This window comes from Actinoplanes nipponensis, assembly GCF_016862275.1.
Taxonomy (GTDB): domain Bacteria; phylum Actinomycetota; class Actinomycetes; order Mycobacteriales; family Micromonosporaceae; genus Actinoplanes; species Actinoplanes nipponensis.
In genome coordinates this window covers 111,101-168,387 of sequence record NZ_BOMQ01000065.1, presented here as the reverse complement: position 1 = coordinate 168,387, position 57,287 = coordinate 111,101, and the positions used below count along the sequence as shown (strand labels likewise).

Annotated in this window: 51 protein-coding genes (2 of these 51 running past the window's edge); 40 read left to right on the top strand and 11 right to left on the bottom strand. The window is 73.9% G+C overall.

What is annotated here, in order from left to right; genetic code table 11:
• The 6 genes from mca to purE form a co-directional block, all read left to right on the top strand.
• Window positions 1-846, top strand: the 3' portion of a protein-coding gene (gene mca, locus Ani05nite_RS28865; RefSeq protein WP_203773520.1) for a mycothiol conjugate amidase Mca. The gene continues 36 nt to the left of window position 1, outside the view; only the last 846 of its 882 coding nucleotides appear in the window; the start codon falls outside the window, past its left edge; it ends in the stop codon at window positions 844-846.
• Between the two features lie 17 nt (window positions 847-863).
• On the top strand, window positions 864-1,220 hold the full coding sequence (locus Ani05nite_RS28860) for a hypothetical protein (RefSeq protein ID WP_203773518.1): 357 nt from the start codon (window positions 864-866) through the stop codon (window positions 1,218-1,220).
• 259 nt (window positions 1,221-1,479) lie between these two features.
• Complete coding sequence (locus Ani05nite_RS28855; RefSeq protein WP_203773516.1) at window positions 1,480-4,032, top strand: putative bifunctional diguanylate cyclase/phosphodiesterase; 2,553 nt, start codon at window positions 1,480-1,482, stop codon at window positions 4,030-4,032.
• 35 nt (window positions 4,033-4,067) lie between these two features.
• Complete coding sequence (locus tag Ani05nite_RS28850; RefSeq protein ID WP_203773514.1) at window positions 4,068-6,056, top strand: thioredoxin domain-containing protein; 1,989 nt, start codon at window positions 4,068-4,070, stop codon at window positions 6,054-6,056.
• 73 nt (window positions 6,057-6,129) lie between these two features.
• Window positions 6,130-7,308, top strand: a complete 1,179-nt coding sequence (locus Ani05nite_RS28845; protein WP_203773512.1) for a 5-(carboxyamino)imidazole ribonucleotide synthase — start codon at window positions 6,130-6,132, stop codon at window positions 7,306-7,308.
• The gene (purE, locus tag Ani05nite_RS28840) at window positions 7,305-7,802 is read left to right on the top strand and encodes a 5-(carboxyamino)imidazole ribonucleotide mutase (RefSeq protein WP_203773510.1); all 498 of its coding nucleotides are present in this window, start codon (window positions 7,305-7,307) and stop codon (window positions 7,800-7,802) included. The genes Ani05nite_RS28845 and purE overlap by 4 nt, the downstream gene beginning before the upstream one ends.
• A 9-nt stretch (window positions 7,803-7,811) precedes the next feature.
• Here purE and Ani05nite_RS28835 read toward each other — a convergent pair whose 3' ends face one another.
• Window positions 7,812-12,887, bottom strand: coding sequence for an SCO7613 C-terminal domain-containing membrane protein (locus tag Ani05nite_RS28835; RefSeq protein WP_203773508.1), 5,076 nt, complete (start codon window positions 12,885-12,887; stop codon window positions 7,812-7,814).
• Between the two features lie 126 nt (window positions 12,888-13,013).
• Window positions 13,014-14,453: a UDP-glucose dehydrogenase family protein gene (locus tag Ani05nite_RS28830; RefSeq protein ID WP_203773507.1), complete on the bottom strand. Its 1,440-nt coding sequence runs from the start codon at window positions 14,451-14,453 to the stop codon at window positions 13,014-13,016.
• Between the two features lie 172 nt (window positions 14,454-14,625).
• On the opposite strand from Ani05nite_RS28830, the gene Ani05nite_RS28825 reads away from it, so the two are divergent.
• The gene (locus tag Ani05nite_RS28825) at window positions 14,626-15,780 is read left to right on the top strand and encodes an acyl-CoA dehydrogenase family protein (protein ID WP_203773505.1); all 1,155 of its coding nucleotides are present in this window, start codon (window positions 14,626-14,628) and stop codon (window positions 15,778-15,780) included.
• Between the two features lie 78 nt (window positions 15,781-15,858).
• On the opposite strand, the gene Ani05nite_RS28820 is transcribed toward Ani05nite_RS28825, so the two are convergent.
• The gene (locus tag Ani05nite_RS28820) at window positions 15,859-17,322 is read right to left on the bottom strand and encodes a prolipoprotein diacylglyceryl transferase (protein ID WP_203773504.1); all 1,464 of its coding nucleotides are present in this window, start codon (window positions 17,320-17,322) and stop codon (window positions 15,859-15,861) included.
• A gap of 50 nt (window positions 17,323-17,372) precedes the next feature.
• Between Ani05nite_RS28820 and Ani05nite_RS28815 the strand changes: the two genes are divergently transcribed.
• Together Ani05nite_RS28815 and Ani05nite_RS28810 are read left to right on the top strand one after the other, a co-directional pair.
• Window positions 17,373-17,888 (top strand): acyl-CoA thioesterase, encoded by a 516-nt coding sequence (locus Ani05nite_RS28815; RefSeq protein ID WP_203773502.1) that lies wholly within the window; start codon window positions 17,373-17,375, stop codon window positions 17,886-17,888.
• 16 nt (window positions 17,889-17,904) lie between these two features.
• Window positions 17,905-19,848, top strand: a complete 1,944-nt coding sequence (locus tag Ani05nite_RS28810) for an acetoacetate--CoA ligase (RefSeq protein WP_203773501.1) — start codon at window positions 17,905-17,907, stop codon at window positions 19,846-19,848.
• Here Ani05nite_RS28810 and Ani05nite_RS28805 read toward each other — a convergent pair.
• Window positions 19,819-20,547: a TIGR03089 family protein gene (locus tag Ani05nite_RS28805; protein WP_203773499.1), complete on the bottom strand. Its 729-nt coding sequence runs from the start codon at window positions 20,545-20,547 to the stop codon at window positions 19,819-19,821. The genes Ani05nite_RS28810 and Ani05nite_RS28805 overlap by 30 nt on opposite strands.
• Before the next feature lie 172 nt (window positions 20,548-20,719).
• On the opposite strand from Ani05nite_RS28805, the gene Ani05nite_RS28800 reads away from it, so the two are divergent.
• Both Ani05nite_RS28800 and Ani05nite_RS28795 read left to right on the top strand, forming a co-directional pair.
• Window positions 20,720-21,865, top strand: a complete 1,146-nt coding sequence (locus Ani05nite_RS28800; protein ID WP_203773497.1) for a glycosyltransferase family 4 protein — start codon at window positions 20,720-20,722, stop codon at window positions 21,863-21,865.
• Window positions 21,866-21,910: 45 nt separating this feature from the next.
• Window positions 21,911-23,026, top strand: a complete 1,116-nt coding sequence (locus Ani05nite_RS28795) for a mannose-1-phosphate guanylyltransferase (RefSeq protein WP_203773495.1) — start codon at window positions 21,911-21,913, stop codon at window positions 23,024-23,026.
• Here the strand turns inward: Ani05nite_RS28795 and Ani05nite_RS28790 are convergent.
• The 3 genes from Ani05nite_RS28790 to cofD are packed head-to-tail and all read right to left on the bottom strand — an operon-like array spanning window position 23,017 to window position 25,600.
• Window positions 23,017-23,607 (bottom strand): NUDIX hydrolase, encoded by a 591-nt coding sequence (locus Ani05nite_RS28790; RefSeq protein ID WP_377883047.1) that lies wholly within the window; start codon window positions 23,605-23,607, stop codon window positions 23,017-23,019. The genes Ani05nite_RS28795 and Ani05nite_RS28790 overlap by 10 nt on opposite strands.
• The gene (locus tag Ani05nite_RS41450) at window positions 23,604-24,644 is read right to left on the bottom strand and encodes a coenzyme F420-0:L-glutamate ligase (protein WP_239130719.1); all 1,041 of its coding nucleotides are present in this window, start codon (window positions 24,642-24,644) and stop codon (window positions 23,604-23,606) included. Before Ani05nite_RS41450 ends, Ani05nite_RS28790 begins: the two co-directional genes overlap by 4 nt.
• Window positions 24,644-25,600, bottom strand: coding sequence for a 2-phospho-L-lactate transferase (gene cofD, locus Ani05nite_RS41445; RefSeq protein ID WP_239130718.1), 957 nt, complete (start codon window positions 25,598-25,600; stop codon window positions 24,644-24,646). The genes Ani05nite_RS41450 and cofD overlap by 1 nt, the downstream gene beginning before the upstream one ends.
• Before the next feature lie 115 nt (window positions 25,601-25,715).
• Between cofD and Ani05nite_RS28780 the strand changes: the two genes are divergently transcribed.
• From Ani05nite_RS28780 to Ani05nite_RS28765, 4 genes are all read left to right on the top strand, one after another.
• Window positions 25,716-26,732, top strand: coding sequence for a hypothetical protein (locus Ani05nite_RS28780; protein ID WP_203773493.1), 1,017 nt, complete (start codon window positions 25,716-25,718; stop codon window positions 26,730-26,732).
• 60 nt (window positions 26,733-26,792) lie between these two features.
• A complete protein-coding gene (locus Ani05nite_RS28775; RefSeq protein ID WP_203773491.1) occupies window positions 26,793-27,290 on the top strand; it encodes a hypothetical protein in 498 nt (165 codons plus the stop codon).
• A 158-nt stretch (window positions 27,291-27,448) separates the two neighbouring features.
• Window positions 27,449-29,962 (top strand): bifunctional FO biosynthesis protein CofGH, encoded by a 2,514-nt coding sequence (locus tag Ani05nite_RS28770; RefSeq protein ID WP_203773489.1) that lies wholly within the window; start codon window positions 27,449-27,451, stop codon window positions 29,960-29,962.
• 313 nt (window positions 29,963-30,275) lie between these two features.
• Window positions 30,276-30,533 carry a WhiB family transcriptional regulator gene (locus Ani05nite_RS28765; protein ID WP_015619224.1) on the top strand — a complete coding sequence of 86 codons (258 nt, stop codon included), beginning with the start codon at window positions 30,276-30,278 and terminating at the stop codon, window positions 30,531-30,533.
• Between the two features lie 35 nt (window positions 30,534-30,568).
• Here Ani05nite_RS28765 and Ani05nite_RS28760 read toward each other — a convergent pair whose 3' ends face one another.
• On the bottom strand, window positions 30,569-31,054 hold the full coding sequence (locus Ani05nite_RS28760; protein WP_377883043.1) for a metallopeptidase family protein: 486 nt from the start codon (window positions 31,052-31,054) through the stop codon (window positions 30,569-30,571).
• Window positions 31,055-31,252: 198 nt separating this feature from the next.
• Here Ani05nite_RS28760 and Ani05nite_RS28755 point away from each other — a divergent pair, with 198 nt between their 5' ends.
• Window positions 31,253-31,618, top strand: a complete 366-nt coding sequence (locus Ani05nite_RS28755; RefSeq protein WP_023358955.1) for a DUF3499 domain-containing protein — start codon at window positions 31,253-31,255, stop codon at window positions 31,616-31,618.
• Here Ani05nite_RS28755 and Ani05nite_RS28750 read toward each other — a convergent pair.
• On the bottom strand, window positions 31,599-32,498 hold the full coding sequence (locus Ani05nite_RS28750; RefSeq protein WP_203773487.1) for a polysaccharide deacetylase family protein: 900 nt from the start codon (window positions 32,496-32,498) through the stop codon (window positions 31,599-31,601). The genes Ani05nite_RS28755 and Ani05nite_RS28750 overlap by 20 nt on opposite strands.
• A gap of 181 nt (window positions 32,499-32,679) precedes the next feature.
• Window positions 32,680-33,231, bottom strand: coding sequence for a DUF3455 domain-containing protein (locus Ani05nite_RS28745; RefSeq protein WP_203773486.1), 552 nt, complete (start codon window positions 33,229-33,231; stop codon window positions 32,680-32,682).
• 112 nt (window positions 33,232-33,343) lie between these two features.
• Between Ani05nite_RS28745 and Ani05nite_RS28740 the strand changes: the two genes are divergently transcribed.
• A complete protein-coding gene (locus Ani05nite_RS28740; protein ID WP_203773485.1) occupies window positions 33,344-33,496 on the top strand; it encodes a hypothetical protein in 153 nt (50 codons plus the stop codon).
• Here the strand turns inward: Ani05nite_RS28740 and Ani05nite_RS28735 are convergent.
• Window positions 33,493-34,929: an aldehyde dehydrogenase family protein gene (locus Ani05nite_RS28735; protein ID WP_203773483.1), complete on the bottom strand. Its 1,437-nt coding sequence runs from the start codon at window positions 34,927-34,929 to the stop codon at window positions 33,493-33,495. The two genes, Ani05nite_RS28740 and Ani05nite_RS28735, sit on opposite strands and share 4 nt — an antisense overlap.
• 57 nt (window positions 34,930-34,986) lie before the next feature.
• Between Ani05nite_RS28735 and Ani05nite_RS28730 the strand changes: the two genes are divergently transcribed.
• From Ani05nite_RS28730 to Ani05nite_RS28620, 23 genes are all read left to right on the top strand, one after another.
• Window positions 34,987-36,138: an SUKH-3 domain-containing protein gene (locus Ani05nite_RS28730; RefSeq protein ID WP_203773481.1), complete on the top strand. Its 1,152-nt coding sequence runs from the start codon at window positions 34,987-34,989 to the stop codon at window positions 36,136-36,138.
• Window positions 36,139-36,210: 72 nt separating this feature from the next.
• Window positions 36,211-37,494, top strand: coding sequence for a GAF domain-containing protein (locus tag Ani05nite_RS28725; RefSeq protein ID WP_203773479.1), 1,284 nt, complete (start codon window positions 36,211-36,213; stop codon window positions 37,492-37,494).
• A 39-nt stretch (window positions 37,495-37,533) separates the two neighbouring features.
• Window positions 37,534-39,057: an aldehyde dehydrogenase gene (gene adh / locus Ani05nite_RS28720; RefSeq protein WP_203773477.1), complete on the top strand. Its 1,524-nt coding sequence runs from the start codon at window positions 37,534-37,536 to the stop codon at window positions 39,055-39,057.
• Between the two features lie 3 nt (window positions 39,058-39,060).
• Window positions 39,061-39,435 (top strand): DUF779 domain-containing protein, encoded by a 375-nt coding sequence (locus Ani05nite_RS28715; RefSeq protein ID WP_203773475.1) that lies wholly within the window; start codon window positions 39,061-39,063, stop codon window positions 39,433-39,435.
• A gap of 32 nt (window positions 39,436-39,467) precedes the next feature.
• Window positions 39,468-39,662 (top strand): hypothetical protein, encoded by a 195-nt coding sequence (locus Ani05nite_RS28710; RefSeq protein ID WP_203773474.1) that lies wholly within the window; start codon window positions 39,468-39,470, stop codon window positions 39,660-39,662.
• Window positions 39,659-39,985 (top strand): hypothetical protein, encoded by a 327-nt coding sequence (locus tag Ani05nite_RS28705; RefSeq protein ID WP_203773472.1) that lies wholly within the window; start codon window positions 39,659-39,661, stop codon window positions 39,983-39,985. Before Ani05nite_RS28710 ends, Ani05nite_RS28705 begins: the two co-directional genes overlap by 4 nt.
• A 31-nt stretch (window positions 39,986-40,016) precedes the next feature.
• Window positions 40,017-40,694, top strand: coding sequence for an endonuclease V (locus Ani05nite_RS28700; RefSeq protein WP_203773471.1), 678 nt, complete (start codon window positions 40,017-40,019; stop codon window positions 40,692-40,694).
• 95 nt (window positions 40,695-40,789) lie between these two features.
• Window positions 40,790-42,169 carry a phosphomannomutase/phosphoglucomutase gene (locus tag Ani05nite_RS28695; protein WP_203773469.1) on the top strand — a complete coding sequence of 460 codons (1,380 nt, stop codon included), beginning with the start codon at window positions 40,790-40,792 and terminating at the stop codon, window positions 42,167-42,169.
• 46 nt (window positions 42,170-42,215) lie between these two features.
• Complete coding sequence (locus Ani05nite_RS28690) at window positions 42,216-42,398, top strand: Trm112 family protein (RefSeq protein ID WP_203773467.1); 183 nt, start codon at window positions 42,216-42,218, stop codon at window positions 42,396-42,398.
• Window positions 42,398-43,621, top strand: a complete 1,224-nt coding sequence (locus Ani05nite_RS28685; RefSeq protein WP_203773465.1) for an SIS domain-containing protein — start codon at window positions 42,398-42,400, stop codon at window positions 43,619-43,621. The genes Ani05nite_RS28690 and Ani05nite_RS28685 overlap by 1 nt, the downstream gene beginning before the upstream one ends.
• Window positions 43,618-44,583, top strand: coding sequence for a cation diffusion facilitator family transporter (locus Ani05nite_RS28680; RefSeq protein ID WP_203773463.1), 966 nt, complete (start codon window positions 43,618-43,620; stop codon window positions 44,581-44,583). The genes Ani05nite_RS28685 and Ani05nite_RS28680 overlap by 4 nt, the downstream gene beginning before the upstream one ends.
• 21 nt (window positions 44,584-44,604) lie before the next feature.
• A complete protein-coding gene (gene manA, locus Ani05nite_RS28675) occupies window positions 44,605-45,792 on the top strand; it encodes a mannose-6-phosphate isomerase, class I (RefSeq protein ID WP_203773461.1) in 1,188 nt (395 codons plus the stop codon).
• A 37-nt stretch (window positions 45,793-45,829) separates the two neighbouring features.
• Window positions 45,830-46,402 carry a GNAT family N-acetyltransferase gene (locus Ani05nite_RS28670; protein ID WP_203773459.1) on the top strand — a complete coding sequence of 191 codons (573 nt, stop codon included), beginning with the start codon at window positions 45,830-45,832 and terminating at the stop codon, window positions 46,400-46,402.
• A gap of 209 nt (window positions 46,403-46,611) precedes the next feature.
• On the top strand, window positions 46,612-48,063 hold the full coding sequence (gene ahcY, locus Ani05nite_RS28665) for an adenosylhomocysteinase (RefSeq protein WP_203773457.1): 1,452 nt from the start codon (window positions 46,612-46,614) through the stop codon (window positions 48,061-48,063).
• A 244-nt stretch (window positions 48,064-48,307) separates the two neighbouring features.
• Entirely contained in the window at window positions 48,308-49,153 is an 846-nt protein-coding gene (locus tag Ani05nite_RS28660) for a helix-turn-helix domain-containing protein (protein WP_239130717.1), read from the top strand.
• Window positions 49,154-49,196: 43 nt separating this feature from the next.
• Complete coding sequence (locus tag Ani05nite_RS28655; RefSeq protein ID WP_203773455.1) at window positions 49,197-49,397, top strand: DUF397 domain-containing protein; 201 nt, start codon at window positions 49,197-49,199, stop codon at window positions 49,395-49,397.
• A 154-nt stretch (window positions 49,398-49,551) separates the two neighbouring features.
• The gene (gene efeU / locus Ani05nite_RS28650) at window positions 49,552-50,409 is read left to right on the top strand and encodes an iron uptake transporter permease EfeU (RefSeq protein WP_203773453.1); all 858 of its coding nucleotides are present in this window, start codon (window positions 49,552-49,554) and stop codon (window positions 50,407-50,409) included.
• A 14-nt stretch (window positions 50,410-50,423) separates the two neighbouring features.
• Window positions 50,424-51,566 carry an iron uptake system protein EfeO gene (gene efeO / locus Ani05nite_RS28645; protein ID WP_203773451.1) on the top strand — a complete coding sequence of 381 codons (1,143 nt, stop codon included), beginning with the start codon at window positions 50,424-50,426 and terminating at the stop codon, window positions 51,564-51,566.
• Window positions 51,567-51,576: 10 nt separating this feature from the next.
• Window positions 51,577-52,848, top strand: a complete 1,272-nt coding sequence (efeB, locus tag Ani05nite_RS28640) for an iron uptake transporter deferrochelatase/peroxidase subunit (protein ID WP_203773449.1) — start codon at window positions 51,577-51,579, stop codon at window positions 52,846-52,848.
• Window positions 52,849-52,950: 102 nt separating this feature from the next.
• Window positions 52,951-53,640, top strand: coding sequence for an MtrAB system response regulator MtrA (gene mtrA / locus Ani05nite_RS28635; protein WP_203773447.1), 690 nt, complete (start codon window positions 52,951-52,953; stop codon window positions 53,638-53,640).
• A gap of 54 nt (window positions 53,641-53,694) precedes the next feature.
• The gene (gene mtrB, locus Ani05nite_RS28630) at window positions 53,695-55,383 is read left to right on the top strand and encodes an MtrAB system histidine kinase MtrB (protein WP_203773445.1); all 1,689 of its coding nucleotides are present in this window, start codon (window positions 53,695-53,697) and stop codon (window positions 55,381-55,383) included.
• Window positions 55,380-57,191 (top strand): LpqB family beta-propeller domain-containing protein, encoded by a 1,812-nt coding sequence (locus tag Ani05nite_RS28625; RefSeq protein WP_203773443.1) that lies wholly within the window; start codon window positions 55,380-55,382, stop codon window positions 57,189-57,191. The genes mtrB and Ani05nite_RS28625 overlap by 4 nt, the downstream gene beginning before the upstream one ends.
• A gap of 8 nt (window positions 57,192-57,199) precedes the next feature.
• Window positions 57,200-57,287, top strand: the 5' portion of a protein-coding gene (locus tag Ani05nite_RS28620) for a ComF family protein (RefSeq protein ID WP_203773441.1). 731 nt of this gene lie beyond the right edge of the window; only the first 88 of its 819 coding nucleotides appear in the window; the start codon lies at window positions 57,200-57,202; the stop codon falls past the right edge of the window.

Below are 57,287 nucleotides of genomic sequence, written 5' to 3'. Positions count from 1 at the left end.
CACCCCGACGACGAGTCCAGCAAGGGCGCGGCCACGATGGCGCGCTATGTCGCCGAGGGCGTGCACGTGCTGGTCGCGACGTGCACGGGCGGCGAGCGCGGCAGCGTGCTCAACCCGAAGATGGACCGCCCGGAGGTGCTCGCCGACATCTCCAACATCCGCCGCGCCGAGATGGACAAGGCGCGGGCCATCCTCGGCGTCGACCAGGCCTGGCTGGGCTTCGTCGACTCCGGGCTGCCCGAGGGCGACCCGCTGCCGCCGCTGCCCGAGGGCTGTTTCGGCCTGGTCGACCCGGCCGCGGGCGCGATCCCGCTGATCAAGCTGATCCGCGAGTTCAAGCCGCACGTCATCACCACCTATGACGAGAACGGCGGCTACCCGCACCCCGACCACATCATGTGCCACAAGATCTCCGTGGTCGCCTTCGACGCGGCCGGCGACCCGGAGCAGCACCCCGAGCTGGGGGAGCCGTGGCAGCCGCTGAAGCTCTACTACAACTCCGGCTGGACCCGGGCGCGGATGCTGGCCCTGCACGAGGGCATGCTGGCCGCCGGCCTGAAGTCGCCGTACGAGGAGTGGCTGCAGCGCAGCGAGGACCGGCCGGACCGGGGCGACAAGATCACCACCCGGATCGAGTGCGGCGAGTACTTCGAGGTGCGCGACGACGCGCTGCGGGCGCACGCCACCCAGGTCGACCCGGACGGCTTCTGGTTCCACGTGCCGATGGAGCTGCAGCAGAAGGTGTGGCCGACGGAGGACTTCGAGCTGGCCCGCTCGCTGGTCGACAGCCCGCTGCCCGAGTCCGACCTGTTCGCGGGCATCCGCGAGACCGTCGAGGTCCGCTGAGGCGTACCGTGAGTGACATGGACTTCGTGGTAGCGGTCAACAACTTCGGTGACACCCGTTCGGGTGGCCTGGCCGGCCCGATGGGCCTGTTCATCATCGTGCTGATGGCCATAAGCACAGTCCTGCTGATCCGCAACATGAACAAGCGTTTGCGTCGGCTTCCCGACAGTTTCCCGGACCCCGCTGCTACCGAGCGCGCTGCCGAGATCGCCCGCCTCGACGCCGACCTGCAGCGCTCCGGTGCCACCCCGCGCACCGGCGGCGCCGCGGCCGGCGGTTCCGAAGTGGCCGGCTCGACGATGGACGCCGAGGTCAAGAGCGTGGAGCCGGGCCCCGCGGGGCCCGCCGGCGAACGCCCCGACGACAAGGCCTGAGCCCGAACGGCGAGATTCCACTTTGTCAAGTCCTCGCGGCCGGGTCGCCCTGCGTGTTGGTGCTGACGGAACATCGACACCGCTGATCCGTCAACCCCTGTTGCGTTCTGCCGGATTGATTTAGCCTTCCGCCGGGGGGCTTTGACGTCCCTCCACCCTGTGCGGAAAGGGGGCTGACGATGACCATCTTCCAGCCCCCGCTTCCGCCGCTGCAGATGCACGTGCATCCGCCTGTGCCGCTGGTCAGCCGGGGGTTGGCATGACGTCTCAGCCCACCTCCGCAGCCCCGGCCGGCCCCGCGCGACCCCCGGGCCAGGCCGGCCCGGCGTCTCGACCGGAAGCCGGTCGGGTCCTTACCGGGCTCGTCGTCGGCGCCGCCCTGATCGTCGCCGTGCTCGGCGTCCTGATGCCGCTGCACGGTCCCGCGATCATGGCGCTCTCCCCGCCGGCCGCGGCCGGCGTCGCCGTACTGCTCGTCGCCTTCGCCCAACTGGCCCGGCTGCGCTTCCGCGTCGGACGCGGCACGGTCAGCGTCTCCTGGGGCGAGACGGCCTTCATCCTCGGCTTCGCCCTCGCTCCGCCGGGCTGGCTGCCCGCCGCCACGCTGCTGGGCGCCGTCGGCGCGTGGGCGCTCATCACCTGGCTCAACGATCAGCGCATCATCGCCGACCTGGTGCACCTGGCCGCCTCGCTGAGCCTCGGCACGGCGACCGCGACCGCGGTCACCTACGCCATCGCCGGGCCGGCCGCGCCGCTCGACAGCACCCGCACGCAGGTCGGGCTCATCGCCGGCGCGCTCGCCTACCTGACCGTCACGCTCGGGCTCGCCGTGCTGACCCTCGCGCTGCACCGGGACGCCCCGCCGGCGCAGATCGCCGTCCGCGCCCTGCACGCCAAGCTGCCCATGTTCGTCGGCAACGTGCTGGTCGGGCTGCTGTCCCTCTTCGCCCTGGCCAACGGTCCGATCTGGCTGCTCGCCCTGCCGCCGGCGCTGTGGTTGCTGCAGCGCACCTACCGCTACCACCTGCGCGCCGAGGAGGAACGCCGGGTCTGGGAGGCGTTCGCCCGCGCCACCCGCACCCTGGGCGGCTCCTCCGAGCTCACCGTCGCGGCGGCCGGCCTGCGCGGCGCGCTGGACGTGTTCGGCGCGCGCCGGGTCGAGATCGAGGTTCTCCAGCGCGGCGGCAGCCCGCGCCGGTACGCGGCCGACGGCGCCTCGAACGACCCCACCCCGGGGGCCGCGCCCGGACCCGTGATCACCCGCGCCATGACCGTCGGCGGCACCGCGGTCGGCGAGCTGACCGTCTGGCTGGCCGAGCCGACCCTGCCCGCCGCCCGCGACGAACTCGCCGTCTCGGCGTACGGGGACGCCCTCGCCGGTGCGCTGCACGACGCGGCGGCGCACGAGAGGCTGGCCCAGCTGGAGGAGAAAGTCGCCCACGACGCCGTGCACGACCCGCTGACCGGGCTGGCCACCAGGTCGGCGCTGCTGGCCGACGGCGACGCCCTGCTGCACTCCCTCGACCGGGACCGGCAGGTGGCCCTGCTGCTGCTCGACCTCAACGACTTCCGCGAGGTCAACGGCACCCTCGGGCACCGCGCGGGCGACGCCATGCTGCGGACGGTGGCCGAGCGCCTGACCGACCTGGCCCGCGAGCACGACCTGGTCGCCCGCCTCGGCGACGACGAGTTCGCGGTGCTGCTGCCCGCCGTCGCCACCCTCAGCGACTCCGCCACGCCGCTGCACGAGACCCCGAACCCGCTGCCCCGGGCCGTGCGGCGCGCCCGCGAGCTGGTCGACCGGCTCGGCCAGCCGATGGAGATCGGCGGCGTACGGCTGGTCACCGAGATCGCCGTGGGCGTGGCCGTCTCCAGCGCCGGCACCACCGACCTGGCCGAGCTGATCCGGCGCGCCGGCATCGCCCTCGACCAGGCCAAGGAGCTGCACGTCGGCGTCGCCGCGTACGACAGCGCCCAGGACGCCAGCAGCACCGACCACCTGGCCCTGCCGGCCGAGCTGTACGACGCGCTCACCGCGCGGGACCAGCTCGTGCTGGCCCTGCAGCCCGAGGTCGACCTGCAGACCGGCGCCCCGACCGGCGTCGAGGCGCTGATCCGCTGGAAGCACCCCCGGCGCGGGATGCTCAACCCGAACGACTTCATCGACACCATCGAGCACGGCGAGCTGCTCGCCCCGTTCACCCGCTACGTGCTCGACCACGCGCTGGCCGCGGCGGCCGACTGGGCCGGCCAGGGCCTCGACCTGCCCGTCTCGGTCAACGTGTCGGCGCGCAGCCTGCTCGACGCCACCCTGCCCGCCCAGGTCGCCGACGCGCTGCGCCGGCACCGGCTGAGCGCCGGCCGGCTGGTGCTGGAGATCACCGAGTCGGTGGCGGTCAGCGACCAGGAGGTCGTGGACGAGGTCATCGCGGCGCTGCGGGACATGGGTGTGCAGATCTCGGTCGACGACTTCGGCACCGGCTTCTCGTCGCTGTCGTTCGTCACCCGGGTCACGGTGGACGAGCTGAAGGTCGACCGGTCGTTCGTCACCGACATGACCGACTCCGCGGCCGCCGCGGCGGTCGTGCGCGGCGCGGTGGAGCTGGGCGCCCGCCTCGGCGCTCGGGTGGTCGCCGAGGGCGTCGAGACCGCCGACCAGCGCGCCGCGCTGCTGGCGCTGGGCTGCACCTCGGCGCAGGGCTACCACTTCAGCCGCCCGCTGCCCGCCGACAAGATCGTCGCGGCGCTGCACCAGCTGGCCGAGGCGGCGCCGCCGAAGGTGATCCCGCTGCGCGCGGACGGCGCCTCCTGAGGTTTACGGCGGCCCGGCCGGGCTAGTTTGGCTGCATGGCCAACCGTCTCGCCGGCGCGACCTCGCCGTACCTGCTCCAGCACCAGGACAACCCCGTGGACTGGTGGCCCTGGTCCGACGAGGCGTTCGCCGAGGCCCGCCGGCGCGACGTGCCGGTGCTGATCTCGGTCGGGTACGCCGCCTGCCACTGGTGTCACGTGATGGCCCACGAGTCGTTCGAGGACGCCGGCGTCGCCCGGCTGGTCAACGACGGCTTCGTGGCGATCAAGGTGGACCGCGAGGAGCGGCCCGACGTCGACGCCGTCTACATGACCGCCACCCAGGCGATGACCGGGCAGGGCGGCTGGCCCATGACCGTCTTCGCCACCCCGGCCGGCGAGCCGTTCTTCTGCGGCACCTACTTCCCGAAGGGCAACTTCGTCCGCCTGCTCGAATCCGTCACGACCGCCTGGCGCGACCAGCGCGACGCGGTCGTCACCCAGGGCTCGGCCGTGGTCCAGGCCATCGGCGGGGCCCAGCTGGTCGGCGGCCCGACCGCGCCGATCTCGGCCGAGCTGCTGGACACCGCGGCGGACCTGCTGGCCAAGGAGCACGACCGGGGGTACGGCGGTTTCGGCGGCGCCCCGAAGTTCCCGCCGCACATGAACCTGCTGTTCCTGCTCCGCCACCACCAGCGCACCGGCTCGGCGGGCGACCTGGAGATCGTCCGGCACACCGCGGAGCAGATGGCCCGGGGCGGCATCTACGACCAGCTCGCCGGCGGCTTCGCCCGGTACGCGGTGGACAACACCTGGACCGTGCCGCACTTCGAGAAGATGTTGTACGACAACGCCCTGCTGCTGCGCGTCTACACGCACCTGTGGCGGCTCACCGGCGACCCGTTCGCGCGGCGCATCGCCGACGAGACGGCCGCGTTCCTGCTCCGCGACCTGGCCACCCCGGCCGGCGGGCTGGCCTCCGCCCTGGACGCGGACACCGACGGCACCGAGGGCCTGACCTACGCCTGGACGCCGGCGCAGCTCGACGAGGCGCTGGGGCGCGAGGACGGCGCGTGGGCGGCGGACCTGTTCCGGGTGACCACGAAGGGCACGTTCGAGCACGGCAGCAGCGTGCTGGTGCTGGCCCGCGACATCGACGCCGCCGCCCCCGAGCTGGTGGCCCGCTGGCAGGACGTCCGCGCCCGCCTGCTGCGGGCCCGCGCGCAGCGCCCCCAGCCGGCCCGCGACGACAAGGTGGTGGCCTCCTGGAACGGCCTGGCGGTCACCGCCCTGGCCGAGTACGCCCAGCTCACCGGCGCGGACGGGACACCCGTGGTCGAGCTGGCGACGGTGCTGGCGGAGCGGCACATCGTGGCCGGCCGGCTGCGCCGCGTCTCCCGCGACGGCGTGGTGGGCGCCCCGGCCGGGGTGCTGGAGGACTACGGCTGCGTCGCCGAGGCGTTCTGCGCGGTCCACCAGCTCACCGGCGACGGGCGGTGGCTGACCCGGGCCGGCGAGCTGCTGGACGTGGCGCTCGAGCACTTCCCGGCGGGCGAGGGCGGCTACTACGACACCGCCGACGACGCGGAGCGGCTGGTCACCCGGCCCGCCGACCCGACCGACAACGCGACCCCGTCCGGGCTGGCGGCGCTGTGTGCCGGGCTGGTGGCGTACGCGGCGCTCAGCGGCGAGACCCGGTACCGCGAGGCGGCGGACGCGGCGCTGGCCACGGCCGGCCCGCTGATCAGCGGGCACCCGCGCTTCGCCGGCTACTCCGCGACGGTGGCGGAGGCGGTGCTCTCCGGGCCGTACGAGATCGCGATCGTGACCGCCGACCCGGCGGGTGATCCGCTGGTCGTGGCCGCCCACCGGCACGCCCCGCCGGGCACGGTGGTGGTGGCCGGCGAGCCGGACCAGCCGGGGGCGCCGCTGCTGGCCGACCGGCCGCTGATCGACGGCGGATCGGCGGCCTACGTGTGCCGGGGCTTCGTCTGCGACCGCCCGGTGACGACGGTGGAAGACCTGGTGGCGCGGCTGGCCGCCTGACGTCGCGGCCCGGCGGGCCGGTGTTCGGGGCGCTTGGCGCGGACGGTCCGGGGCTCGTTAGGCTGGCGGCGCCATGGATATTCGAACCGGTCTGCCGGTAGTCGGCATGGTGGGCGGGGGCCAGCTGGCCCGGATGACCCACCAGGCCGCGATCGCCCTCGGTCAGTCTCTGCGCGTGCTCGCCGAGTCGCCCGACGACGGCGCGGCGCTCGTCGTCGCCGACGTGCGGATCGGCACGCACACCGACCTGGCCGCGCTGCGGGAGTTCGCCAAGGGGTGCGACGCGGTCACCTTCGACCACGAGCACGTGCCCAACGCGCACATCGCCGCGCTCGCGGCCGAGGGCGTGAAGATCTACCCCGGCGCCGACGCGATCCTGTACGCGCAGGACAAGCAGCGGATGCGCGAACGGCTCTCCGCGCTGGGCGCCCCCGTGCCGCGCTGGCGCCCGGTCGCCTCGGCCGAGGACATCACCGCCTTCGCCGCCGAGCTCGCGGCGGCGGACCCGAACGCGGCGGCCGGCGGCTGGCCCGTGGTGGCCAAGGCCGTGCGCGGCGGCTACGACGGCCGGGGCGTCTGGATGCTGGACGGTCCCGAGGCGGCGGCCGAGCTGGCCGCCACCGGCACCGCCCTGATCGTCGAGGAGCGGGTGCCGCTGCGCCGCGAGCTGGCCGCGCTGGTCGCCCGGTCGCCGTTCGGGCAGGTCGCGGCGTATCCCGTCGTCGAGACCGTGCAGCGCGACGGCATCTGCGTCCAGGTGCTCGCCCCCGCGCCGGAGCTGTCCGAGGCGCGGGCCGTCGAGGCCCAGCAGCTGGCCATCGACCTGGCCAACGCGCTGGGCGTGGTCGGCCTGCTGGCCGTCGAGCTCTTCGAGACCGAGGCCGGCATCGTCGTCAACGAGCTCGCCATGCGCCCGCACAATTCGGGCCACTGGACCATCGAGGGCGCGCGGACGTCGCAGTTCGAGCAGCACCTGCGGGCCGTGCTGGACTACCCGATGGGCGAGACCGCGCTGGCCGCCCCGGCCGTCGTGATGGCCAACGTGCTCGGCGGCGAGCCGGGCGGGATGTCGATCGACGAACGCCTGCACCACCTGTTCGCCGCCGACCCGGGTGCCCGCGTGCACCTCTACGGCAAGCAGGTCCGGCCCGGCCGCAAGATCGGGCACGTCACGGTGCTCGGCGACGACATGACCACGGTCCGCGCCCGGGCGGCGCGCGCCGCCCGCTGGCTCCAGGAGGGCACGGAATGACCCCCACCGTCGGCGTGATCATGGGCAGCGACTCGGACTGGTCGACGATGGAGGCGGCGGCGCTGGCCCTGGCCGAGTTCGAGGTGCCGTTCGAGGTCGGCGTCGTCTCGGCGCACCGCACCGTCCGGAAGATGGTCGACTACGCGACCTCGGCCGCGGACCGCGGCCTCAAGGTCATCATCACCGGGGCGGGCGGGGCCGCCCACCTGCCGGGCATGGTGGCGTCGATGACCCCGCTGCCGGTCATCGGCGTACCGGTGCCGTTGAAGTATCTGGACGGCATGGACTCGCTGCTGTCGATCGTGCAGATGCCGGCGGGCGTGCCGGTGGCGACGGTCTCGATCGGCGGGGCCCGCAACGCGGGGCTGCTGGCCGTGCGCATCCTGGCGGCCTCGGACCCGGTGCTGCTCAAGCGGATGCAGAGCTTCCAGGCCAACCTGGAGCAGGTGGTGGCGGAGAAGGACGAGGCGCTGCGCGCCCGGCTGCTGGGCTGACCGCCCCGGTCAGCGCATGCGGACCAGGGCGCCGCGCACCCGCTCCTGCGTCCGCCGCCGGTTCTCGTTCGTCGCGCCGAGGAAGAGCAGCACCACCCCCACCGGCACCAGCACCAGCCACGGCCCGACCAGCGTCGTCGCGAAGTGGATCGCCGCGATCGCCGTCGCCGCCGCGCCGATCACCACCGGCGCCTGCTGCTGCATGCGGGAACCCACGATCAGGGTGGCCACCGCGCCCAGCAACAGCAGCAGCTCGCGCAGGTCGCCCGAGTCCGTCGCGATCACGATGCCGATCGTCGGCACGAACGCGGCCAGCAGCGCCGGCCCGTACGCCGCCCAGCTGCTCAGGTCGGGGCGCTGGCGGGCCTCGAGGACGCCCACCAGCAGGGCCAGCGCGGCGAACGGCAGCGTGTACGCCTCGGGCAGCGCCACGTCGGCGATCGCGATGAACAGCCAGATGCCGACGATCTCGAAGCCGACCGCCAGCCAGAACAGGTTGCGGCGCTGGTTCGGCGTACGGCCCGGCCGGGTCGCCGTCAGGCCCAGCACCGCGCCCCACGCGGCCAGCAGGGCCGCCAGGTGCGCCGGCGAGTCGAAGGCCAGCGCGCCGGCCAACAGGGCCGACGCGTAGCCGCTCCACTCCACCGTGGTCGCCTCCTGGCGGTACTCCGGCAGGCCGAGCCGGGGCAGCAGGGCCTCCAGCACCAGCAGCACTGCGCCCACCGCCAGCACGCCGAACGCCGCCCAGGGCGGGGTCAGCCCGGCCACCAGCGCGACGGTGAGCACGAACATCTGGCCCATCACGGCGGCGAACAGCCAGCCCAGGATGCGCGCGTGCCGGCTGCGCCCGCCGATCGCGGCGACCAGGCCGACCAGGATCGCCATGCCGAGGGTGAACAGCGTCAGCTGCCGCTGCGCGAGGCTGCCGGCCAGGCCGGCGCCGCCCGCCAGCAGGCCGATCACGAAGACGATGGTGCGGGTCGTGCGGAGCAGGGTGGCGCGGGTGGCCACCGGCGGCGGGGTGAGGGCCAGCCCCAGCATGGCGATCGTGAAGACGATAAGAGCGGCCGTCGTGGCCGCTGGCCACCGGACGTGCAGCGCGATGGGCGCGATCAGCAGGGTGACGGCCAGGCCCGGCAGGATCACCGGTACGGCCTCGGCCGGCTTGCCGCCGAAGCCCAGGGCGGCCAGGGCGGCGGCGATGGTCAGCAGCACGGCGGCGAGCACGCTGGTGCCGTCGACGTTGCCGGACGCGGGCTGGGCGAGCGCCGCCACGGGCCCGTCCCAGATGGCGCCGAGCTGCTGCAGCGGGTCGATCAGCGCCGCCCGCAGGGCCGGGGCGATGGAGACCAGCGCCAGCACCGTCGGCAGGGCCGCGACGATGACCGCGCCGGTCGCCGGGTCGACCAGCCAGCGTCCCTTGAGCCCGCTGGGCCGGATCTCGGTCCACCGCGGGCGCACGTAGCCGCCCTCGGCCCAGTGGCGGTTCGGGGCCACGGTGAGGCCGGGCGCCGGGATGGCCCCGCGCAGCAGCTCCGCGACGACGCCGAGCAGGGCGGCGGCGGCCGCGTACAGGGCGGTGGGGTAGTCGCTGGGGACCGAGGCGAGCGCGGTGATCGTGGCCCCGCCGACCAGCCCGACCGTGGCCCAGGGCAGATACTGCGGTATCCAGCGGCCGGCCAGGGCCAGGGCGGCCAGCGCGAGGCTGGACCCGGCCAGCGCGGCGGTCAGCACGACCTGGGCGGTGTTGCCCTGCTCCGCCGCGACGGCCGCGAGCACGCCGGGGGCGGTCAGCAGGGCGGCGGCGGTGGCCGCGCCGCCGATCTGGGCGCGGTGCCGGGGCATGCCGGTGTCGTCGAGCGCGAGGTTGATCACCTCGGCCCCGTCGGCCGGGCCGTCCCGCTCGCCGGTGATCGGTGGCAGGCCGGCGCGGGCCATCCAGGCGACCAGGACGCCGGTCAGCATGATCAGGCCCAGGGCGATCGCGGTGGACCAGGGCCGGACCAGGCCCGCGCCGGCCGCGTGCAGGGCGACGACCGCGGCGACGCCGGCCCGGTCGATCGCGGCGCGCGGGTCCGTCGCGGCGACGGCGGCGATGCCGAACGCGAGCGTGACGGCCCCGCCGATCAGCAGCGGGGACCACCAGGGCAGGCCGAACGCGGCCGGGGCGCCGATCGTGGCCAGCGCGACGCAGACCGAGCTGACGTCGTACCGGGCCGGGCGCGGCAGCGCGGCGGCCGCGGCGACCGCGGCGACCAGCAGCGCGACCGGGGCCTGCCAGGCGCCCGGCGGCGGGGTCGTGGAGTAGGCGGTGATGTCGGAGGCCCAGAGCGGACCCGGCGCCGCGATGATCCGCAGGCCGCTGGCCAGCGCCTGCCAGCCCGCGATGGCCACCACGGCGAGGCCGGCCGCGCCCAGCCCGCGCACCGGGCCGCGCCGCCAGTCCTCGGGCAGCGCCCGGACGCCGACCGCCACGATGAGGACCACGACGGCGGCGACGGCCAGCGGGGCCTCCGGGAACGCGAGCGCGGCCACCCGGGCCAGCGCGCCGCAGATGGCTACGGTGGCCGCGGCGGCGGCGATGTCCGGCCCGTCGACCATCCGGTCGGCGCGGCGGCCCTTGTCGAGCGACTTGGCGAAGAACAGCAGGCTCGCCGCGGCCAGCAGCAGCGCGCCGACCCAGATGTCGGGGGCGGTGGCCCCGGGGGAGAGCAGCGCGGCGAGCGCCATCGCGACCGCGCCCGCCCCGGCGCCGGCCGTCAGCGGCAGGCTGATCTCGCGGCGGGCGACCTGGAAGACGGCGGCGTACGACAGAGTCCCGGCCACGGCGAGGAAACCCAGCGCCAGGGCGGGCACGGTGACGTCCTCGGTGGGCGGCGGGCCGCCGCCGGGGTCCCGGGTGGCCAGCACGGCCGTCACCACGGCGCCCGGGATGGCCAGGGCGGCCGCGCCGGAGGCCCAGTCGCCGACCAGCCACGCGTACAGGCGTACCGGGATCTGCCGGGCCGCGACCGCGACCATCACGCCCGCGCCGGCCAGCGCGGTCAGCACCGCGGCGGTGAGCCACGACGCGCTGAGCGCGGCGGCCGCGCCGAACAGGCCGACCAGGCCGGCCGCCGCGATGTGCGCGATGGCGATCCGGCGGGTCGGCGCGAGCAGCCCGGCCCCGCCGAGCCCGATGGCCGCCAGCACCAGCGGCCAGGGCGCCTCCGACCAGGGCAGGCCGAGCGAGGCGGGCACCGCGAGCGCGGTCAGCGCGACCCCGGCCACCGCGCCCTCGTGCCGGTATTCGGTGGGCAGCGCCACGGCGGCCGCGACGGTCAGCAGCAGGGCGCTCAGGGCGAGCAGCCAGCCGGACTGGCCCGCGGCCTCGGCCAGCCGGCCGGCGTAGGCGGCGGTGTCCGCGTTCCAGACCGGGCGGGCGGCCTGCACGGGCGCGATCGCCGCGCGCAGCGCGTCCACGGCCACGAACAGGCCGATCAGCGTGAGGGCGCCCGCCGAGGCGTACTGCGGGCCGCGCCGGACCTCGTCGGGCACCAGCCGCACGACCGCGCCGGTGATCGCGACGGCGGCCGCCGCGACGGCCAGCGTCCAGGCGGGCGAGGCCACGGCGGCGATGCGGGCGCACGCCGCGATCACGGCGAGGGCGAGCACGCCGCCGGCGATGTTGCGGGCCAGCAGCTTGCCGACCATCCGGGCGGCGGCCGACACGGTCACGGCGGCCAGGACGAGGATCAGCCCGGAGCGCACCGCGTCGGGCACCGCGTCCGCGCCCAGCAACGCCGCGCCGGCATACAGCACGGCGCCCGCGGCGGCCAGGCAGAGCAGCCCGAACGTCAGGCCGCGCAGCCAGCCCGCCGAGGGTGGGCTGGCCGGCGGGGCCAGCGGGACGGAGCCGGCGGGCGGCGCGCCGGCCGGGCGCGGGCCGGGGAAGATCCGCGTCGGCATCCACTTCCAGCGGCGCCGGCCGGTCAGCCCGTCGATGATCAGGTCGGGTTCCTCGGGCAGCGACTCCGGCCGGGCCGGGGCGTCCGCCTCGTAGGCGGCCGGATCGGCCGGGTCGACGTCGCGCGCGGCGAAGTCCGCCGCGCCGATCTGCCGGGCGTCGGCCTCGGCCAGGCTCTCCCGGTCGGCCGCCACCGGCCGGCCGATCGGCCAGCGCGGCAGCAGCCGGCCCTCGCGGATGACGGTGGTGAGCAGCAGCAGGTCGATCAGCGCGACGGCGCTCAGCGCCAGCGCCCAGCCGGCCGGGCTCTCCACCACCGGGTACGCCAGCAGCGGCGGCACCGGCTGCACGGCCACCACGGTCGCGTACCGCGGCGCGGCGAGCCGGGTCAGGCCGGCGTACAGGAAGGAGCCGACGGCGGTGATCAGCAGCGTCACCCCGAGGAAGACCGGGGCCGGCACCGAGTCGCCGCCGAGCGCCGGGTTGCCGTGCAGGGCGAACAGCGTCATCGGCAGCAGCACCAGGCCGACGGCGGCCAGGGTCTCGGCGGTGGAGGTGAGGCCCCGCCGCGAGACCGCCGGCGCGACGCCCAGCGCGATGGCCGTGAAGATGGCCAGGATGACGGCGCGGCCCACCGCGTTGGTGGCCGCACCGGCGAAGACGATGGCGGCGATGCCCAGCACCAGGGCGCTCAGCGCCAGCAGGATGTTCTGCACCGACTGCGAGGACGTCTCGGGCGGGTGGCCGTGCGGCGGCTCCGGCTCGGGCGGCGGCGGCGCGACCCGCGGGCGGCGCGGCGGGGGCGCCGGCTGCTCGGTCGGCGGCGGGTCGTCGACCAGCGTGGTGACGCCGTCGGTGGCCACCCCGGGCGGACCCGTGTACGGGGTGCCCGGCTCGGCCCAGGACGGCGGCCCCTCGGGCGTGCGGCGCCGCACCTTGCGGACCGGCCTGGCGGCGCGCTTCTTCTGCTGGTTGGCGTGCGCCAGGATGTCCCGCTGGAACTGCGCCGCCTGGATCTTGCTGGCGATCTGGGTGCGTTCCTTGGCGGCCGCCATGTCCCGAATCTTGAGATCCGCGATCGACGCGTCGATGCGGGCGAGCTCCTCGTCGTAGCCGTCCGGCTCCTGCGCCTGCGCCACGGCACCTCCTCGACCCGTTCAACGAAGCAACCGACACCTCATTAGAACAGTCTCAGGCAGGTCGAGATCAATGGAAACGGCCGCGAACCCGGCAGGTTCGCGGCCGTTACCGCAATTCGGGTGGCATCAGACCGCCGGCGCGGGCCGTCCCATGCCCCGGTACTCCCAGCCGGCCCGGGCCCAGAGCAGCGCGTCCAGGCAGTTCCGGCCGTCGATGACGCGCTTGGCGGCGACGAGCTCGCCGAGCGCCTGCGGGTCGGCGTTGCGGAAGTCGGCCCATTCGGTGAGAACGCACACCAGCTCCGCGCCGGTGACCGCCTCGGCCATCGAGCTCTCGTAGTGCAGGGCCGGCTGGGCGACGCGGGCGTTCTCCATGCCCTGCGGGTCGTAGACGTGCACGTCGGCGCCGGCCTTGGCGAGCGCGGCGGCGACGGCCAGCGACGGCGCGTCCCGGACGTCGTCGGAGTTGGGCTTGAACGCGGCGCCGAGCACGGCGATCCGGGTGCCGGACAGGTCCGGGCCGGCCGGCCCGGAACGGCGGTCGAGCAGCTCGGCGGCCAGCTGGAGCACCTTGCTGCGGCGGCGCTGGTTGATCAGGTCGACCTCGTGCAGGAAGCGCAGGGCCTCGCCGGCCCCGAGTTCCTGGGCGCGGGCCTGGAAGGCGCGGATGTCCTTGGGCAGGCAGCCGCCGCCGAAGCCGACGCCGGCCTGCAGGAAGCGGTTGCCGATCCGGGGGTCGTAGCCGATGGCCCGGGCGAGCTGGGTGACGTCGCCGCCGGCGACCTCGCAGACCTCGGCCATCGCGTTGATGAAGCTGATCTTGGTGGCCAGGAACGCGTTCGCGGCCACCTTGACCAGCTCGGCGGTGGCGAAGTCGGTGACCACCAGGGGCACCTCGCGGTCCTCGGTGGCGGCCAGGTCGAAGACGCCCTTGTGCGCGGCGTACAGCATGCCGTTGGCCCACTCGGACTTCACCCCGACCACGATGCGGTTGGGCCGCAGCACGTCCTCGACGGCGAAGCCCTCCTGCAGGAACTCGGGCGACCAGGCCACCTCGATGCCCAGCTCCGGGTCGGTGTGCTTGGCGACGAGCTGCTCGATCCACTCGGCGGTGCCGACCGGGACGGTGGACTTGCCGACGATCAGCACCCGGCGGGTCAGGTGCCGGGCGAGATTGGTCACCGAGGTCTCGACGTACGACAGGTCGGCGCCCATGCCGTCGCCGCGCTGCGGGGTGCCGACGCAGATGAAGTGCACGTCGGCGAAGTCGGCGACCTCGGTGTACGACGTCGTGAAGCGCAGCCGGCCGGCGGCCAGGTTGGTGCGCAGCAGCTCGTCGAGCCCGGCCTCGTGGAACGGCACCTGCCCCGCCGCCAGCTTGGCTATCTTTGCCTCGTCGACGTCGAAGCCGAGGACCTCGTAGCCGAGCTCGGCGAAGCAGATCGCGTACGTCGCACCGAGGTAGCCCGTGCCGAGGAAGGCCAGCCGGGGGCGGGCTGCGCCGGACGACGGCTCCACCTCGGCGAAAGCGGGCACGGCGGGGTGGTTCGGGTACGGGATGGTCACGGGGAGAGACTCCACTCACCTGGGGGCAGGGCGGGGGACCTGCGCCGAAACGTGGCATTCACCTTCTCATGACGGCGCCACCAAGGTCCGCGCGCCGTCGCGGCGAAGGATAGTGCGCGTACCCTACGCGTCGGTAACATTGGCGGGAGCCGCAGAGGAGAGGGCCACAACCATGCCTGATTTCGACGTGTACCAGCTGCCGGAGGACCACGAGACCATCCGTGCAGCCGTCCGTGAGGTGTGTGACGCCCGGGTGGCGCCCCACGCGGCCGAGGCCGACGAGAGCGCCGAGTTCCCGAAGGCCTCCTACGACGCCCTGCGGTCCTCGGACTTCCACGCCCCGCACATCCCGGTCGAGTACGGCGGCGCCGGCGCGGACGCGCTGGCCACCGCGATCGTGATCGAGGAGGTGGCCCGCGCCTGCGCCAGCTCGTCGCTGATCCCGGCGGTGAACAAGCTGGGCACGATGCCGCTGATCCTGGCCGGGTCCGAGGAGCTGAAGCAGAAGTACCTGACCCCGGTCGCGGCGGGCGAGGCGATGTTCTCGTACTGCCTGTCGGAGCCGGAGGCGGGCAGCGACGCCGCGTCGATGTCGACCAGGGCGGTCCGCGACGGCGACTACTGGGTGCTCAACGGCGTGAAGCGCTGGATCACCAACGCCGGCGTGTCGGAGTACTACACCGTCTTCGCGGTCACCGACCCGGCCGCCCGGTCGCGCGGCATCTCCGCGTTCGTGGTCGAGAAGACCGACGAGGGCGTCAGCTTCGGCGCGCCGGAGAAGAAGCTCGGCATCAAGGGCAGCCCGACCCGCGAGGTCTACTTCGACAACGTGCGCATCCCGCTGGACCGGATGATCGGCGCCGAGGGCACCGGCTTCGCGACGGCGATGCTGACCCTGGACCACACCCGGGTGACCATCGCGGCGCAGGCGGTGGGCATCGCCCAGGGGGCGCTGGACTTCGCCAAGGGGTACGTCAAGGAGCGCAAGCAGTTCGGCAAGGCGGTCGCCGACTTCCAGGGCATCCAGTTCATGCTGGCCGACATGGGCATGAAGCTGGAGGCGGCGCGCCAGCTGACGTACGTGGCGGCGGGCAAGAGCGAGCGCGGCGACGCCGACCTGACGTACTTCGGGGCGGCGGCCAAGTGCTTCGCCTCGGACGCGGCGATGGAGATCACCACGGACGCGGTGCAGCTGCTCGGCGGGTACGGCTACACCCGCGACTACCCGGTCGAGCGGATGATGCGCGACGCCAAGATCACCCAGATCTACGAGGGCACGAACCAGGTGCAGCGGATCGTCATGGCGCGCCAGCTGCTCAAGGACTGACCGCCGTCCGTCAGGCCGCACCGCGCCCGAGTGGCTCGGGGCGCGGTGCGGGTGACGGGGCGCTGGGCCGCTGTCGGGCTACCGGTGGGTCGCGTCGTCCTGGGCCGGTGGGCGCGGGGCGGGCAGCGTCAGCGGCCGGGTGTCGTCCGCCGCCTCGTCGGCCGGGCGTTCCAGGCTGCTCACCGTCGTGACGGAGCGGTCCGGGTTCGCCCGGGTGGTCGCCCCGGCGGGCGGCGGAGCCGGCGGCGTCAGCAGCGTCGTCGGGTCATCGCCCGGATCGGGACGCTCGGCCGCCACGATCGACGTCTGCTCGCCGGGATCGGTCACCGGCGTCGCGACCGTGACGGCCTCGGCCGGTGCCGGGAAGCTCAACAGCTGGGTGCGGTCGCCGGGCGGCTCGACCGTGCCGGCCCGGATCACCTGGGTCTGCTCACCCCGGTCGGCGGCCGCCGCGGACCGGCCGTCGGCTCGGGGCAGCGCGAGGAGCTGAGTCCGCTCGTCGCCGTCGTCGGGGAAGGCCGCGGTCACGTCGGACCCGGTCACGTCCTGCGTCGTCTCTTCCCCGGGCGTGGACCCGGGCCGACCCGGCCTGATCGCGCCCGGCTCGACCACGTCGCGGGTGGTCTCGTCCGCGGCCACGTCGCGGGTGGTCTCGTCCGCGGCCATGTCGCGGGTCGGGTCGTCGAGGCCCGAGAGCGTCGCGGTGGCGTCCTCGCTCGCCGCCACGTCCTCGGTCGCTTCCTCGGCGGCGGCCGGCACGACCTCGGTGGGTTCCTCCGCGCCCGGCTGCCGCCCGAGCCGCATGACGGTCGTCTTCTCGTCGTCGTCCTCGGTCGCTGCCATCGGCCGCCCCGGCCCGACGACCTGCGTAGCCTCCTCCGCCGACCCTGCCGACCCTGCCGACCCTGCCGGCCCCGCCGGGCGGCCCAGGCCGACGACCTGCGTCGCGTCCCCGGCCGGCCCCATCGGCCGGCCCGGCCCGACGACCTGCGTCGCCTCCGCCGCCGACCCGCCGAAGCCCGGGCCGGACCCGGGCCGCTGCTGCGGGATGACCGCCGTTCGTTCCGAGGCCATCGGCGTGCCGGCCACCGCCGCCGCCCCGCGCGCCCGCCCGATCGTGCCCACGAACAGGATCTCCGGCGGCTCGAAGCCCCGCCAGCGCCGCGCGCTCAGCGCCGTCGCCACCAGCGGCACCGCCAGCAACACCGCCAGCCCGTAGCCGGGAGTGCTCAGGTCGAACCCGTCCGAGGCCACGTTCCCGGGCCAGACTCCGGCGTAGGACGACGGCGCGAGCCGGGCCCAGGCGCCGACGCCGAGGAAGGCCAGACCGGCCAGCAGCGGGCCCAGCGGGGAGATCGGGGAGAACAGCAGGATCGCGTACGCCGCCCCGGCCAGCACCAGCAACAGGACGCCGGACAGCGACTCGATGCCGCCGTTGTCGCGGGCCCGCCCGGTCAGGTCCTGGTCGAAGCCGACACCGCAGAGGATCCAGACCGCCGGGGCCAGGACGAGGGCATACAGGATGGATCTCAGATGGCGCACGTGCGGACCGTACCCGGCTGCGGCAACGGCGCGGAAGTAACGTGTCGGACATGAGTGACCAACCCGTGGGACGAACGACCTCGCACTCGCGGGTCACCCTCAGCCGGATCATGAACGCGACCGACGTCAACCTGTACGGCACGGTGCACGGGGGCGTGCTGATGAAGTTCGTCGACGACGTCGCCGGCGCGGCCGCGGCCCGGCACAGCGGCGGTACGGCCGTCACCGCCGCCATCGACGAGATCATCTTCGTGGAGCCGGTGCGGGTCGGTGACCTCGTGCACGCGTACGCGCAGGTGAACTGGACCGGCAGCACCTCGATGGAGGTGGGCGTGAAGCTGACCGGCGAGCGCTGGGACACCGCCGGCGGGGAGCCGCTCACCGTGGCCACCGCGTACCTGGTCTTCGTCGCCGTCGACGTCTCCGGTCATCCCCGGGCCGTGCCCCCGGTGCTGCCCGAGTCGCCGGAGGACGAGCGCCGCTTCCGGGAGGCGATCATCCGCCGCGAGCACCGCCTGGCCCGCCGCAAGGCGATCCAGGACGCCCGCTCCGCTCCGGCTGAGTGATGATTAAGGTGGGCGCATGACGACGGGCACAGTGCTGTGGACCCCGCCGGCGGACGTCCTCGAGACGTCCCGGATGGGTCGGTTCCTGACCTGGCTGCGCGCCGAGCGCGGCGTGGACGCGGCCGACTACGCCGAGCTGTGGCAGTGGTCGGTCACCGACCTCGCCGGCTTCTGGCGGGCGGTCTGGGACTACTTCGACGTCATCGCGCACACCGAGCCGACCGCGACGCTGCCCGACGCGACCATGCCGGGCGCGCGCTGGTTCCCCGGCGCCACGCTGAACTACGCCGAGCACGTGCTGCGGATGCCCGGGCTGGCCGACGACGATCCGGTCGTCCTCGCGTACTCCCAGACCCGGGAGCCGGTGACGCTCACCGCCCGGCAGCTGCGCGACCAGGTCCGGCGGGCCGCCGCCGGGCTGCGCCGGCTGGGCGTCGGCCCGGGCGACCGGGTTGCGGCCTACGCGCCGAACATCCCGGAGACGTACGTCCTCATGCTCGCGACCGCCAGTCTGGGCGCGGTCTTCTCCTCCTGCGCGCCCGAGTTCGGCTCGCGCAGCGTCATCGACCGGTGGACCCAGATCGAGCCCAAGGTGCTGGTCGCGGTCGACGGCTACCGCTACGGCGACAAGGCGGTGGACCGCCGCGCCGAGGTCGCCGAGATCCGCGCCGCGCTGCCCAGCGTCGAGCACGTCATCACGATCGGGTACCTGCACGGCGGCGGAGACTGGGCCGAGCTGGACGGCGACGACCCGCTGAGCTTCGCCGCGGTCCCGTTCGACCACCCGCTCTACGTTCTCTACTCCTCCGGCACCACCGGCCTGCCCAAGCCGATCGTGCACGGCCACGGCGGCATCCTGCTCGAGCACCTCAAGATGCTCGCGCTGCACCACGACCTGGGCCCGGGCGACCGGTTCTTCTGGTTCACCACCACCGGCTGGATGATGTGGAACTTCCTGGTCTCCGGCCCGGCGGTGGGCGCGGCGATCGTGCTGTTCGACGGCAACCCCGGCCATCCCGACCTGGGCGCGCTGTGGCGGCTCGCCGCCGAGCAGGGCATCACCTACTTCGGCACGTCCGCGCCGTTCCTCATGGCCTGCCGCAAGGCCGGCGTCGTGCCGCCGCCGAACGCGGTCCGGGGGGTCGGCTCGACCGGCGCGCCGCTGCCGGCCGAGGGGTTCCACTGGGTGTACGAGGCGCTCGGCGACCGGCCGCAGCTCCAGTCGCTGTCCGGCGGCACCGACGTGTGCACCGGGTTCGTCGGCGGCACCCCGCTGCTGCCGGTGATCGAGGGCGTCATCTCGTGCCGGGCGCTCGGCGCCCGGGTGGAGGCGTACGACCCCGACGGCAAGCCGGTCCTCGGGCAGCTGGGCGAGCTGGTGGTCACCGCGCCGATGCCGAGCATGCCGGTGGGCTTCTGGAACGACCCGGACGGCCGGCGGTACTTCGAGGCGTACTTCGACGTCTATCCCGGGGTGTGGCGGCACGGCGACTGGATCACCATCGCCGAGGACGGCACCTGCGTCATCACCGGCCGCTCCGACGCGACACTCAACCGCGGCGGGGTCCGGCTGGGCACCGCCGAGTTCTACACGGTCGTGGAGAACGTGCCCGGCGTCGTCGACTCGGTGGTCGTGCACCTCGACGCCGACGGCCAGGACGAGCTGCTGCTCTTCGTCGTGCTGGCCGAGGGCGCCGAGCTGGACGACGAGCTGCGCGGCCGGATCCGCGCCGAGCTGCGGGCCGCGCTCTCGCCCCGGCACGTCCCCGACGAGATCCACCAGGTACGCGCGGTGCCGCGCACGCTGTCGGCCAAGAAGCTGGAGGTCCCGGTGAAGCGCATCCTCACCGGCGTCCCGGCCGAGCGGGCCGCCGCCTCCGGCGCCCTGGTCAACCCCGAGTCGCTGACCGCCTTCGAACGGCTGGCGACGTCACGTCAGTCGGAGCGTGACCCGCTCTGAGGCGGACCGGCTCTCGACCCGCGCCGGGTCGAGGTGGCCGCAGAGCACGATGCTGGCCCCGGCGATCAGCGGCGCCAGCAGCCAGTCGGCCGGGTCCGGGTAGGCGCGGGCGTCCACCAGCACCCGGTCGCCGGGCTTGATGCCGAGCTCGGCGGCGCGTTCGGTGGCGGTGCGGCAGACCGACAGGTGGCTCTCCTCGACCGGGCCGGCCAGCGCCCGGTCGTTGCGGTCCACCGGCGCGGAGGCGACGAACCGGTCGCCGAAGCCGCGTACCTCGATCGTGTAGTCGATGAAGCCGGGCGGCACCTCCCGCAGCGGCGCGGCCAGCGGGAGCAGGCCGGTGGCGTACCGGTCGCCGGTGGACCAGGCCGCCGCGACCTCGGCGCGCTCCGGTGTGGTGAAGAGCACCTCCACCGGCTGCGGGTCGGGCCCCAGGTCGGCGGCGAGGCCGGCCGACCACCCGCCGAGCAGCACCGCCGCCGTCTGCCAGTGCGGCGGCAGCAGCACGGCCACCGAGTCGCCGGAGCCGAGGCCGACCCCGTCGACCAGCAGGTTGGCGGTCTTGGCGACCCAGTTGTCCAGGGTCGCGCCGGACAGCTCGGTGCGGTCGCCGCTGGCGTCGTCGTACCAGGTCAGCAGGGGCGTGGTGGGGTCGCGGCGCACGGCTGCCGCGAGGGCCGCCGGAATAGTCTCCATCATCGGAGCTGACGATAGTCCGTTGACGGTGGGTGACCGTCCGATCTCGGCTCGGCGTGGCCGCGCGGGGGACTCGGAAAGGTCGTGCGCACGACGGTGTCGCGGTCGACACGGGACCCATCGAGCGGCGTACCCTTGCCAGTGGTCTGGCCCACAGCCCCCGAGGAGTTGCCACGTGACCGCCGGTCGTCCACCCCGAGTCCTCGTCGACGCCACCAGCGTCCCCGCCGACCGGGGCGGTGTCGGCAGATACGTCGACGGGCTCCTGGGCGCCCTCGCCGAGATCGGCCCGGAGCGCATCGACCTGGCCGTCGTCGCCCAGCGTTCGGATGCGGAGCGTTACTCACGCATGCTGACCGGCGCTGAGGTCATCGCCGGCCCCTCGGCGGTCGCCCACCGGCCCGCCCGGCTGGCCTGGGAGCAGACCGGCCTGCCGCTGCTGGCCCAGCAGGTCGGCGCCCAGGTGCTGCACTCGCCCTTCTACACCTGCCCGCTGCGCGCGGGTTGCCCGGTGACGGTCACTGTGCACGACGCGACGTTCTTCACCGAACCGGAGCATTACGACAACACCAAGCGGACGTTCTTCCGCAGCGCGATCAAGACCTCGCTGCGCCGCGCCGCGCGGGTCATCGTGCCCAGCAAGGCGACCCGCGACGAGCTGATCCGCCTGCTCGACGCCGACCCGACGCACATCGACGTGGCGTACCACGGCGTGGACCACACCGCGTTCCACGCGCCCACCGAGGAGGAAAAGGCCAGGGTGCGGGCTCGTCTGGGCCTGACCGATGCAGGCTACGTCGCCTTCCTGGGCGCGAAGGAGCCGCGCAAGAACGTGCCCAACCTGATCCGCGGCTGGGCCCGCGCGGTGGCCGACTGGCCGCGCCCGCCCGCGCTGGTCGTCGCCGGCGGCCAGGGCCACGACGACGACATCGACCGGGCGGTGGCCGAGGTGCCGTCGCACCTGCGCCTGCTGCGCCCCGGCTACCTGCGGTACGCCGACCTGCCCGGCTTCCTCGGCGGCGCGCTGGTGGCCTGCTACCCGTCCTTCGGCGAGGGCTTCGGGCTGCCCATCCTCGAGGCGATGGCCTGCGCCACGCCGGTGCTCACCACGCCGCGGCTGTCCCTGCCGGAGGTCGGCGGCGACGCGGTGGCGTACACGACCGAGGACCCGGACCGCATCGCCGAGGACCTCGCCGACCTGCTGCACGACGAGCCACGCCGGCTCACCCTGGCCAAGGCGGGCTTCGACCGGGCCAAGGAATTCAACTGGTCGACCAGCGCCGAGGCCCACGTCGCGACGTGGAACAGGGTGGCGGCATGAGGCTTGGCGCCCAGCGGTAACCTGCGCTCGTTACACTCCGTGCGCATGAGTGAGAACCAGGGCGCGCTGTACGCCGTCATTCCCGCGGGTGGAAGTGGCACTCGTCTATGGCCGCTCTCGCGGGCCGGTCACCCGAAGTTCCTGCACCCGCTGACCGGCACCGACGCCTCCCTGCTCCAGGCGACCGTCGACCGCCTCAGCCCGCTGGCCGCGCCGGAGAAGGTGCTTGTGGTGACCGGCGTCGCCCACGCGGCCGAGGTGTCCCGCCAGCTGGCCGCGGTGCCGGTCGAGAACATCATCGTCGAGCCGTCCCCGCGCGACTCCTGCGCGGCCATCGCCCTGGCCGCCGCGGTGATCGCGCGCCGCGAGCCCGAGGCCCTGATGGGCTCGTTCGCCGCCGACCACCTCATCTCGGACGGCCCCGGCTTCATCAAGGTGATCGAGCACGCGATGGCCGGCGCCCGCCAGGGCCTGCTGATGACGCTCGGCATCACCCCGACCCGCCCGGAGACCGGCTACGGCTACGTCCAGTGCGGCGGCCAGGTCGGCGACGGCGCCGTGCTGTCGGTCGAGGAGTTCAAGGAGAAGCCCTCGTACGACGTGGCCGAGAGCTACGTGAAGTCGGGCAACTACCTGTGGAACGCGGGCATGTTCGTCTGGCGGGTGGACGTCTTCCTGACCGAGCTGGCCCGCCAGCAGCCCCAGCTGCACGCGGGCATCTCCCGGATCACCCAGGCGTGGGACACCTCGTCCCGCGAGGAGGTCCTCGGCGAGGTCTGGCCGACGCTGCCCCGGATCTCGGTGGACTACGCGGTCATGGAGGGCGCGGCCACGGTGGGCCGGGTCGGCACGGTCCCGGGCGACTTCGGCTGGAACGACGTGGGCGACTTCCACACGCTGGGCGAGGTGCTGACCGCGGACAGCGCGGGCAACGTGGTGGTCGGCAAGGACGCGTCGGGCCAGCAGTCGGTGCTGCTGCGCGAGACGGAGAACCTGGTCGTGGTGCCCAACTCCGGCCGGCTGGTGGCCGCCCTGGGGGTGCGGGACCTGATCATCGTGGACACCCCGGACGCGGTGCTGGTCTGCCCGCGCGAACGCGCCCAGGAAGTGAAGTCCCTGGTCGACGACCTGCGCAACAAGGGCGAGCTGCACTACATCTGATCGGGCCGGCCCAGCCTGGCGAAGGCCGGGGCCAGCTGCTGGACGACGCCGTCGGCCAGCGGCGAGGGCAGGTCATCGGCGGTGAACCAGCCCAGGGCGGCCGACTCGTCGCTGATCCGCTCGACCGCGCCGGGCGGGCAGACCGCGAGGAAGCGCACGTCGTAGTGGTGGGTGGGCCCGGCCGGCTCACCCGCCGCCGCGGCGCAGCGCACCGGGTGGATGTCCACGTCGATCGGGTCCGGGTCCAGCCGCAGCCCGGCGATCCCGGACTCCTCGGTGGCCTCCCGCAGGGCGGCCACCGCCAGCGTGCCGTCGGCCGCCTCGCAGTGCCCGCCGACCTGCATCCACAGGCCCAGCCGCCCGTGCAGGCAGAGCAGCACGCGACGCCGCTCGTCGACGATGAGCGCGCTGGCCGTCACGTGGCCCGGGCGGTGCCGCCGGGTCATCGCCACCGGGCCCGCGGCGAGCAGCTCCTGGGTGCGCTTGCGGGCCAGGTCGGCCGCCTCGGAGGTGGCCCGCCAGCGGCCGAGGGTCTCGACGGCGTCTTCGAACAGGGTCACAGCGTCTTCGAACAGGGTCACAGCGACATCCCTCGGGCGGCGGACACCGCGACGATCGCGGCGGTGTCCTCGTAGGTGACGACGGTCGACAGACCCTCGGCGGTGAGTGCGGCGCGGAGCCGGTGCACGTCGGCGCCCAGGCGCATCAGCGCGTCCGGCGTCGCCCGCCGGGGAGCGCAGCGCAGCGTTCCCGCCGCGGTGGTGACCACCTCGGTGCCCTCGGCCAGGCTCCCGGCCACGGTGGCCAGGGCCCGCGCGACGGCGTCGGGCGCCGCCGGAGCCGGGCCGGCCGGGGCGTCCGGGAGAGTGGCCGCGTCGCGCAGGCCGGCCGCGCGGGCTTCGGCCGTACCGAGGGAGAACATGTCGCTGGCGGCGTCCCGCAGCAGGGCCACCGCGCCGGCGCCCTGATCCGTGCCGGCGCCCGGGTAGCCGCGCACCACCGCCACCGGCACCTGGTCGCACTTGCCCTTGACCAGCTCGCCCGCCGCCGCCAGCTCGTCGATCACGGCCATCTGGGTGAGCTGCAGCTCGTTGCCGTACGGGTCGATCTCGCCCCGGTGATCGCGGAACGGCTCGATGCCGGCCGCGCCCAGCGCGACGTCGGTCAGCCCGTTGCGCCAGGCCCGGCCCATCGTGTCGGACACGATCACGCCCACCCGGAGGCCGCGCTCCAGCAGCGCGTCGCGCAGGGCCCGGGCCGACGCGTCCGGATCCGCGGGCAGCAGCACCAGGTGGGTCTTGTCGACGTTGGACGCGTCGATGCCGGCGGCGGCCATCACGAACCCGTGATGGGTCTGCACGATCGCCGTCGGGCCGTGGCGGGCCACCACCCGGCGGGTCTCGGCGGCCAGCGCGCGTTCGCGGGCCGCCTCGCGCTCCGGTCCGTCGGCCGGGACCTCGACCAGGCGGCCCTCGGCCTTCGACACGATCTTGCTGGTCACCACCAGCACGTCCCCGTCGCGCAGCCAGGGCGCGTTCGCCGTGATCAGCTCGGCCAGGTCGTCGCCGATCGTCACGTCGCCGATGCCGCGGACCGGGAGCACCTCGAGCCCGTCCATCAGGCCACCCCCGCCAGCTCCAGCGCCGCGGTCACCATCGCGGCCGTCGCGTCCTCGTCGCGCATCCACAGCGGGACGGCCCGGGTCGTCACCCCCGGGATCGCCGTGCCCTCGTCGGTCGTGTCGACCAGCCAGCCGTCCAGCAGGCCGCGGTCGGCGCGCGCGCCGTACAGGCCGCCGACGCCCGCCGCGCTCACCTCGACGCCCAGCGTGGCCAGGCAGCGGTCGGCCATGCCGCGCACCGGCGCGCCGCCGATGATCGGCGACACCCCGACGACCGGCGCCGGGCCGTCCAGCACGGCCTCCTTGAGCAGCGGTACGGCAAGGATCGGCGCGATGCTGACCACCGGGTTGCTCGGCGCCACCAGCACCACGTCGGCCGACCCGATCGCCTCCAGCACGCCGGCCGCCGGTTTCGCCGCCTCCGCCCCGACGAACACGAACCGGTGCGTCGGCACGGCGCCGCGGTGGCGCACCCACCACTCCTGGAAGTGGATGGCCTTGCGCTCGCCGTCGACGTCCACGACCACGTGGGTCTCCAGCCGGTCGTCGGTGGCCGGGAGCAGGGTCAGGCCCGGCTGCCAGCGCTCGCACAGCGCGGCGGTGACCGCCGACAGCGGGTAGCCGGCGTTCAGCATCGTCGTGCGGACCAGGTGGGTGGCCGTGTCCTTGTCGCCCAGGCCGAACCAGGAGGGCTCGGCGCCGTACCGGGCCAGCTCCTCCTTGACCACCCAGGTCTCGCCGACCCGGCCCCAGCCGCGTTCCGGGTCGGCCGCGCCGCCCAGGGTGTACATGACGCTGTCCAGGTCGGGGCAGATCTGCAGCCCGTGCAGGCGCACGTCGTCGCCGACATTGACCACCGCCGTGACGTCGGCGCCGATTCGCCGGGCGTGGGCGCGCACGCCCACCAGGAACCGGGCGCCGCCGATCCCCCCGGTCAGGACCACGATCCGCATCCGACCATCCTTGCGCACCGCGGCCGGATCCGCGGGCTGTGGGTGGCGGGTGTGATGTGCGTATCGGGTCTAGGCTGAGCCGACTTGTCCGTCCCCCCGTGTCAGGAGTCCAGCTGTGACCAGCACACCGCCGCCGCAGCAGCCGCCGCATCCCCCGGTGCGCCCGGTCGTCCCGGTGATCCGGCCGTTGCGTGATCTCACCGCGTACGCCCTGGTGGCCGCGCCCGCGATCTGGTTGTTCGTGGCGGTGATCCGGCTGATCCCCTCCGGCGTGGGGCAGGACTTCCTGACCCGGGTGCAGAACAGCTTCTACGGCTTCGTCAACCTCGAGATCCTGGTGCTGCCGCTGGCCGCCGTGCTGCTGGCCACGATGGTCCAGCCGGTGCACCGGCACGCCAAGCTGATCACGATCGCGGCCCTGGTCGAGTACGCGGTGGCGGCCTTCTTCGCGGTCGTCTTCGGCTTCCTCATCGCGCTGGTGAAGATCGCCGGCTGGAGTGGCCGGGTGGCCTTCGAGGAGTTCCTGGTCCGCGCGGCCTGGCTGGCGGTGTTCGCGGCGGCGGGCTACGCGGTGTTCCTGATCTGGCGCAACCTGTTCTACACGCCCAAGCCGAAGGCCCCGCCCGGCATGTACGGCCAGCCCCAGCAGTGGCAGCAGCAGCAGCAGCCGTACGGCCAGCCCGGCTACCAGCAGCAGCCCGGCTACCCGCCGCCCGCCGGTTACGGCCCGCCCGGGCCGGCCCAGCCGCAGCCCGGTCAGACGCAGCCCCTGCACCAGCACGCCCCCCAGCCCGGCCCGCAGCAGCCGGCTCAGTGGGGGCAGCCCCCGGCGGCCCAGGGCTGGGCCGCGCCCACCTCCGGCCAGCAGACGGTGACGCCGTCGTCCGCGCCGCCGGCCTCGGCGCCGCCGGTGTCGGGTGGCGCACCGGGCACCCCGCCGGGACCGTTCGCCCCGGCGCCGGGTCACCCGTCGCCGGGCGCCTATGGCCAGCCGGCCTACCCGCCGCCGGGCTACGGCCAGCCGCAGCAGCCGGGCGGCCACGCCGACCCGACCCAGGCGATCCCGCACCGGGACGCCGAGGACGCGGACCGCACCCGCATCGTGGGCGAGGAACCCCCGCCCCGCCCCTGACCCCATCCGCCGACGGCGCCCCGGCCCGGGGCGCCGTTGCCGTTCCCTGGAGAACAAACAGTGCAGGCGCACGACACCGACGACCCCGGGCACCGGCCCAGCGTGGCCGCCGCGGCACCGCCATCGCGGGACAGCGCCGACGCGGCCCAGCTCCTCGCCCGGCGGGAGGCCGCGGCGCGGGTGGCCGCGGCCGGCCTGGCGCAGAGCTTCGACCGCCGGGAGGCCGCCGCGCGGGCGGCTGCCGCCGGCCTGGCGCAGAGCCTGGACCGGCGAGAGGCGGCGGCGCGAGCGGCCGCGGCCGGCCTCGCCCAGCGTCTCGACGGCCGGGAAGCCGCGGCGCGCCAGGCCGCGGGCCGGGCGGCCGACCGCTTCGACGCGGAGGAGGCGGCGCGGCGCCGGGCGGCACTGCACCTCCGGGCGCTGCAGGAGCAGGCCGTTCAGCAGTCGGCCCACCGGGCCGCGCAACGGCAGGTGGCGGTGGACGCCGCCCTGCTCCAGGCCGCGGTCCGCGCCCGGGACGAGGACGACGGCCTGCCGGCCGTCGCGGAGCCGGCCTGACGTGTGCTCCGGCCCGCACGTCACGCCGAGCCGGGCCGCGGCGGGGACAACTCGCGGCCGGCCCGGCCGGCGCCCCGCCGGACCGGCGTGTTCCAGACCACTGCCGCTACCAGGTCGCCGCGGACGCGGCTGACATCTTTCCGGCCTAGGCTGCACGGGTGGCAGACGTGACTGAGGCCAGCATCCGTCGTGCGCTCAAGCGCGCGGCCGACGGCAAGGCGATCGACGCCGGCGAGGCGACGGCCCTGCTCGCCGCGGCCGGGCAGCACTTCGACGACCTGCTGGCGGTGGCCGGCGGGATCCGCGACGCCGGGTTGCGCGAGGCGGGCCGGCCCGGCGTGGTCACGTACTCGAAGAAGGTCTTCATCCCGCTGACCCGGCTGTGCCGCGACCGCTGCCACTACTGCACCTTCGCGACGGTGCCGCACCGGCTGCCGGCGGCGTTCCTGGAGCGGGACGAGGTGCTGGCGATCGCCCGTGAGGGCGCCGCCCAGGGCTGCAAGGAGGCGCTGTTCACCCTCGGCGACCGGCCCGAGGAGCGTTGGCCGGCCGCCCGGCAGTGGCTGGACGAGCGCGGCTACGACTCGACCCTGGACTACGTGCGGGCCTGCGCGATCGCGGTGCTGGAGGAGACCGGCCTGCTGCCGCACCTCAACCCCGGCGTGCTGAGCTGGGCCGACCTCCAGCGGCTCAAGCCGGTCGCGCCGAGCATGGGGATGATGCTGGAGACCACCGCGACCCGGCTGTGGTCCGAGCCCGGCGGCCCGCACTACGGCTCGCCCGACAAGGAGCCGGCCGTCCGCCTGCGGGTGCTGGACGACGCCGGCCGGGTCGGGGTCCCGTTCACCACGGGCATCCTGATCGGCATCGGCGAGACCCCGGCCGAGCGGATCGACGCGATCTTCGCGATGCGCCGCACGGCCCGCGAGTACGGCCACATCCAGGAAGTCATCATCCAGAATTTCCGCGCCAAGCCGGACACGGCGATGCGCGGCATGCCGGACGCCGAGCTGCGCGAGCTGGCCGCCACGGTCGCGGTCGCCCGGGTCATCCTCGGCCCGCGCGCCCGCATCCAGGCCCCGCCCAACCTCATCGCCGGTGAATACGCGCTGCTGCTGCGCGCCGGCATCGACGACTGGGGCGGCGTCTCGCCGGTGACCCCGGACCACGTCAACCCCGAGCGTCCCTGGCCGCAGATCGAGGCGCTGCGCGAGCACTCGCGCGCGGCCGGTTTCGAGCTGCGTGAGCGCCTGACCATCTATCCCGAGTACGTCCGCCGCGGCGAGAGCTGGCTGGACCCGCGGCTGGCCGCGCACGTGGCGGCGCTGGCCGACCCGGCGACCGGCCTGGCCCGCGAGGAGGCGATGCCGACCGGGCGGCCCTGGCAGGAGCCCGACGACGCGTACGCGAGCGGCCGCACCGATCTGTTCGCCACGATCGACACCGAGGGCCGCACCGGCGACCGCCGCGGCGACTTCGACAGCGTGTACGGCGACTGGGCCGAGGTGGCCGCGCACATCTCCGCCGAGGCGGTGGCGGCCGGCGAGGGCAAGGTCGTGCCGCGCATCGAGTCCGACGTGCTGGCCGGGCTGAAGCTGGCGGCCGAGGATCCGGCGGCCCTGCTGGACCCGGCCCACGAGGTCCAGGCGATGGCGCTGTTCAACGCGGACGGTTCGGCGCTGGACGAGCTGGCCCGCCTGGCCGACGACCTCCGCCGGGAGGTCAGCGGCGACGACGTGACCTACGTGGTCAACCGCAACATCAACTTCTCCAACGTCTGCTACGTGGGCTGCCGGTTCTGCGCGTTCGCCCAGCGCGAGCAGGACGCCGACGCGTACCGGCTGTCGGTCGAGCAGGTCGCCGACCGCGCCGAGGAGGCGTGGAAGGACGGGGCCACCGAGGTCTGCATGCAGGGCGGCATCGACCCCAAGATGCCGATCACCGCGTACGCCGACCTGGTCCGGGCGGTGAAGCGCCGGGTGCCGGGCATGCACGTGCACGCCTTCTCGCCGATGGAGATCGTCACCGGCGCCGCCAAGGCCGGGGTGTCCGTCCGGGAGTGGCTGACCGAGCTGCACGACGCCGGGCTCGACACGATCCCCGGCACCGCCGCCGAGATCCTCGACGACGACGTGCGCTGGGTGCTGACCAAGGGCAAGCTGCCCGCGTCGGCGTGGATCGACGTGGTGACCACGGCCCACCAGGTGGGCATCCGTTCCAGCTCGACCATGATGTACGGCCACGTCGACCACCCCCGGCAGTGGCTCGGCCACTTCCGGGTGCTGGCCGGCATCCAGGACGTGACCGGCGGCTTCACCGAGTTCGTCGGGTTGCCGTTCATCCACACCAATGCCCCGATCTACCTGGCCGGCATCGCCCGTCCCGGGCCGACCTGGCGGGAGAACAGGGTCGTGCACGCGATGGCCCGGATCCTGCTGCACGGGCGGATCGGCAACATCCAGTGCTCCTGGGTGAAGCTGGGTGACGAGGGCACGATCGCGATGCTCAACGGCGGCTGCAACGACCTCGGCGGCACGCTGATGGAGGAGACGATCTCGCGGATGGCCGGGTCGGAGCACGGCTCGGCGCGGACGGTCGCCCAATTGAAGGAGCTGGCCGCGGCGGCCGGCCGGCCCGCGGCCGAGCGCACGACCGTGTACGGCCGCCGCTGATCACTCCCCGGACACCCCTAGTCAAGAGATCACAAAATGGGGTAATTTGGACTCGACGCGCCGACCTCGCGTTACCTTCCGGTGGCCCGGACAGATAGGGCTGGAACGGGACCCGTGAGGCCGTCACGGCGCCTTGGGGGAAACGGGCCTATTTATCAGGTTCGGCTTGACGACGCACGTCTTACACGCGTGTAATTTCGGTGGGGTTGTGGGAAAGGCGCGTCGCGAACCGCGTATTTCCCGCAAGAAACACGCCGCGTGCGTGGGGGGTCAGCGCAGGCATCGCTGCCGGCGCGGAAAAGGAGGCACGCCGATGGAAGCGCAGGTTGAAGGGGTGGACCTGCTCGGGGACGCGCCCGAGTGGCAGGAGCGGGCGCTGTGCTCGCAGACCGATCCAGAGGCTTTCTTCCCGGAGAAGGGCGGTTCGACGCGCGAGGCGAAGCGGATCTGTGGCCGGTGTGACGTCAAGGCCGAGTGCCTGGAGTACGCGCTGGGTCACGATGAGCGTTTCGGTATCTGGGGCGGGCTCAGCGAACGCGAACGCCGCAAGCTCAAGCGCCGCGTGGCCTGACCGGCCGCATTCCTGCAGACGCCGGGGGGCCGTCTCTAGGAAAGTTCGTCAGGATCGACACCGAGAAGGTTGGCAACCTGCTCGATGATCACGTCATGCACGAGGTCGGCGAGGTCCTCGCGGTCCATCGCCCGGAACTCCAGCGGCCGCCGGTAGAGCACGATCCGCGGCGGCAGCTCCTGGCGGCCGGGCCGGCCCGGCAACAGGCGGGCCAGCGGGACCTCGCCGTCCTCGAGCACGTCGGAGTCGTAGACGTTGAGCTCCGGGGGCACGTCCTCGACGGCGAACTCGACGCCGGCGAGCTCCTTGGCGTAGCGCCGTTCGAGACCCTCGACGGTGTCCAGCACCAGGTCGTCGAAGATCTCCGCCTTGGTCCGGGCGAGCGGCACCGTCGCCGGCACGAGCCGGCCGCGCAGGCCACGCCCGTGCCGGTCGCGCCGGGTGGGCCGGCCCGGTCCGGCCGCGCGGGCCGACCGGCCGGGGTCCGCGCCGGAGCGCCGGCGGTCGGGGCTGGTAGTCACGTCGGCCAGCCTAGCCCGCGCGAGCTGTCGTCCGTGCTCAGGCTGTGTCCGACGCGTTTCGTCTTTTCCACCCGGCCGGCCGGGGCCGGGGAATTCGTCCCATCGGGACGGCGTGTCGGTGCGCCATGTCGAAATCGTGATGCATCGCGGGTCGGCGTGTCGCGGTGACCGGCCGCCGCGGGGAGATAACGTGCCGCCGTGAGGTCACCACGGCGCTGCTCCCGCAACGGCTGTCCCCGACAGGCGGTCGCCACACTGACCTACGTCTACAGCGATTCCACCGCGGTGGTCGGCCCGCTGGCGGCTTTCGCGGAGCCGCACACGTACGACCTGTGCGAGCCGCACGCCCGCAGCCTCACCGCCCCGCGCGGCTGGGAGCTGGTCCGGCACGACGGCGACTTCGCCCCACCGCCGCCCACCACCGACGACCTGGTGGCGCTGGCCGACGCCGTCCGCGAGGCGGCCCGCCCGGCGCCCCCGCCGCGGCCGGAGGAGCACGACAACCTGCCCGGCCACCAGACCGGTCGCCGCGGTCACCTGCGCGTCATCCCGCCCTCGCACTGACGTCGCGGGGCAGTGCCACGAGCCGGTAGCGTTTCTGCAGCCAGGGGATCAGCTTGCGGTACGCCGCGATCGTGCCCGGCTGCCGGTAGTCGTGGGACAGCACGATCGCGCCGCGGCTCACCCGCTTCTGGACGACGCGCACGATCTTCGCCTCGTGGGCGGCCGGGGTCTCGCCCTGGGGGTGCTCCCAGTCGCGCGGGTCCACCTGCCAGTAGATCGACGTCATGCCGAGGTCGGTGGCGGCCCGGACGAACGCGGGCGTGAAGTTGCCGCCCGGCGCCCGCATGTATGCGATCTTCGCACCGGGCGCCGCCTTCCGGATGGCGTCGTTGGTGCGCTGGAGGTCCGCCCGGATCACGGCCGGCCGCTGCCGGCCCAGCGTCAGGCTGTGCTTCCAGGTGTGGTTGCAGAGGGTGTGGCCCTCGGCGGCGATCCGCCGGACCAGCTCCGGGTACGCCCGCACGTTGCGGCCGACCACACAGAACGTCGCCTTGACGTGCCGCCGCCGGAGCAGGTCGAGCAGCGCGGGCGTCTGCACCGGGTCGGGCCCGTCGTCGAAGGTGAGCGCCACGCCGGCCCGCCCGGTGCGCATCAGGCTGCCGGCGGGACCGTGCGGGTGGCCCTTGGCGGGCTTCGCCGCCCGGGACCTGGCCGGCCCGCCCGCGGCCGGCCGGCTCTTCGCCGGCTTGGTCCGCACCGGCCGGCGCTTCGCCGGGGCCGCCGACTTGGGCTTCCCGGCGGCGCGGGCCGGGGCGGAGCGCGCCGCGGCCGGCGCCGGCGCGGCGGCCGAGGTGGTCGGCGCGGCACCGGTCACAGTGGTGCCGCAGCCGGCCAGCAGGCCGAGCGCGAGGCCGAGCAGCAGAACCTGAGGGGTACGCATCGCGGGCGAACTCCGTCCGTTGGGGACCGACGAGGACGGATGAAATATGGTGCCACCACCCCGCGAAAGGGCCCATCGCCGGCCGGAGTGGCACTCATCGGGGAGAAGATGGCACATCGACCGGCCGGCCCGGGGACGACGGGTGCGCGTCCCCGGGCCGGCCGCCGACGTGGGTGCGGGATCAGCCCCAGAAGACGTACACGGCGCCGTAGGGGACGGCCTTGGTGGTGCCGTCGGTGCAGGCCCCGGCCGGGGCCACCCCGCCGGTGGTGGACAGCCGCTGGATGTTCTTCGCCCGGGCCAGCAGGCCGTCGGCCGGGCCGCTGTGGCCGGTGACGGTGAGCAGCAGCTCCGGGATGGAGCCGGGCCGCGCCAGCTCGGCGGTCTTGCTCGCCGTCACCAGGGAACCGTCGCGTTCGGACTGCCAGCTCGGGCCCTTGAAGTGGTGCAGCAGGCCGCCGGGGCCGGCCAGCCGGGCCTCGGGCACCGACGGCCCGGTGAAGACGCCACCCGCGCAGGTGTAGGTCTGGGTGCCCCGGATCACCCGGTACGCGCCGAGGCGGTGCAGCCCGGCCGGCGGATCGATGACCGACGGTGTGGCGCTCGGATGTGGGCGGGCGCCGCCGGCGACCTCGGCGGCCGAGGCGTTGTAGCTGACCGCGCCGACGCCGACCAGGACGGTCGCGGCGGCGGCCAGGGTCACGGCACGCAGACTGGTGCGAGTACGGGGCATGGGTGTTCTCCTCCGATTGGTCTGTCGCCTCCGGGTACGCACACCGGACGGCCACGGATCGCCGGTTGCCCGAAAGGCGACGTTCCCTGCCCGGATGGACGATCCTGACCGGGTGATCGACCTTCACCTGCGCCCGGTGACCGGGAGATCGACATCGCGCTGCTGCCGGAGTGGCACGGTCCGGGCCGCGGAGTTCCGGGCCGGCCGGTGGTGCGACGGGCTGCTCTACAGCCGGTTGCGCACCGACCCGGCCGTGACCGTCTAGAGGTCGATGCCGGTGAGGACCATGACCCGGGGCTCGGTGTAGTCGTCCATCGCGCTGGCCACGCCCTCCCGGCCCACCCCGCTGCCCTTCACCCCGCCGTACGGCATCTGGTCGGCCCGGTACGACGGCACGTCGCCCACGATCACGCCACCGACCTTGAGCTCGCGGTGCGCGGCGAACGCGGTCTGCAGGTTGTGGGTGAAGACGCCCGCCTGCAGCCCGTACGCCGAGTCGTTGATCGCCGCGAAGCCGGCCGCGTCGTCGCCGACCTCGGAGACCACCAGCACCGGCCCGAAGACCTCCTCGGCGACGACCTTGGCGCCGGCCGGGACCCCGGTCAGCACGGTCGGCGGGTACGTGGCGCCGTCGCGCTTGCCGCCCACCGCCACGGTCGCGCCGGCGGCCACCGCCTCGTCGACCCACTCCTCGACCCGGCGCGCCGCGTCCTCGCTGATCATCGGGCCGACCTCGACCTCCGGGTCGCGCGGGTCGCCGGTGCGCAGCGCGTTGACCGCGTCGAGCAGGCGCGGCAGGAAGCCGGTGAGGCCGGCGTGCACGTACACCCGCTGGACCGCGATGCAGCTCTGCCCGGCCTGGTAGGTGCCGAAGGTCGCCACCCGCTGGGCCGCCCAGCTCAGGTCGGCGTCGCTGCCGTAGTCGCCGCAGAGCAGCACGGCCGCGTTGCCGCCCAGCTCGAGCGTCACGTGCTTGTCCGGGGCGGACCGGCGGATCTGCGCGCCGACCGGGCCGGAGCCGGTGAACGACACGATCGGCAGGCGCGGGTCGGCGACCAGCGCCGCCGCGCGGTCGTTGGGCACCGGCAGCACGGAGAACATGCCCGCCGGCAGGTCGGTCTCGGCCAGGATCTCGCCGAGCAGCAGCGCGGTCAGCGGGGTCGCCGGGGCCGGCTTGAGCACGATCGGCGCGCCCACCGCGAGGGCCGGGGCGATCTTGTGCGCGACCAGGTTGAGCGGGAAGTTGAACGGCGAGATGCCCAGCACCGGCCCGCGCGGCACGCGCTTGACCAGCGCGAGCCGGCCCGTGCCGGCGGCATCGGTGTCGAGGCGCTGGAGGTCGCCGGCGAACCGGCGGGCCTCCTCGGCCGCCCACCGGAAGACCGACACGGCCCGGTCGGCCTCGACGCGGGCCCACTTGAGCGGCTTGCCGTTCTCCGCGGTGATCAGCGCGGCGACCTCCTCGCGGCGCTCGGCGAGGCGGCGGGAGACGTGGTCGAGGGCGGCCGCGCGCACGTGCGCGGGCAGGGCCGCGGCCCGGTCGGCCACCTCGGCCGCGGCCGCGACGGCCGCTTCGACCTGCGCCTCGGTGGCCCAGGTGGTACGCCCGACCGCACTTCCGTCGTACGGATGGGTCACTGTCGTCTCGGCGTCACCGTGAGCCGCTTCGCCCGCGACGTAGAACGCTGTCGTGTCCACCGGGCCAGCCTATGCCGCGGTCCGCCGGTATGGTCGGCGCGCGGCCGGGGAGGATCGATGACTATGCGGCAGGTGCTGCCCAGTGGTGTGACCGTGGAGCGACCGGAGGATCCGGCCGACCCGGCCGGCCTGCCGCCGCACGTCCTGGAGCGCATCGCGGTGCGCTGGGCCGACCGCGCCGGCTGCCCGCCGTCGCAGGTGGTGCTGCGCGAGGAGGAGCTCGGCTGGGCGCTGTACGCCCCGGGCGTGACCGCCGGCTACACCTCGTTCGTGGACAAGCTCACCGGCCGGGTCGCCGGCTTCGCCAACCCGGCCTACCTGAGCGAGCAGTACCGCCGGCAGCTGGAGTACGAGGACGGCGCGCTGCCGCGTCCCGGCGCGGGCCCCCCGGTCGAGACCCCCGGCGCGGTCGCCGAGGTCACGCTGGAATCGGTCACCGTCCGGGCCGCGAGCGTCCGGGGCGACGAGCCGCCGGCGCTGCATCCGCTGGTCCGCGCCCGGCTGGCCCGGGTGCCGGCGCGGGCCCGGGTACGCGGCGCCGAGTGGCATCCCGAGCTGGTGGCCCTGGGCGAGGCGATGCGCTCGCTGGACGCCGAGCCCCGCGAGGTCGAGGCGCACGTGCGGTTGTGGCGGGTCCGCGAGCCGGCCGACCCCCGGCAGGGCGAGTCGACCGGTCGCCCGTGCGCCACCTGCGCCCAGGTGCTGGGCCTCCGCCCGCCCGGACCGGCCGCGCGGGCCGGGAGCCGGCGGCGGGACTCCTGGTGGCAGCGGCAGGTGGACCGTCGCCGCCTGCACCGCCGCCCGCCCGTGACCCCGGCGCGGGCCGCCGAGCGGATCGAACGGGTGCTGGCCGCCCGCGGCGTGGCGCACGAGCACACCGTCTTCCCGGCCGCGGTCGAGGCCGTCGAGCGCTATCTGGACGCCGGCTCCGAGGTCCAGGTGCCCGGCCGGTCGGTGCGCACCGCCGGTTTCCACATCGATCCGGCGTGGGCCGCCGACACCGCGGACACGCTGGCCCGGGTGGCCCGGCGGGTCGGCGCGCCGCTCTTCCCGCTGGGCCTCGCCGGCTACGAGGGCTTCCTGGCCCTGGACCCCGACCGGCGGGTGTTCCTGATCGACGAGAGCGGCGAGTGGTCGCTCGGCACGGGGCTCCCGACGGCCCTGGACACGCTGCTGCTGGGCCGGGCCGCGCCCCGGGTCCGCGGCTGATCACCAGCCCGCTGAACAGGTAGTTGTCGTCGGGCGTGATGCGGGTCACGATGGACGGGACTGGAGGTGCGCATGTCCAACCCGTGGCTCGCGCTCGCCCTCGGCACCGATCCTGCGGAGCGCATCACGCAGGTGGGCCGGGCGCACGAGCGGTTCGTGACCGGGGAACAGCCGGTCACGCAGGTCCGCGACGTGGTGGCCGCGTCGTGGCGGCGCTCGGCGGGGGCGCTGGTCAGCCCGGACAGCACCGCGCCGATCGAGCTGAGCGACGGGGAGCTGGAGGCGTACCGGGCCGCGCACCCGCTGGCCCGGGTGCTGCCGATCTTCCGGGACCTGCTGGGCGGGCTGGCCGACGACGGGGACCACCTGATGGCCGTCTGCGACGCGCACGGCCGGCTGCTCTGGGTGGAGGGCACCGCCTCGGTGCTGCGCGGCGCCGAGTCGATGAACTTCGTGCCCGGCGCCCGGTGGGACGAGGCGCACGCCGGCACCAACGCGCCGGGCACCGCACTCGCGGTCGACCACCCGCTGCAGATCTTCGCCACCGAGCACTTCACCCGGGGCGTGCAGCGGTGGACCTGCGCGGCCGCCCCGATCCACGACCCGGCGACCGGGCGGCTGCTGGGCGCGATCGACGTGACCGGCGGCGACCACCTGGCCAACCCGCACAGCCTCGCGCTGGTCCGGGCCACCGCGCTGGCCGCCGAGGCCTATCTGGGGTCCCGGCAGCCACCGGGCGGCTCGCGCATTGCCACGGTGTCGGTGCTCGGCCGCGAGGACGCCGTGCTGTCGATCGGCGGCAAGCGGCTGCGGCTCGGCCGCCGGCACTCGGAGCTGCTGGTGCTGCTCCTGCTGCACCCGGAGGGGCGTACCGGGGATCAGCTCGGCTTCGATCTCTACGCCGACGACCTGAACCCGGTGACCGTCCGCGCCGAGCTGTCCCGGTTGCGCCGCATCCTCGGCCCCGAGCTGCTGGACTCCCGGCCGTACCGGCTGCGGGCCGAGGTCGACGCGGACTTCCTGACGGTGACCCGGCTGCTGGAGCGCGGGCTGGTCGCGGAGGCGCTCGCCGCCTACCCCGGCCCGCTGCTGCCGTCGTCGGACGCGCCCGGCGTGGCCCGGCTCCGCGCGTTGATCGACTCCCGGCTGCGCGCCGCCGTGCTGACCGGCGGCGACCCGCGCCTGTTGCAGACCTGGGTCAACGCTCCCTGGGGGGCCGACGACCTGGAGATGTGGGAGGCCTACCGGACCGCGCTGCCCGCCGGCTCCCCGGCCCGCTCCCTGGCCCGGAACCGGATCGCCAGGCTCGCCGCCGAGTACGGCCTTGCAACGTTGGCGCAACGTCGCCGTAACTAACGTCACTCCGCATCCGAACCAGGTACGGAGGACACGCGCATGGCCATCTACTCCCCGCCCGGATCCGACGGCGCGATCGTCAACTACGAGTCCCGCTACGACCACTGGATCGGTGGCGAGTACGTACCGCCCGTCAAGGGCCAGTACTTCGAGAACCCCTCGCCGGTCAACGGCCGGAACTTCTGTGAGATCGCCCGCGGCACCGCCGACGACGTGGAGCGGGCCCTCGACGCCGCCCACGGCGCGGCCGACGCCTGGGGCCGGACCTCCGTGGCCGAGCGGGCCACCATCCTCAACAAGATCGCCGACCGCATGGAGGCCAACCTCGAGCAGCTCGCGGTGGCCGAGACGTGGGAGAACGGCAAGCCGGTCCGCGAGACCATGGCCGCGGACATCCCGCTGGCCATCGACCACTTCCGCTACTTCGCCGGCGCGCTGCGGGCCCAGGAGGGCACCCTCGGCGAGATCGACGACGACACCGTGGCCTACCACTTCCACGAGCCGCTCGGCGTGGTCGCGCAGATCATCCCGTGGAACTTCCCGATCCTGATGGCGGTCTGGAAGCTGGCGCCCGCGCTGGCCGCCGGCAACGCGGTCGTGCTCAAGCCGGCCGAGCAGACCCCGGCCTCGATCCACTACTGGATGTCGCTGATCGCCGACCTGCTGCCGCCGGGCGTGGTGAACATCGTCAACGGCTTCGGCGTCGAGGCCGGCAAGCCGCTGGCCAGCTCGAACCGGGTGGCCAAGGTGGCGTTCACCGGCGAGACCACCACCGGCCGGCTGATCATGCAGTACGCCGCCGAGAACATCATCCCGGTGACCCTGGAGCTCGGCGGCAAGAGCCCGAACATCTTCTTCGACGACGTCAGCGCGCACGACGACGACTTCATGGACAAGGCGCTCGAGGGCTTCTCGATGTTCGCCCTCAACCAGGGCGAGGTCTGCACCTGCCCGTCGCGGGCGCTGATCCAGCAGGGCCACTACTCCGACTTCCTGGCCGCGGGCGTCAAGCGCGTGGAGAACATGAAGCAGGGCAACCCGCTGGACACCGACACCCAGGTCGGCGCGCAGGCCTCCAACGACCAGCTCGAGAAGATCCTGTCCTACCTCGACATCGGCCGGCAGGAGGGCGCCAAGGTGCTGATCGGCGGCGCCCGCGCGGACCTCGGCGGCGACCTGGCCGGCGGCTACTACGTGCAGCCGACCGTCTTCGAGGGCTCGAACTCGATGCGGATCTTCCAGGAGGAGATCTTCGGCCCGGTGGTCTCGGTGACCTCGTTCACCGACTACGCCGACGCGATCAAGACCGCCAACGACACCCTGTACGGCCTCGGCGCGGGCCTGTGGACCCGGGACATGAACACCGCGTACCGGGCCGGACGGGCGATCAAGGCGGGCCGGGTGTGGACCAACTGCTACCACCTGTACCCGGCGCACGCCGCGTTCGGTGGCTACAAGCAGTCCGGCATCGGCCGGGAGAACCACAAGATGATGCTGGACCACTACCAGCAGACCAAGAACCTGCTGGTCAGCTACTCGCCCAAGGCCATGGGGTTCTTCTAGGCCATGGGCGCGCGAGTGGACGTGACACCCGCGGCGGCCGAGCTGATGCGGTCGCTGCGGGGGCAGCACGGCCCGCTGATGTTCCATCAGTCGGGCGGTTGCTGCGACGGCAGCGCCCCGATGTGTTACCTCGAGGGCGAGTTCCGCACCGGCGGCAGCGACGTGCTGCTCGAGGAGCTGCACATCGACGGCGTACCGGAGCCGATCTCCTTCTGGATGAGCACCTCGCAGTTCGAGGCCTGGAAGCACACCCACCTCACGGTGGACGTGGTGCCGGGCCGCGGCAGCGGCTTCAGTCTGGAGGCGCCTGAGGGGGTGCGCTTCCTGATCCGCAGCCGGATGCTCACGCCGGAGGAGCTGGCGGCGCTGGCGTCGTGACCGGCGGCCCGGCCACGGGGAGGCAACCACCCGTGGCCGGGCCACCGGTATCCCGCCGTTCAACAATCGTTGTACGCTTCCTGACCGTCTCGGGACGGACGGCGTCCGGACGCCCGCTGATCGTCGCGGTGCGCCTGCTCGCCGGGCTGGAGCAGCAGATCATCGGGGCCAGGGAGATGACCCCGCCCGAGCTGGCGCGGTTCGAGGCATGGGAGGCGACGTCATGACCGACGGGTACAGCGAGCAGCAGATCATCGACGCCGCCACGGCGTTCGGCCGCGGTGAGGTGGCTTACGACGAGACCGCCGCGGTGCAGCTGCCACCCGTTCCGGAGGCCGAACCGATGGTGGCGCTGGGTCTGCGGGTGCCGCCCGTTCTCGCGCAGCGGATCCGGGAGGCGGCCGCCCAGGAGGGCGTGCCGTATTCGCACCTGGTCCGCCAGTGGATCGAGGTGGCGTTGACCGAACGGATGGCCGGCGACCAGGCCGTGTCCCTGTCCGTGCTGCGCCGGGCCATCGCGCATGCGGCGCAGAGCGGCCACGCGGCCTGAGGCCCGGCCGCCGCTGCGTTAGCGTCTCGGCGTGACCGACGACGACTGGCCGCGTACCGAAGAACAAGCGCTGGCCGTGCAGGACGCCCTGCGCCCCCGGCTGCTCGGCGGCCCCGGGCCCGCCCGGCCGGCGACCGTCGCCGGTCTCGACGTGGCCTATCACGAGGACGGCGAGCGCCTGGCCGCCGCGATCGTCGTGCTGGACGCCGCGGACCACCGGGTCGTCGACACCGCCGTGGTGCAGGGCCGGGCGGCTTTCCCGTACGTGCCCGGGCTGTTCGCCTTCCGGGAGATCCCGGCGCTGCTGGCGGCCCTGGACCGGCTCACCGTGCGGCCCGAGGTGCTCGTCTGCGACGGTCACGGGCTGGCCCATCCGCGGCGGTTCGGGCTGGCCTGCCACCTGGGTGTGCTCACCGGCCGGCCGTCCTTCGGCGTCGGCAAGACCCCGCTGGTCGGCCGCTGGACGGGGCCGGGCGAGCGCCGGGGTGACCGGTCCGACCTGGTCGACGCCGGGCAGACCGTGGGGGCGGTGCTGCGTACCCGGGACGGCGTGAAGCCCGTCTTCGTCTCCGTCGGGCATCGGATGGACCTGGACTCCGCGTGCGCGCTGACCCTGGCGCTGACCCCGCGGTTCCGGCTGCCGGAGACGACCCGGGCGGCCGACCGGGCCTGCCGCGACGCCCTGCTCGGCGGGTCGACCGGGATGTAACAGTCCCGACACGGTGACGCCACGCCGTTGCGACCCGGCGGTCGTGGCAGCTCCGCTAGGGTCGGCGGGTCGAACATCGTGCCGAGGAGTGACCTTTGTCTGATCTGTCCGAGCTCGTCAAGGCCTACGACGTTCGTGGCGTTGTGCCCGACCAGCTCAACGAGACCGTGGCCCGCGCCCTGGGCACGGCCTTCGTCGAGATGCTCCGGGAGGCGGGCGACGACGCGGACCGGATCGTGCTGGCCCACGACATGCGCGAGACCGGCCCCGCGCTGGCCGCCGCCTTCGCCGCCGGGGTCAACTCGGCGGGCGCCACGGTCGTGCACATCGGTCTCGGCTCCACCGACCAGCTCTACTACGCCTCCGGGGTGCTCGGCCTGCCCGGCGCCATGTTCACCGCCAGCCACAACCCGGCGCAGTACAACGGCATCAAGCTGTGCCGGGCCGGCGCCCGCCCGGTGGGCCAGGACAGCGGCCTGGTCATCGTCCGCCAGCGGGCCGAGGAGCTGCTGAACGACCTCGACGCGGTGGCCGAGGTGCCGCCGGCGATCGAGCACCGCAACCTGCTCGCCGACTACGCCCGGCACCTGCGCGGCCTGGTCGACCTCTCCGGCATCCGGCCGCTCAAGGTCGTCGTCGACGCGGGCAACGGCATGGGCGGGTACACCGTGCCGGCCGTGCTCGGCGACCAGGAGCTCAGCGCGCTGCCGCTGGAGATCGTGCCGCTCTACTTCGAGCTGGACGGCTCCTTCCCCAACCACGAGGCCAACCCGCTGGACCCGGCCAACCTGGTCGACCTGCAGGCGGCCGTCCGCGAGCACGGCGCCGACCTGGGCCTGGCGTTCGACGGCGACGCCGACCGCTGCTTCGTGGTGGACGAGAACGGCGACCCGGTCTCCCCGTCGGCGATCACCGCGCTGGTGGCCAAGCGCGAGCTGGCCAAGTTCCCGGGCAGCACGGTCATCCACAACGTGATCACCTCCGCCGCGGTGCCCGAGATCATCGCCGAGAACGGCGGCGTGGCGGTCCGCAGCCGGGTCGGCCACTCCTTCATCAAGGCCGAGATGGCCCGGACCAACGCGGTGTTCGGCGGCGAGCACTCCGCGCACTACTACTTCCGCGACTTCTGGTTCGCCGACACCGGCATGCTCGCCGCGATGCACGTGCTGGCCGCCCTCGGTGGCCAGGGGCAGCCGCTGTCGCAGTTCGCGGCGGAGTTCGAGCGCTACAGCGCCTCGGGTGAGATCAACAGCACGGTTGCCGACGCGGCCGCCAAGGTGGCCGAGGTGCGGGCCGCGTTCTCCGACGCCACCTTCGACGAGTTGGACGGCATGACCGTGCTGCTGAGCGACGGCGCCTGGTTCAACCTGCGCGCCTCCAACACCGAGCCGCTGCTGCGGCTGAACGTGGAGGCCGGCAAGCCGGACCGGATGGCCGCCGTGCGTGACCGGGTGCTCGGTATCGTTCGCGGTTAGGATCACCTGGTTCCGCAATGCCCGCGCACGCTTAAGGAGCCGTTCGGTGGCCCTCGACCCGCAGCTGCTGGAGATTCTGGCCTGCCCGGACACACACCACGCGCCGCTGGAGTACGACGCCGGCGCGCAGACGCTGACCTGCACCGAGTGCCACCGCGTCTTCCCGGTGCGGGACGACATCCCGGTTCTGCTCCTGGACGAGGCGATCACCGAGGGAAAGGCCTCCTGATGGCCGCGCCGAGGGAGGGCGGGACCGGCCTGACCGGCCGCCGGGAGGCCGACGAGGCGCTGCTCGAGGACGAGAAGGCGATGCTAGAGAGCGACCCGGGCGGCATGCTGCGGGCCACCGCGTCGGCCGGCGCCCAGGTCCGCGAGTCGGCCGCGCTGGCCGCCGAGGCCAACCTGAGCGCGCTCGCCGACGAGGGCCGGCCCCGCGCCGTCGTGGTCGCCGGCATCGGCACCGCCGGGCTGACCGGCAACATCCTGGCCACCGTGGCCGGTCCCCGCTGCCCGGTCCCGGTCATCGGGCACCGCAGCGCGGGCGTGCCCGGCTGGGTCGGCGCGGCCGACGTGGTCATCGCCGTGTCCGCCAGCGGTCGCAGCCCCGAGGCGCTGGCCGCCGCGGACGCCGCCGCCCGCCGCGGCGCGCGCCTGGTGGCCATCGGCAACCCCGACTCCGAGCTGCAGGCCATGGCCGAGCGGGCCCGGGCGCCGTTCATCCCGGTGCCGCGGCGCGCCCCGGCCCGGGCCAGCCTGTGGGGCCTGGCCGTGCCGGTGCTGCTGGCCGCCCGCAGCCTGGGGCTGGTCAAGGTCAACGAGGCCGACCTGGCCGAGACGGCCGCCCGCCTGGACGCCGACGCCGAGCGCTGCCGTGCGGGGGCCGAGTCCTTCGTCAACCCGGCGAAGTCGCTGGCGCTGGGCCTGGCCGGCTCGATCCCCATCGTGTGGGGCTCGTCGCCGCTCGCCACCGTCGCCGCCCGGCGCTTCGCCGACACCCTGGCCGCCAACGCCCGCTACCCGGTGATGGCCGGCGCGCTCGGCGAGGCCGGCCGCGGCCGGGTCGGGCTGCTCGACGGGCCGTTCGGCGGCCTGGCCGAGTCGTCGCGCGACATCTTCGCCGACCCCGACGCCGAGGAGGAGAATTCCACCCGGCTGCGCCTGGTGGTGCTGCGCGACGGCGGCCTCAACCCCGAGGACGAGGCCGACGAGCCGGTCGCCGTGGAGGAGCGCCGCGCGGACGCGGTGCAGACCCTGGCGGAACGCCGCGGCGTGCGCTGCGACGTGGTCACCGCTGAGGGCGGCTCCGCCCTGGAGCGGCTGGCCTCGCTGGTCGCGGTGCCCGACTTCGCGTCCATCTACCTGGCGCTGGCCCACGGCCTGGACCCGATGGCCGTGCCGGCCATCAACGAGATGAAGGAGCTCAGCAACCTCATGCCGGAGGGACTCCAGTGAGTGCGGGTGGCGGCACCAGGGCGATCATCGCGGCGCTGGGGGCCAACCTCGGCATCGCGGCCACCAAGTTCGTCGCCTGGCTGCTGACCGGCTCGTCGTCGATGCTGGCCGAGTCGATCCACTCGGTCGCCGACTCCGGCAACCAGGCCCTGCTGCTGCTCGGCGGCAAGCGGGCGCAGCGCCGGGCCACCCCGGAGCACCCCTTCGGGTACGGCCGGGAACGCTACATCTACGCGTTCATCGTCTCGATCGTGCTGTTCAGCGTGGGCGGCCTCTTCGCGCTGTACGAGGCGTACCACAAGATCCAGCACCCCGAGCCGATCGACGCCTGGCAGTGGGTGCCCATCGTGGTGCTGCTCGTCGCGATCGGGCTGGAGAGCTACTCGTTCCGTACGGCGATCGTGGAGTCCAACCACACCCGCGGCAAGATCTCGTGGGTCAACTTCGTGCGCCGCGCCAAGGCCCCCGAGCTGCCGGTCGTGCTGCTCGAGGACGCCGGCGCGCTCGTCGGCCTGGTGTTCGCGCTGTTCGGCGTCACGCTGACGCTGATCACCGGCGACGGCGTGTGGGACGGCATCGGCACCGCGGCGATCGGCCTGCTGCTGGTGGCCATCGCCGTCGTGCTGGCCCTGGAGACCAAGAGCCTGCTGCTCGGCGAGGGCGCCAACCCGGAGGACGTGACCACGATCGAGCAGGCGATCATGGCCGGCCCCGGGGTCGAGCGCATCATCCACATGAAGACGCTGCACCTGGGCCCCGAGGAGCTGCTGGTGGCGGCCAAGATCGCCGTGCAGCCCTCGGAGCGGGCGGCGGACGTCGCCCGGCACATCAACGAGACCGAGGCCCGGATCCGCGAGGCGCTGCCCATCGCCCGGGTCATCTACCTCGAGCCCGACATCTACAGCCCGCAGGCCGGGGCGGTGTCGGCGGCCGACGCCGGCACGCAGCCGGCGACGGCGTAACTCTCACGGACGGGGGCGGCTGTGGCTGCTGTTCTCCCACTGCGCGGCGTCATCCGCCCGTACGCCTGGGGCTCGCGCAGCGCGATCGCCGGGCTCCAGGGCCGGCCGGCGCCCAGCGACGCCCCCGAGGCCGAGCTGTGGCTGGGCGCCCACCCGGGCGACCCGTCCACGGTGACCGGGCCGGACGGGCCGGTCAGCCTGGCGGCGCTGATCGGTGACGACCCGAAGGGCCAGCTCGGGGCGGAGGTCGTGGACGAGTTCGGCCCCCGCCTGCCGTACCTGATGAAGGTCCTGGCCGCCGAGGCGCCGCTGTCGTTGCAGGCCCACCCGGACGCGGCGTACGCGAAGCGGGCGTACGCGGCCCAGGAGGCCGATCCGGCGGTGCCGCGCAACTACACCGACGAGCACCACAAGCCGGAGATGCTGGTCGCGCTCACGCCGTTCGAGGCGCTGTGCGGCTTCCGCGCCCCGGACGTGTCGGCGGCAGTGATCGAGGCCCTGGGCCTCGCGCGCCTGGCCCCGGTGGTCGCGGCGCTGCGGGCCGGCCCGGCCGGCCTGCGCGACGCCGTCCGCGTGCTGTTGAGCTGGCCGGCGGACGACCGCGCGGCGCTGATCGCGGACGTGGTCAAGGCCGCGCGCGGCGGCGGCGAGTACGCCCGCAGCCATACGCTGGCGGCCGACCTGGCCGGCCGCTATCCGCAGGACCCCGGGGTCCTGGTCGCCCTCCTGCTCCACCAGGTGAGCCTGGCGCCGGGCGAGGCGATCTGGATGCCCGCGGGCAACCTGCACGCCTACCTGAGCGGCATGGGCGTCGAGATCATGGCGGCCAGTGACAACGTGCTGCGCGGCGGCCTGACCCCGAAGCGGGTGGACGTCGAGGAGTTGCTGCGGGTGCTGCGCTTCGAGGTGCTGGACGACCCGATCCTGCGGGCCACGCCGGTGGCGCCCGGGGTGCAGACCTGGCCGGTGCCGGTCCGCGAGTTCGCGCTGTACCGGGTCGAGCTGACCCCGGCGGCCCCGCCGTTGCGCCTGCCGGGGGAGGGGCCCCGGATCGTGCTGGGCATCCGGGGTGACGTGTTCGTGGCGGAGGCCGTGGACGGCACCCCGGTCGAGGTGACGCCGGGAACGGCGGCGTACGTCCCGGCCGAGACGGGTCCGGCGACGCTGGCGGGCGTCGGCGAGGTGTTCGTGGCGGCCGTCGCCTCCTGACGCCGGGCGCGGGCGGGGCTCTGCGAGGATTTCTCGCATGCATAGTGCGGCGGAGCTGAAGATTCGTGCGGGTGGCGTGGCCGACGTGCCGGCGGTGCTGGCGCTGCTCGACGGGGCGGTGCGCTGGCTGGTGGCGCAGGACCGTCCGGGGCAATGGGGCACGCGACCGCTCTCGGCCGAGCCGCGGCAGCACGCGCGGATCAGCGGGTGGGCTGAGGCGGGTCTGCTGCATCTGGCCTGCCTGGCCGGCCGGCCGGTGGGCGCGCTGGCCGTGGGGGAGGCGCCGGGTCACATCCCGCCCGCCCCGGAGCCGGAGCTGTACGTGAACCTGCTGGTCACCGACCACGAGTACGCCGGACGGGGCATCGGGGGCCGGCTGCTAGACCAGGCCCGGCGGTTGGCCCGGGAGCGTGGCGTGGGACTGCTGCGGGTGGATTGTTATGCGGGGGACGACCAGGCGCTGGTGCGCTATTACGAACGCGCGGGCTTCCGCCGGGTCAGCCCCTTCTCGGTGGACCTGGCCGACGGCCGGAGCTGGCCGGGGCAGCTCCTGGAGGACCGCCTGGCCGACACGGGGAGCGAGACGGTCGACACACAGGACAATGATTAATGGGCAAATTTCCCGATTTGCTTGACATGCCGTGTGCGGAGTGTGAATCTATAAACACGCAGCGTCATTGGTGATCGGGGGGTCCCACGGACGCGCGCGGTACCAAACCGGGGGGATGAACGGGGCGGCGGATCTTCGGATCCGTCGCCCCGTTCGCTGTCCGGGCGTAAAGTTGTCGGCTACCCCGGCCCCGTCCTCCAGGAGCACGGATGACCAGCACGCTCGCCGCCGGCGACTTCAAGGTCGCCGACCTGTCGCTCGCCGCGTTCGGCCGCAAGGAGATCGAGCTCGCCGAGCACGAGATGCCCGGCCTGATGGCCCTGCGCCGGGAGTACGGACCGAGCCGACCGCTGCGCGGCGCCCGGGTGACCGGTTCGCTGCACATGACCATCCAGACCGCCGTCCTCATCGAGACGCTGACGGCGCTGGGCGCCCGGGTCCGCTGGGCCTCCTGCAACATCTTCTCCACCCAGGACCACGCCGCGGCGGCGGTGGTCGTCGGCCCGGACGGCACCCCCGACGCCCCGGCCGGGGTGCCCGTCTACGCCTGGAAGGGCGAGTCGCTGCCGGAGTACTGGTGGTGCACCGAGCAGGTGCTGCGCTGGCCCGGCGGCGAGGGCCCGAACATGATCCTCGACGACGGCGGCGACGCCACGCTGCTCGTGCACAAGGGCGCCGAGGTCGAGAAGCTCGGCGCCGTCCCGGCCGCGGACCCCGACGACTCGGAGGAATACGCCGTCATCCTCGCCCTGCTGCGGCGCGGCCTGGCCGAGGACGACCGGCGCTGGACCCGGATCGCCGCCGGCATCAAGGGCGTCACCGAGGAGACCACCACCGGGGTGCACCGCCTGTACGAGATGCAGCAGCAGGGCACCCTGCTCTTCCCGGCGATCAACGTCAACGACTCGGTCACCAAGAGCAAGTTCGACAACAGGTACGGCTGCCGGCACTCGCTCATCGACGGCCTCAACCGGGCCACCGACGTGCTGATCGGCGGCAAGGTGGCGGTGGTCTGCGGCTACGGCGACGTCGGCAAGGGCTGCGCCGAGTCGCTGCGCGGGCAGGGCGCCCGGGTCGTCGTCACCGAGATCGACCCGATCTGCGCGCTCCAGGCGGCGATGGACGGCTTCCAGGTCGCCACCCTGGCCGACGTGGTGGCCACGGCCGACATCTTCATCACCGCGACCGGCTGCCTCAACGTCATCACTAGCGAGCACATGGCCGGGATGAAGCACCAGGCCGTCGTCGGCAACATCGGCCACTTCGACAACGAGATCGACATGGCCGGGCTGGCCCGGCGCCGGGACGTGACCCGGGTCCCGGTCAAGCCGCAGGTGGACGAGTGGCGGTTCGCCGACGGTCACTCGGTGCTGGTGCTCTCCGAGGGCCGCCTGCTCAATCTCGGCAACGCGACCGGGCATCCGTCGTTCGTGATGAGCAACAGCTTCTCGAATCAGACGATCGCGCAGATCGAGCTGTTCACCCGGACCGAGGCCTACCCCGTCGGCGTCTACGTGCTGCCCAAGTACCTGGACGAGAAGGTGGCCCGGCTGCATTTGGGCGCGCTGGGCGTGCAGCTGACCGAGCTGACCAAGGAGCAGGCGTCGTACCTCGGCATCGCGGTGGAGGGTCCGTACAAGCCGGACCACTACCGTTACTGACGCCGGCGCCGGCGTGGAAAAGCGAACCGGCGGTTGCCGCCACCGGTCCGCTTCCCTGTCTGCCGGCCACCCCCGCAGGCGGCCCGCAGGTTGCCGCAGGGACCCCGCGGCGTGGTGCGTGGTCCCCCGCCCGACGACCCGCACCAAAGGCTTCCTTCCCTCTCATTACGACACGCTCCGGTCCTAACTGCAAGTGCAGAAAGTGTCGTGCAAGTTGCACTGGGTCACCGGTACGGTGGGTCGCGTGGCCAGGCCGACATCGATGGCCGCGCGCCGGGAGCTCGGTGGCGAGCTGCGCCGGCTGCGCGGGGAACGCCGGGGCGCCGAGGTCGCGGCCCTACTGGGCTGGTCCGAGTCCAAGCTGAGCCGGATCGAGACGGCCCGCACCGGGATCAGCGACGCCGACCTCGAGCGCCTGCTGCGGGTCTACGCCGGTACCCACGGCGACCGCGCGCGGTTGCGCGAACTGGCCCGGCGCGGGCGGGTCCGGGTGTGGTGGGCGCCGTACCGGTCCTCGGTGGCCGAGCCCTACGACGAGTTCGTCGCCTTCGAGGCCGAGGCCGTGGTCATCTGTGAGTGGGAGACGCAGGTGGTGCCCGGTCTGCTGCAGACCGACGAGTACGCGCGCGCGGTGATCGAGGTGGGTGCGGAGGTCCGTGACCCGGAGACCGCGCACCGCCGGACCGCGCTGCGGATGGCCCGGCAGACCGTGCTGACCCGCGACCCGCCGCCGCAGCTGTGCGTGGTTCTGGACGAGTCCGCGCTGCGCCGCGAGGTGGGCGGGCGCGCCGTCCTGCGCCGCCAGGTGCAGCGGCTGTACGAGGCCAGCCAGCGGCCGGGCGTCGAGCTGCGGGTGCTGCCGTTCGCGGCCGGGGCGCACGCGGCGCTGGGTGAGGCGTTCGTCATTTTCGAGTTCGGCCCGGAGCGGGCGCCCGTGGTGCACAGCGAGGACCTGGTCGGCGGACAGTTGCGGACGAAACCCTCGGACGTGCGGGTGTACCGGGAGGCTTTCGCCGATCTGCGACGGCGGGCCCTGTCGGTCCCGGAGACTCGGGAGCTGATCGCCCGAACGGGGCATGCCCTCGGCTGACCGGCGGGCGTTACCCGAGGCGAGTATTCATCCGCGGAAAGGCATGACATTGCAGAAACAAGGCTTGACCTGGCGAAAGAGCACCCGCAGCGCCGCCGCCGGGCACTGTGTCGAGATCGCCTCGGCCGCCGCGGCGGTGTTCGTCCGCGACTCCAAGGACGTCCGCGGACCGGTCCTGGAGTTCGGGACCCGCGGCTGGGCCGAGTTCATCGCCGGCGTCCGGGACGGCGAGTTCGACCGCTGATCGCCGCGGCGGGGGCGGCCGGCGAACGGCCGCCCCCGGGTGTGAGCTGCCTGATAGTTGAGCCGTCGGATGGCGACGTGGCTTGACGGAAGTGGCTCGCTCGTGACTAAGGTATGCCGAGCCTTACTTAGGGATGCCTTAGCGACGGAGTGCCATGCTCGCCACCTACCTCATCGGCCTGCGTGAGGGGTTGGAAGCCACCCTGGTGGTCAGCATCCTCATCGCGTTCCTGGTCAAGTCCGACCGCCGGGACCGGCTCGTCCAGGTCTGGGCCGGCGTCGGCCTCGCCGTGGCGCTGTCGGTCTTCTTCGGCTGGCTGCTGAGCTACACCTCGACGACGCTGCTGCAGAAGTACGAGCAGCGCGAGCTCTTCGAGGCGGTCACCTCCATCCTGGCCGTGGCCTTCGTGACCTGGATGATCTTCTGGATGCGCCGGGCCGCCCGCTCCATCGCCGGTGAGCTGCGCGGCAAGCTCCAGGACGCGCTGGAGGTCGGCTCGATCGCGGTGGCCGTGATGGCCTTCCTCGCCGTCGTCCGCGAGGGCCTCGAGACCTCGCTCATCTTCTACTCCGCCGTGCAGGGCGCCGCCGACAACAGCAGCCCGCTCTACGCGCTGCTGATCGGCATCGCGTCCGCGGTGGTCATCGGCTACCTGATGTACGCCACCGCGGTGCGGATCAACCTCTCGGTCTTCTTCAAGTGGACCGGCGTGCTGCTGATCCTGGTCGCCGCCGGGATCCTGAAGTACGGCGTGCACGACTTCCAGGAGGCGAACGTCCTCCCGGGGCTGAACAGCCTGGCGTACGACATCAGCGGCGTGCTCGACCCCAGCGCCTGGTACACCGCCCTGCTGACCGGCATGTTCAACATCACCCCCACGGCGTCGGTGCTGGAGTCCGTCGCCTGGGTCGCGTACGGCATCCCCGTGCTGATCCTGTTCCTCCGCCCGGCCGGCAAGAAGGCGCCGGTCGTCACCCCCGAACCCGCCCCGGCCCCCGCGCCGCAGCAGTAGGAGAAGCCCCGACCATGCGTACCACCCGAATCCTCGCGCTCGCCGCGGTCGGCGTCCTCGGTGGCGCCCTGGCCGCGTGCGGCGGCGACAAGGCCGACGACACCGCCGCCGGCGCCGCGGGCGGGCCGATCACGGTCAAGGCTTCCGACACCGCCTGCGAGGTCGCCCGGAACAAGGCCGACGCCGGCACCAGCGTCTTCACCATCACCAACGGCGGCAACAAGGTCACCGAGTTCTACGTGTACGCCCCGGGCGACCGGGTCATGGGCGAGGTGGAGAACATCGCGCCCGGCCTGACCCGCGAGCTGCACGTGGAGCTGCCGGCCGGCTCGTACGAGACCGCCTGCAAGCCGGGCATGAGCGGCCGGGGCATCCGGGCCGCGCTGACCGTCGCCGGCTCCTCGGCCCCGCTGACCGACGACGCCGCGCTGGCCGACGCCACCGCCAGCTACTCGCGGTACGTGCGGAGCCAGACCGCCGCGCTGCTGCCCAAGACCGAGGAGTTCGTGGCCGCGGTCAAGGCCGGCGACGTGGCCAAGGCCCGGGCGCTGTTCCCGGTCACCCGCACCTACTGGGAGCGGATCGAGCCGGTCGCGGAGATCTTCGGCGACCTGGACCCGAAGATCGACGGCCGCGAGGAGGTCATCGAGGAGGGCATGGAGTTCACCGGCTTCCACCGCCTCGAGAAGGACCTCTGGGCGGCCAAGCCGGACCTTTCCCAGGACGGCCCGATCGCCGACCGGCTGCTGGCCGACGTCAAGGAGATCGTGGCCAAGGCCGACGCCGAGAAGCTCTCCCCGCTGCAGCTGGCCAACGGCGCCAAGGGCCTGCTCGACGAGGTCGCCACCGGCAAGATCACCGGCGAGGAGGACCGCTACTCGCACACCGACCTGTGGGATTTCAACGCCAACGTCGAGGGTTCCAAGGCCGCCATCGCGGCGCTGCGCCCGGTCCTCGAGGAGCGCGATCCCGCGCTGGTCAAGACGCTCGACACCGAGTTCGCGAACGTGGACGCGGCGCTGGCCAAGTACCGCGACGGCGACGGCTGGAAGCTGCACAACACCCTGAGCGCGGCCGACCTGAAGGGGCTCTCCGACGCGATCAACGCGCTGGCCGAGCCCATCAGCAAAGTCGCCGCGGTCGTCTCGAAGAAGTAGGGGAGCCGGCGTGACGGACAGCATCGTGTCGCGACGGCGGGCCATCGCGCTCGCCGGGGTCGGCGTGGCCGGGGTGGCCGGCGCCGCCGCGGTCGGTGGCGCCCTGATCAAGGGGGCGGCCGACGACGAACCGCACCCGGCCGAGGGGGCCGTGGCGTTCACCGGCGAGCACCAGGCCGGCATCGTCACGCCAGCGCAGGACCGGCTGCACTTCGTCGCGTTCGACGTCATCACCAAGGACCGCGAACGGCTCGTCGGCATGCTGAAGGACTGGACCACCGCGGCGGCGCGGATGACCGCCGGCCGGGACGCCGGCGAGGTGGGCGCGGTCGGCGGCATCCCGGAGGCGCCGCCGGACGACACCGGCGAGGCGCTCGGCCTGCCGCCGTCGGGGCTGACGATCACCGTCGGCTTCGGCCCGACGCTGTTCCGCGACGCGACCGGCAAGGACCGTTTCGGCATCGCCGACCGGCGCCCGCCGGCCCTGGCCGACCTGCCGCACTTCCCGGGCGACCGGCTGGACGACACCATCTCGGGCGGCGACCTGTGCGTGCAGGCCTGCGCCAACGATCCGCAGGTGGCGGTGCACGCGATCCGCAACCTGGCCCGGATCGGCATGGGCGTGGTCAGCGTGCGCTGGTCGCAGCTCGGCTTCGGGCGTACGTCGTCCACGTCGAAGACGCAGGCGACCCCGCGCAACCTGTTCGGCTTCAAGGACGGCACGGCCAACCTCAAGTCCGAGGAGACCGAGCTGCTGCGCGACCACCTCTGGGTGCAGCCGGGCGACGGGCCCGAGTGGATGACCGGCGGGTCGTACCTGGTGAGCCGCAAGATCCGCATGATCGTCGAGACCTGGGACCGGTCGTCGCTGGCCGAGCAGGAGATGATCGTCGGACGGCGGAAGGGCTCCGGCGCCCCGCTGGGCGGCCGGGACGAGTTCGACGAGCCGGACCTCGCGGCCAAGGACGCGGACGGCGAGCCGGTGCTGGCCAAGACCTCGCACGTGCGCCTGGCCCACCCGACGATGAACGGCGGCGCCCGGCTGCTGCGCCGCGGCTACAACTTCGTGGACGGCTCGGACGGGCTGGGCCGGCTCAACGCGGGCCTGTTCTTCATCGCCTACCAGCGCGATCCACGCAAGCAGTTCGTGCCGATCCAGCGCAACCTGTCGCGGATGGACGAGATGAACGAGTACCTCAAGCCGGTCTCCCAGGCGCTGTTCGCCTGCCCGCCGGGCGTGACCGGCCCGGCGGACTACTGGGGCCGGGCGCTGTTCGCCTAGCCTGGATTTCTGCGCCACGCCGGTCCATGATCGGCGGCGGCGCGGCGCATGATCGCCGGGCGGTCACACGGGCTTGAAGGGGACAGTGCAATATTGGATCGCATGAGAGCCCGGGTACTCGTCGTCGATGACGACCCAGCGCTGGCCGAGATGCTCGGCATCGTCCTGCGCAGCGAAGGTTTCCTACCCTCCTTCGTCGCCGACGGCGAGCGCGCCCTTTCCGCGTTCCGGGAGAGCCGGCCGGACATCGTCCTGCTCGACCTGATGCTGCCGGGGATGAGCGGCATCGACGTGGCCCGGGCCATCCGCACCGAGTCGGGCATCCCGATCGTCATGCTGACCGCCAAGAGCGACACGGTCGACGTGGTGCTGGGCCTGGAGTCCGGCGCGGACGACTACGTGGTGAAGCCGTTCAAGCCCAAGGAGCTGGTGGCGCGGATGCGCGCCCGGCTGCGCCGGGGTGAGGACGCCGCGCCCGAGCTGCTGACCATCGGCCCGCCGGGCAACCAGATCACCATCGACGTGCCGGCGCACACCGTCTCCCGCGACGGCGAGGAGGTGAAGCTGACGCCGCTGGAGTTCGACCTGCTGGTCGCGCTGGCCCGCAAGCCGCGTCAGGTCTTCACCCGCGAGGTGCTGCTCGAGCAGGTCTGGGGCTACCGGCACGCGGCCGACACCCGGCTGGTCAACGTGCACGTCCAGCGGCTGCGCGCCAAGATCGAGCCGGACCCCGAGCGCCCGGAGATCATCCTGACCGTGCGCGGTGTCGGATACAAGGCGGGCACCGGGTAGGGCCCGGCGGGGGATAACCTTGCCCCCGAGATGCATGCTCCCGCCTGGTTACCGATGCCTGTCCGCCGCACCCTGAGGGTGGTGCGGCGCCAGTGGCGCGTCGGCCTGCGCCACGGCCGCCGGGTGACCGCGCCCGCCCGCCGCGCCTGGCGCCGTTCGCTGCACCTGCGCGTGGTCACCCTGACCCTGGTCGCGTCCAGCCTGCTGGTCGGCGGGTTCGGCTGGTTCATCGCCGACCGCAGCACCCAGATCCTGCTGGACCGGGCCGAGGACGAGGTCAAGGCCCAGATGCAGGGCAAGGTGGAGTACGCGATCGACCAGCTCACCGTCCACCCGCAGGCGCGCGACCCGCGGCTGCCGACGACCTTCGTCGACACGGTGGCCCGGCTCGCCGACGGCGACTCCGCCGAGAGCGGCGGCGCCATCGTCGCGCTGCGGGCCGACACCATCCCGGAGATCAAGCCGGAGACCTCGATCAAGGTCGACACCACGCCGCTGATCACCCCCGACCTGGTCCGCACGGTGGCCGACTCCGGCCAGGTGGCCCAGCAGATCCGCACCGCCGAGGTGGGCGGCGTGCGCACCAAGTACCTGGTGTACGGCTCCCCGGTGCCGACCAGCTTCGGCCACGTCGAGCTCTACTACCTCGTGCCGCTGACCACCGAGGACCGCGCGGCCAACGAGATCCGCACCACCGTGCTGGTCACCGGCCTGGCCCTGGTGATCCTGCTGGGCGTGGTGGCCGGCCTGGTCACCCGGATGGTGGTCACGCCGGTACGGGTGGCCGCCCGGACCGCCCAGCGGCTCTCCGCCGGCCTGCTCGACCAGCGCATGAAGGTCGATGGCGAGGACGACCTGGCCCTGCTGGCCGCCTCCTTCAACCAGATGGCGGCCAACCTGCAGCGCCAGATCGTCCGGCTGGAGGAGATGTCCCGGCTGCAGCGGCGCTTCACCTCGGACGTCTCGCACGAGCTGCGCACCCCGCTGACCACCGTACGGATGGCCGCCGACCTGATCTTCTCCGAGCGCGAGGACTTCGACCCCGCCGTGGCCCGCAGCGCCGAGCTGCTCCAGGCCGAGCTGGACCGGTTCGAGAGCCTGCTCACCGACCTGCTGGAGATCAGCCGGTTCGACGCGGGCTTCGCCGCCCTCGACGCCGAGCACACCGACCTGGTGCCGATCGTCGAGCGGGTCGCCGAGCGCCTGGGCGGGCTGGCCGAGCGGGTCGGCGTCACCATCGAGCTGCGGCTGCCGGAGACCCCGGTCATCGCCGAGGTCGACCCCCGCCGCATCGAGCGCGTGCTGCGCAACCTGGTCGGCAACGCCGTCGAGCACGGCGAGGGCCGCCCGGTCGAGGTCACGCTGGCCAGCGACGAGGCGGCGGTCGCGGTCACCGTGCGCGACCACGGCGTCGGGCTCAAACCGGGGGAGGAGCGCCTGGTGTTCAACCGGTTCTGGCGGGCCGACCCGTCCCGGGCCCGGCAGACCGGCGGCACCGGGCTGGGCCTGTCCATCTCGGTGGAGGACGCCCGGCTGCACGGCGGCTGGCTGGAGGCCTGGGGCGAGCCGGGCGGCGGCGCGCAGTTCCGGCTCACCGTCCCGGTGCGCTCCGGTGACCGCCTGGTCGCCGCCCCGCTGCCGCTCATCCCCCGGGACCGCGCGGTGGACGCGGCGCCGCTCGCCGTCGAGGCGGCCACCGACGGCGGCGAGGCCGCCGGCCGGCCCGCCGAGGTGGCCCGGTGAGGCGGCGCCTGCGGCTGCTGCTCGCCGCGCCGCTGGTCGCCGCCGTGCTGACCGGCGGCTGCGGCATCCCGGACAGCACCGAGGTCCAGCGGGTCGGCCCGGGGCCCTCGACCGGCACCTCCACCGGCGGCGAGGCCGCGCCCATCCGGCACGACCGCATCGCCAGCTCCGAGCCGGGCCAGTTCGTGCGCTACTACCTGGAGGCGGCGGCCGGGGATCCGAACGGCGCGATGGAACGCGTCAAGCGGTTCCTCTCGCCGACGGCGGCCGCGACCTTCAAGGCGCCCCCGGCCGAGATCCGGGTGATCCATCTCGTCGACACGCCGCTGGTCAATCCGGGCAGCGACGAGGTGACGCTGCGCACCCGGACGGTCGGGGTGCTGAGCCGCAACGGGGTGCTCAACACGGCCGCCGACACCCCGCCGGACTACGAGTTCACCATCTCCAGCACCGCCGGGCAGAGCGGGCTGTTCGTCACGAAGGCGCCGCCGGTGCTGATGATCACCGACGACGCGCTGAACAACTTCTACGACCGCCGCGAGCTGTACTTCTGGAACTTCGAGAACACCGGCCTGGTCCCGGACACCCGCTACGTGCCCCGGGACCTGCCGTCCGAGCAGGGACCCAACGAGATCATCAAGTGGCTGATCGACGGGCCGTCGCCGCTGCTCGAGGACGCGGTGACGCCGCTGCCCGACGGCACCCAGCTGGACGGCAACGTGCCCGCGCCCAGCGACGACCGGCTTCGGGTCAGCCTCAACGGCCAGGCGGCGCAGCCGGACGACCCCGCCGGGCTGGAGCGGCTGCGCCGTCAGCTCATGTGGTCGCTGCGCTCCAACGAGTGGCACACCCTCGAGCTCAAGGTCGGCAGCCAGGACAGCACGGAGTACCGGGGCACCGACTACTACACCAGCAACCCGGCCTACGCGCTGGCGGCGACGCCGGAGCGCTTCGTGATCTACAACGGCCAGGTCCGCCGGATGTCGCGCTCCCCGTACGCCACCGAGCCCGTGCCGGTCCTGCGCCCGGAGGACAACCGTTTCGTGCGGGCCGCGGCCTTCTCCGGGGCCGGCACCCGGCGCTTCGCCGCCCTGGTGGTCACCGCCGGCGGCCGCCAGGAGCTGCGGGTACGCGCCACCGCCGCGGACGAGAAGGTGGCCCTGGCCCGGATCGTGCTGCCGAAGGGGGTGACCGGCCAGCCCGTCTGGGCGATCACGTCGGCCGAGCCCAACGTGGCCGCCGTCGGCCTGATCACCGTCGGCGGGCGGCTGTACAGCTTCAGCTCGGACGGCGGCGCGCTCGCCCGGGTCGACGGCGTGGGCGACGGCATCTCGGCGGTCGCGGTCGCCCCCGACGGCCGGCGGCTCGCGCTGGTCTCGCGCGGCCGGCTCTTCGCCGGGGCGCTGTCCACCAGCGGCGACGGCGTGCAGGTCCCGCTCGTCAAGCAGGTCCTGGCGGCGCCGTTGAGCCAGGTCAGCGCCGTGGACTGGAGCAGCGAGACGTGGCTGGCGGCGGCCGGCACCCGGGCCGACAATGGCCGGGTGGCGATCATCGAGATGACGGTCGACGGCAGCTCCGTGTCGGAACGCCTGGCCGACATCGGCACCAAGAGCGTCAGCTACCTCACCGCCTATCCGGTCAGCCCGGTCAGCGGCAGCAAGAGCTCCGACACGATCGCGTACGTGGCCGACGGGGACGCGTTCGACGTGCTGTCCGGGCCGGTCCGGATCGGCGTGGCCGATCTGGCGGACCCGGTGCCCAACCCGCCGTCCGGGGTGAAGCCCACCGCCCCGTTCTTCCTGCGCTGAGCGGCGGCATGCGGACGGCACGGTGGTACCGGCTGGGCGCCGACCTGGCGGATCTGGTCCTGCCGGGGGCCTGCGCGGGCTGCGGCGCCGAGCGGG

Coding starts and splice junctions, on each gene's coding strand:
- Ani05nite_RS28860 (WP_203773518.1), top strand. CDS start 864: ATGGACTTCGTGGTAGCGGTCAACAACTTCGGTGACACCCGTTCGGGT.
- Ani05nite_RS28855 (WP_203773516.1), top strand. CDS start 1,480: ATGACGTCTCAGCCCACCTCCGCAGCCCCGGCCGGCCCCGCGCGACCC.
- Ani05nite_RS28850 (WP_203773514.1), top strand. CDS start 4,068: ATGGCCAACCGTCTCGCCGGCGCGACCTCGCCGTACCTGCTCCAGCAC.
- Ani05nite_RS28845 (WP_203773512.1), top strand. CDS start 6,130: ATGGATATTCGAACCGGTCTGCCGGTAGTCGGCATGGTGGGCGGGGGC.
- purE (WP_203773510.1), top strand. CDS start 7,305: ATGACCCCCACCGTCGGCGTGATCATGGGCAGCGACTCGGACTGGTCG.
- Ani05nite_RS28825 (WP_203773505.1), top strand. CDS start 14,626: ATGCCTGATTTCGACGTGTACCAGCTGCCGGAGGACCACGAGACCATC.
- Ani05nite_RS28815 (WP_203773502.1), top strand. CDS start 17,373: ATGAGTGACCAACCCGTGGGACGAACGACCTCGCACTCGCGGGTCACC.
- Ani05nite_RS28810 (WP_203773501.1), top strand. CDS start 17,905: ATGACGACGGGCACAGTGCTGTGGACCCCGCCGGCGGACGTCCTCGAG.
- Ani05nite_RS28805 (WP_203773499.1), bottom strand. CDS start 20,547: ATGATGGAGACTATTCCGGCGGCCCTCGCGGCAGCCGTGCGCCGCGAC.
- Ani05nite_RS28795 (WP_203773495.1), top strand. CDS start 21,911: ATGAGTGAGAACCAGGGCGCGCTGTACGCCGTCATTCCCGCGGGTGGA.
- Ani05nite_RS41450 (WP_239130719.1), bottom strand. CDS start 24,644: ATGGACGGGCTCGAGGTGCTCCCGGTCCGCGGCATCGGCGACGTGACG.
- cofD (WP_239130718.1), bottom strand. CDS start 25,600: ATGCGGATCGTGGTCCTGACCGGGGGGATCGGCGGCGCCCGGTTCCTG.
- Ani05nite_RS28765 (WP_015619224.1), top strand. CDS start 30,276: ATGGAAGCGCAGGTTGAAGGGGTGGACCTGCTCGGGGACGCGCCCGAG.
- Ani05nite_RS28750 (WP_203773487.1), bottom strand. CDS start 32,498: ATGCGTACCCCTCAGGTTCTGCTGCTCGGCCTCGCGCTCGGCCTGCTG.
- Ani05nite_RS28745 (WP_203773486.1), bottom strand. CDS start 33,231: ATGCCCCGTACTCGCACCAGTCTGCGTGCCGTGACCCTGGCCGCCGCC.
- Ani05nite_RS28730 (WP_203773481.1), top strand. CDS start 34,987: ATGACTATGCGGCAGGTGCTGCCCAGTGGTGTGACCGTGGAGCGACCG.
- Ani05nite_RS28725 (WP_203773479.1), top strand. CDS start 36,211: ATGTCCAACCCGTGGCTCGCGCTCGCCCTCGGCACCGATCCTGCGGAG.
- adh (WP_203773477.1), top strand. CDS start 37,534: ATGGCCATCTACTCCCCGCCCGGATCCGACGGCGCGATCGTCAACTAC.
- Ani05nite_RS28715 (WP_203773475.1), top strand. CDS start 39,061: ATGGGCGCGCGAGTGGACGTGACACCCGCGGCGGCCGAGCTGATGCGG.
- Ani05nite_RS28705 (WP_203773472.1), top strand. CDS start 39,659: ATGACCGACGGGTACAGCGAGCAGCAGATCATCGACGCCGCCACGGCG.
- Ani05nite_RS28685 (WP_203773465.1), top strand. CDS start 42,398: ATGGCCGCGCCGAGGGAGGGCGGGACCGGCCTGACCGGCCGCCGGGAG.
- Ani05nite_RS28670 (WP_203773459.1), top strand. CDS start 45,830: ATGCATAGTGCGGCGGAGCTGAAGATTCGTGCGGGTGGCGTGGCCGAC.
- ahcY (WP_203773457.1), top strand. CDS start 46,612: ATGACCAGCACGCTCGCCGCCGGCGACTTCAAGGTCGCCGACCTGTCG.
- Ani05nite_RS28655 (WP_203773455.1), top strand. CDS start 49,197: ATGACATTGCAGAAACAAGGCTTGACCTGGCGAAAGAGCACCCGCAGC.
- efeU (WP_203773453.1), top strand. CDS start 49,552: ATGCTCGCCACCTACCTCATCGGCCTGCGTGAGGGGTTGGAAGCCACC.
- efeO (WP_203773451.1), top strand. CDS start 50,424: ATGCGTACCACCCGAATCCTCGCGCTCGCCGCGGTCGGCGTCCTCGGT.
- mtrA (WP_203773447.1), top strand. CDS start 52,951: ATGAGAGCCCGGGTACTCGTCGTCGATGACGACCCAGCGCTGGCCGAG.
- mtrB (WP_203773445.1), top strand. CDS start 53,695: ATGCCTGTCCGCCGCACCCTGAGGGTGGTGCGGCGCCAGTGGCGCGTC.